The sequence below is a fragment of the Burkholderia sp. L27(2015) genome, assembly GCF_009765705.1.
In the GTDB taxonomy this organism is placed as follows: Bacteria; Pseudomonadota; Gammaproteobacteria; order Burkholderiales; family Burkholderiaceae; genus LMUX01.
The window spans coordinates 168502-226172 of sequence record NZ_LMUX01000004.1 but is presented as its reverse complement, the minus strand read 5'-3'; the positions used below and the strand labels follow the sequence as shown (position 1 = coordinate 226172).

Sequence of the window (57671 nt, the reverse complement as noted above, 5' to 3'; positions counted from 1 at the left end):
GCAACCATATCGGTCTGTTCGAAAATATTCAGGCCGCACTCGACCAAGGCCATCGAAACAATGCTCTGCGTGCCGCACAGGAAACGCCCGACCCCTTGCTCCGGCTGGTACTCCGGATGCATCGCAAACGGTGCGCTATGGCCCCACCAACCCGACAGCGGTTGGGAAAATTCGTTCTGATGCGCGGGCGCAACCCAGAGAAAAGCCGGTGCGCCCGGGCCGCCGTTCAAGTACTTGTAGGTGCAGCCCACCGCGTAGTCCGCTTGTGCGCCATTCAAATCAACCGGCACCGCGCCGGCGGAATGGGCCAGATCCCATATCGCGAGCGCACCTCGCTCGTGGCTGAGCTGAGTCAGTGCCGCCATATCGTGCATATGGCCGGTACGATAGTTCACATGGGTGATCAGCGTCACGGCCGTACGCTCGTCGATCGCCTCGTGCAATTCGTCGGGGCTATCGACCAGGCGCAAGGAATAGCCGCGATCGAGCTGTTCAATCAAACCCTGTGCGATGTAGAGATCGGTCGGGAAGTTCGAGCGCTCGGAGACGATCACCCGCCGCGACGGATCGCGTGCAGCCTGCAGGCGTAGCGCCGCTGAGAGGATCTTGAACAGGTTGATGGAAATGGTGTCGGTGACGACGACTTCGCCATCGCTTGCGCCGATCAGCGGCGCGAGCTGATTGCCCAGGCGTTTGGGCAACGCAAACCAGCCCGCGCTGTTCCAACTGCCGATCAGGTCACGCGCCCATTCGTCGTTGATCACCGCCTGGGCGCGCGCCGCGCACGCACGGGGCGCTGCGCCCAAGGAATTGCCGTCCAGGTAAATCACGCCCGCGGGCAGCGCGAATTGCGTGCGTAGCGGCGCAAGCGCATCGTCGCGGTCGAGAGCGAGGGCTTGTTCACGGGTTTGGATAGTCATGGTCGGTCGGATCTTTCGAGTGAGGAATGTGCGGGGGGAAATATCAAAGCAAGTAGCAACGCGCGGAGTTCAATGTCCGACGATCAAAGCGAACGCAGTATCGCTCGCACCGGGCTCGCATCCAGTGTCGCGAACTTCAGCGGAAGTGCGATCAATTCGTAGTCGCCCACCGGCACGCCGTCGAGCACCAGGCCTTCGAGTATCGCCATACGATGGCGTTCGACGGCATAGTGCGCGTCCATCGTCTTCGATTCTTGCGGATCGATCGAAGGCGTATCGATGCCGATCAGGCGTACGCCACAGCTCGCCAGCAAATCGATCGTGGCAGCCGATATGGCGGCGAAGTCGGGGTCCCAGCGGTCCAGCGGCGCTTGCGCATAAGTGCGCAGCAAAACGCGCGGCGGCACGTTTTCCAGTGCGGCCCGCACATGCTCGGGCTCAACTACGCCACGCACGCCAACGCAATCGATCACGCGCGCGGGCCCAAGGTAGTAGTCGAGCGGCACGGCGCCTATCGCGACACCGTTCTGTGCGTAATGCAGCGGCGCGTCAGCGTGCGCGCCGGTGTGCGGCGACAGCGTAACGCAGCCCACGTTGACCGGGCAGCCCGGACCTATCGTCCACTTGCTGCCCTGCTGAAATGGGGTATCGCCTGGCCAAGTGGGCGTGGCAGGAGAAAGCGGCGCGCTGATATCGAAAAGCAGCCTCATGGCGGTACCGTAAAGGAGAGGGCAAGGAGATGAACAGAACTCCATGTTATCCATTAATCCGTCGAATTTGCTTGCTTAATCGATGCTGTTTCGGCTATTTATGAAATAAAATTCGAATAATCTCATTAATTCTGACGGATTACGCCACATGCAACTCGACAAGACCGATCTGAAGATACTCGCCGAACTCAGCCGCGACGGCCGGATCTCCAATCAGGATTTGGCCGCGCAGGTCGCGCTTTCGCCATCCTCATGCCTGCGCCGGGTCCGGCTGCTCGAAGAGGACGGCATCGTGTCCGGATACCGTTGCGAGATCGATCCGAAGCGCCTGGGGTTGGAAGTGGAAGCGCTGGTGCAGGTTTCGATGCGGCAGGATGTCGACCAGTGGCACGAGCGATTCGTCGAGTCGGTGTTGAGTTGGCCTGAGGTGATCGCCGCGACTATCGTGACGGGGCAGGCCAATTACATCCTGACCGTGCGAGCGCGCGACCTGACGCACTATTCCGAATTTATCGTCAATCGACTCTATAAAACGCCGGGTGTCATGTCGATCAATTCAAATATGGTGCTGGGCACGGTCAAGAGCGGCGGTTCGCTGCTCGGGCTTCTGGAATCACCGAGATAGCCGCTCCTGCACGAAATCGAGGAACACACGCACGCGCGGCGATAGATGTTTTTTGCTCGCAAATACCGCATAAAGCTCGATAGCGTCACAGTGGAATTGCGATAGACACTCCACCAATGAGCCGTCAGCAAGGTCGGACTCGATATCCCAATGGGCTTTCAGTGCGATACCTCGCCCCTGCAGGACCCAATCGTGCACGACCTCGCCGCTGCCGCTGGACAGCGTGCCGCGCACCTGCACTTCCCGCGGCCGGCCGTCCTCGACAAACATCCAGCGATCGAATGTGCGCTGCCCGCGCACCAAACGTATGCAATCGTGCTGCCCGAGCGACTCGGGCGTGTCGGGCAAGCCGTGCCGCGCCAGATAGGCGGGCGCGGCGCACACCACGCGGCGGCTCGCCAGCAACTTCTTTGCGATCACACCGGTGTCCGGCGGCAATCCGATGCGCAACGCCACATCGAGGTTATCGTCAACCACGTCGAGACCGATATCCGACAGCACCAGCCGCACTTCCACATGGGGATAGCGTTCGCTGAATTCGAGCACCAACGGCGCAATGCGCTTGCGCCCAAGTTCCGAGGGCGCTCCCACGCACAGCAAGCCGCGCGGCACGCGTGCGCTTACGCTCACCTCGCGCTCCGCCTCTTCGATGGCGCTCAGAATAGCCTGTACGCGCTCGTGGAACGCCACGCCTTCGACCGTCAGGTCAAAGCGCCGCGACGTGCGAGTGGCCAAGCGCACACCGAGACGGGTCTCCAACGCGCTTAACCTGCGGCTCATTGCCGCCGGCGACGAATCGAGCAAACGCGCCGCCGCCGACAGGCTGCCGGCTTCGACTATGCGTGCGAACAGGCGCAAATCATTGATATCGTCCATCCCGCAATGGTGCCGCATCTTTGCGACCAGTGCAAAGAAGCCATCCTGACCGGACGCTGTTCGAACCGCCCGCCGAGCGCAATAATGCGACTACGCGATCGAGCTACAGCACCTTATTACAGCCTCTTTATTACCGCACTCTCAGCAACGCTTTAAAGGCCAACCCATGAAAACCATCCGTTTCGAACGTCACGGCAAACCCGACGTGCTGCACGTCCAGGAAGTCGCCGACCCCGTCGCCGGCGTGGACACCGCCGTCGTAACCGTACATGCCGCATCGATCAACCCCAGCGACGTGAAAAACGTTGCAGGGCGCATGTCGCAAACCACGCTGCCGCGCACACCCGGGCGCGATTATTCCGGCGTGGTCACACAAGGCCCGGCGCAGTGGCTGGGCACCGAAGTGTGGGGTTCAGGCGGCGACGTCGGCTTCACACGCGAAGGCACCCATGCCGAGCGCATCGTTGTGCCGGTTGCAAGCTTGCGCCGCAAACCGGCCAACCTGAGCCACATCCAGGCTGCCTCGATTGGCGTCAATTTCATCACCGCCTATTGCGGGCTGATTCAGGCGAGCGGCTTTGCGGCGGGCGAAAGCCTGGCGATCATCGGACTGGGCGGCGTCGGCGGCGCAGCGGCGCAAATCGCGCGGCGCGTCGCAAACCAGGCCGGCACGAGCGCGCCCATCATCGGCGTGGCCCGCAATCAGCCGCCGGCCGATGCGCCGGTGCACGGCGCCGTCGACCATATCGTCACGCCCGAGCTCGGCGACAGCGTAGAACAGGTGCGCGCGCTAACCGGCGGTGCGGGCGTTGCGGTCATCTTCGATACGGTCGGTGGCTCGATGTTCGAGACTGCGCTGCAGATGCTGCGCGTGCGAGGCCGCTTGATCGAAATATCGGCCGGCGATCGTGCACAGGTGTCGTTCAACCTCGCGGATTTCTATCACAACGAGAGTCGTCTGTATGGCGTCGATACGCTCAAGGGCGATCTGATTACCTACGCCGACATACTCGAGCAATTGCGGCCGGGCTTCGAAGACGGCAGCTATTTGCCACCGGTGATCGAGCAAACCTTTACGCTCGACCAAGCCGTAAGCGCGTACCAGTTGGTCGATCAAGGCGCGCCGGGCCGAGTCGTGCTGCTGCCGCAACAATAGCCGATATCGACATGATGAAAATCAAACCCGCATCACTTTGGTTTGCGCTGTTTCTCGGCGCACTGGCCGCGTTGCCGCCGATTTCGATTGACCTTGCCCTGCCCGCGCTCGGTGCAATCGGACGCGGGCTCGATTCGTCCGCGAGCACGGCCGGTTTGACCTTGAGCCTGTTCATGGCGGGCTTTGCAGGCGGCCCGATCGTCTACGGACCATTGGCAGATCGCCATGGGCGCAAGCCGGTGCTGTTAACCGGCCTCGTGCTGTTCGCACTCGGTGGGCTAGCGGCCGCCTGTGCGCCTACCATCGCGGTGCTGCTCGGCGCGCGCCTCGTGCAAGGTGCCGGTGCGGGCGCCGGCATGACGCTTGCGTTCGCGATCGTGCGAGATCTGTTTGAAGGTACCGCCATGCAACGGCGGCTCGCCGCAATTACGGTGGTTGCCAATGTGGCGCCGGTGGTCGCGCCGTCGATCGGGGTTGCGTTGCTCGCCGTGCTAGGTTGGCGTGGGATCTACGGCGTGATGGCGCTGTGCGGTGCAGCGGTAGCGCTGGTCACATCGTGGGGGCTGGCGGAAAGCGCACCGGCGCGCAACGCTGGCGAGCCGCGACGCGCACAAAACGCGACGGCCACGCGAGACGAAGTTGGCGGCAATGGCAATGATGGCGGCAGCGTCAATGTCAATGTCAATGTCAATGTCAACGGCGGCGAAGGCAACAGCAACAGCAGCGTCGTCGCAATGCTCGCGGCTCTCGGCCAGAATTACCGGCGTTTGCTCACACACCGCGGCGTGCTCGCCCATATTCTGATCAATGGCTTCGGCTTCGGTTGGATGTTCGCTTATGTCGCGGCTTCGCCGCTGATCCTGCTAGACGTGCTGCACGTGAGCCCAGTGCTTTACAGCGCAATGTTCGCGCTCACGGGCTCGGCGATCGTGGTCGGCGCCACCCTCAATGAACGCCTGGGCGCCCATGGCGTCGATCCCGAACATGTGCTGGCCGCGGCAATCTGCACGGCAGTGGCGGCCACCGCCATGCTGGTCGCGTTGTGCATGCTGCATACGCTCACGCTCGTGCACGCGATGCCGTGCTTCGCCATGGCCACGTTCTGCTTCGGTCTGGCCGCACCGAGCGCGGCGCGCGGCGCACTCAACCCGCTGCCCCAATTTGCGGGTGCGGCCGGCGGTCTGCTGACGTCGTTGCAAATGCTGTGCGGCGCAGCGTCGAGCTCATTGGTGGCGTTCTTGTTTCCCCGCGAGGGCGCGCTCGCGGCCAGTGGCGTCATGCTGGGGTTCGCACTGGCAGCCGCCGCGACCTGGATATGGCTGCGCGCGTCGCCGCGAGTGCACCCGCGGCTGGTCCGCTCAAGCCAATAAGCGACGCGCCAACTGCAACAGCGCGCGGTCGCTGCCGTGCGGGCCGATCAACGAGAAACCGAACGGCGCGCCATCGATCTGCATGAGCGGCAGCGAAATTTGCGGCAAGCCCGACAGACCGGACAGGCACAACATCCGGATCGCCTTGTCGCGATAGCTTTCCAGCGCGTCTTCGCTATCGCTGAGCAAGGGCGCGACATCCGGCATGGTCGGTAGAACCATGACGGACCCGGTGCCCAGCAACTCGTTGAATTCTGTGCGAAACGCGGCGCGTACCGCTTCATGCTCGGCGACCTGTGCCGCAGTAATGGCGCTCGACCAGGCAAACCGTTCCTTGACGCCCGGTCCGAGCTGCAGGCCATATTGCTCGATGATCTCGCCATGATGCTGCCAGGCCTGATAGCCCTGGATATGACGAAAGGCCCAATACAGGGTGTCGAATGAATGCTGCGCGACCTTGACCGGTTCGGCCTTGCCAAGAATCGGTGTCAGCCGCGCAAGGGCCGCTGCGAACGTTTGCTGCACGGCCGGTGCCAGCATCGTCAAAACGTCTGCTGCCACCAGCACCTTCGGCGCATGCGGCAGGCTCACGCTGTCCACACCCAACAGCACGTCGCCAACCCGGGTAAAGGTGTCGATATCGCGCGCAAACCACCCGCAAGTGTCGAAATCGTGCGCGAGATCCATGGTGCCCTTGAGGCTGACACGTCCATGGCTCGGACGCAGGCCGATCAGCCCGCAATGGCTGGAGGGCGCACGCACCGAACCGCCGGTGTCGGTACCGAGTGCGAAATCGCACAAGCCGTTGGACACCGCCGACGCCGACCCCGAACTGGAACCGCCCGGGATGCGCTGCGGCGCGGCGCCGTTACGCGGCGTGCCGTAGTGCGCGTTCTTGCCGTTCATCGAAAAAGCCAATTCGTCGGTGCACACCTTGCCGATGAATTCGGCGCCGGCCGCCAGCAGTTGCGACACCACCTGCGCCGACTCGGTTTTGATGCCGGACAAGGCGAGCCGATGCGGGTTGCCGCAACCGGTCGGATAGCCCTTCACGTCGAAAATATCCTTGACCGCGAAGGTCAAGCCGCGCAGCGGGCCGGTTGCGGCGCTGTCGACCGGTGCCGGTGGGTACGGCATGAAACAATGAGCTTGGGCAGAATCGGAACGCATGTGTTCTCTCTGAAAAATGATTGGAGTTTCAAATTCGGGGGCTGTGTTGTACTGCATCCGGCGGGGTGTTCAGCGCGGTTTCCATCGCGAGTTCCGGCGCAGTTTCCATCGCGGTTTCCATCGCGGTTTCCATATTAATACGCCACAATTCCTGGGTAACGAGCAACTACGCGTGACCAGGATCAGCGCGACCCAAGCTCCCTTGCTCGTTGGGCTCATCCGATGCGAAACAGATATCGAGGAACGCGCGGGCCACACGCGACAACGCCTCTTGGTGCGGCACCAGTATGGTAATGCTGCGGGTCAAGCCGTTCGAATGGTTCGGGTTTGCGTTCGGGTTTGCGTTCAGGCTCGCGTGCGCATTCGGTTGGTTCCGATTTTCAGCCTTGCTCTCAGCCTCGCCAGGCCCCATGAGTATGTGCACGCTCGCAAGCGCGGAATCCTCGTGTCGCATGGCCAACGCCGAAACGAAACCAATGCCCATTCCGGCGCGCACGGCTTCCTTCACGCCTTCCACACCCGTCAACTCCAGACTAACGCGCACAGCCACGTCGGCGCGGATAAAAGCGCGCTCGACAATTTGCCGCACCCCCGACCCCGGCTCGCGCCAGATCATCGGAAAAGCCGCCAACTCAACCAGGGTCGCGCCTGGGCCACCGCGCTGCGCAAGCGGATGCTGACTCGGGACTACGGCCACCACCTCGTCCTGTAGCCAAGGATAAACCCCTACCCCGGCCGCGAGCCCGTCCGGCACCGCGCCTTCGATAAACGCCACGTCCAGGCGGGTCAGCGCCGACATAATTTCGGCGGTATTGCCATCGATGGTCGAGAGCGAAATCTCCGGATAACGCCGATGAAATTCGGCGATCCGATACGGCAACAAATAACTGGCCGGCGTGGTGCTGGCGCCGATACGCAACGCACCGGCTTTGAGCGAGCGCAGCGCATTTTCGAATGCCAGCGCCTGACGGTAATTGTCACGCAAACCTTGCGCATGCAGCGCCAACTGACGGCCGGCCTCGGTCAGCCTGATGCCCCGGCCTTCGCGCTGATAGAGCAATTCGCCTATGCTTTCCTGCAACAAGCGCAACTGCCCCGAAACGGCCGGCTGTGAGAGGCACAAGGCGTTCGCGGCATGACTGACATTGCCGTACTCCGCTACCGCGGCAAAGGTCAGTAGTTGTTCTGGCGTCATGCAGAGGCCTAAATATAAGAAATTCTGATGGTTGACGGCGAAAATGGCGATTTCTACGATGATGCGCGCTATCTTAATATAAGCTTATTACTAAAGCGCATAGTGTCGATTGTCACCAATCGATCATCGGAGACACAAATGGAACACGGACACCGCACGCGTGACGAGAAGCTGGAAGTCAAAACAACGACCTGCTACATGTGCGCTTGCCGCTGCGGGATCCGCGTCCATCTGCGCGACGGCGAAGTGCGTTACATCGACGGCAACCCGGAACACCCGCTGAATCAAGGCGTGATTTGCGCCAAGGGCGCTTCGGGCATCATGAAGCAGTACTCGCCGGCGCGCTTGACGCTGCCGCTGCGACGCGTGCCTGACGCCGAACGCGGCGAAGCCAAGTTCGAGCCGATTTCCTGGGACGACGCCTTCAAGTTGCTGGAAGACCGCTTGGGCCACCTGCGTGCGACGGACCCCAAGAAGTTCGCGCTCTTTACCGGCCGCGATCAGATGCAGGCGCTGACCGGGCTGTTTGCCAAACAGTTCGGCACGCCCAATTACGCCGCGCACGGCGGCTTTTGCTCGTCCAATATGGCCGCCGGCATGATCTATACGGTAGGCGGCTCGTTCTGGGAGTTCGGCGGCCCCGATCTCGACCAGGCACGTCTGTTCGTGATGATAGGCACCGCCGAAGACCACCATTCGAATCCGCTAAAAATCGCGATATCCAAATTCAAACGCGCCGGTGGCCGATTTATATCGATCAACCCGGTACGCACCGGTTATTCCGCGATTGCCGACGAATGGATACCGATACGCCCCGGCACCGACGGCGCGCTGTTCATGGCGATCATCCATGTGCTGATGGCGCAGGGGCTGTACGATCGCTCGTTCATCGCACGCTATTCGAATGCCGGCGAGCTGGTCAATGTCGACCCCGAGAGCGACCGGTTCGGCCTGTTCGTGCACGACGAAAACAGCCCGGTCGTCAATCCGCTGTATCCGCAAAACAAGATGTGGTGGGACCGCCATAGCAACGGCCCCGTCAAGACGCACACGGCCGGCGCCGACCCTATCCTGCGCGGCAGTTATACCTTGCCCGACGGCACCCCGGTGAAGCCGTCGCTGCAATTGCTCGAAGAACAGGTCGAACATTGCACGCCGGAATGGGCGGCCGAAATCACCGGCATCTCGGCCGACACGATACGTCGGCTCGCGATCGAAATGGGCGTGACCGCACGCGACCACAAAATCGAAATGCCGATCCCGTGGACCGACGCATGGGGTGTCGAGCATCAAACCGTGACCGGCAATCCGGTGGCGTTCCATGCGATGCGCGGGCTCGCTGCGCACTCCAACGGCTTCCAGACGATACGCGCACTGGCCATCATGATGTCGCTGCTGGGCACGATAGACCGGCCGGGCGGCTTCCGGCACAAAGCGCCGTTTCCGCGTGCTGTACCCCCTTCCGCCAAACCGCCGAACGGACCGGAAGCGGTACAGCCCAATACGCCGCTGGCAACCGGCCCGCTGGGTTGGCCGGCTGCCCCCGAAGACTTGTTCGTCGGCCACGACGGCGAGCCGTTGCGCATCGACAAGGCGTTTTCGTGGGAGTACCCGCTGGCCGTGCACGGCCTGATGCATAGCGTCATTACGAATGCCTGGCGAGGGGACCCCTATCCGATCGACACGCTGTTGATTTTCATGGCCAACATGGCATGGAATTCGTCGATGAACACGATGGAAGTCCGCAGGATGCTCAACGACCGTCACCCGACGACCGATGGCTCACGCGGCGAGTACAAGATCCCATTCATCGTGGTGTGCGACGCGTTCCAGTCGGAAATGACCGCCTACGCCGACCTGATCCTGCCGGACACCACCTACCTCGAACGCCACGATGCGATGTCGATGCTTGACCGGCCCATTTCCGAATTCGATGGGCCAGTCGACTCGATGCGCATTCCGGTGCTGCCGCCCACAGGTGAGTGCAAGCCGTTCCAGGAGGTGCTGATCGAACTGGCGAGCCGTTTGAAGTTTCCGGCTTTCACCAACGCCGATGGCTCGCGCAAGTTCAAGGGTTACACCGATTTTCTCGTGAACTTCGAGACCACGCCGAACTCGGGCACCGGCTTTCTGATCGGCTGGCGCGGTGAAAACGGCGACCAAGCCGTGAAGGGCGCGCCCAACCCGAAGCAGATCGAGCAGTACCAGAAGAACAACTGCTTCTACCACCACGTGATGCCCGAGAACATGCAGTTCATGCGCAACTGCAACGGACCGTATCTGGACTGGGCAGTGGAAAATGGCCTGCGCAAATTCAAGGAGCCCATCGTCATTCAGTTGTATTCGGATGTGATGCAAAAATTCCGGCTCGCGGCCCAAGGCAAGACCGCAGGACGCCAACCGCCCGATCATCTGCGCGCGCGCATCGAGCGTTATTTCGACCCGCTGCCAGTATGGTATGCGCCGCTCGAGCAAGCCCACACCGACCGCGAAAAGTTTCCGCTGGCGGCTATCACGCAACGACCGATGGCGATGTATCACTCGTGGGATTCGCAAAACAGCTGGCTGCGGCAGATCCACGGCGAGAACTACCTGTTCGTCAATCCGCTCATGGCGAAAGCGCAGGGCATCGCCGACGGAGGATGGATCTATGTCGAATCGCCATGGGGCAAAGTGCGCTGCATGGCGCGCTATAGCGAAGCCGTGGAACCCGGCACGGTGTGGACATGGAACGCCATCGGCAAGGCATCAGGAGCATGGAACCTGAGCCCCGACGCCAACGAATCGCGGCGTGGCTTCCTGCTCAACCATTTAATTACCGATGAGTTGCCCGGCAAGTTGCCCGGCGACTCGGCCAGCGCGTTGCCAGGCGCGTCGCCCAGTGCAGGCGGTCGCACCTCCAACTCGGACCCGATCACCGGACAGGCCGCTTGGTATGACGTGCGGGTGCGCATCTATCCCGCCGAAGCGGATGCGAACACCAGCCTGCCACAGGTCGCAGCCATGCCGTCGCTGCCGGGTTCCATGAACCGGGTCAAGCGCGCCTGGCTGACCTATTTCGCGGGCAGCAGTACCCCCAAGCCACGTAGCACGGAGGAACAGTCATGACCCAACTGGCGCTCGTTATCGACCTGAACGTCTGCGTGGGCTGTCACGCCTGCGTCACCAGTTGCAAGGAATGGAACACCTCGGGCGAAGCCGGTAGTCTTGCCGACAAGAACCCATGCGGCGCCGAACCGTCGGGCACGTTCTTCAATCGCGTGCTGACCTATGAAGCCGGCACCTTCCCCGATACCGATACGATCCATTTACCGAAGTCGTGCCTGCACTGCGAAGATCCGCCGTGCGTGCCGGTCTGTCCGACCGGTGCGAGCTACAAGCGCAAGTCCGATGGGCTCGTGCTGGTCGACTACGATAAATGCATAGGCTGCAATTACTGTTCGTGGGCTTGCCCCTACGGTGCGCGCGAGATCGACGAAAAGCGCAAGGAGATGACCAAGTGCACGCTATGTTCGGACCGCATCGACAACCCCGATCTACCTGAGCGCGATCGCAAGCCGGCATGTGTGCTGGCCTGCCCCACCTCGGCACGCCTGTTCGGCGACATCCATGATCCGCAGTCGGAAGTGTCGCTCGCCATCGCCGAGCGTGGCGGCTATCAACTGATGCCGGAATGGGGCACCAACCCGTCGAACCACTACCTGCCGCGTCGCAAGACCACCATGCAAGTGAGGGACAACGAAGCGACACGCCAGGACAATGCGCGCGGGCTGGACGCCCAGATGGAGCGCGGCGAACTCAATCTCGCTGCAGCGGCGCAGCGCACTCAAAACTAAACCAAGGTCTCCACCATCATGCGTCCCGCTTTCTCGGTAGTATTTTTGACCACCTTGACCGGTGCGTCCCAGGGGCTGTTCCTCGCGCTGCTGCTGGTGCAGTTGCTGGCCGGCTATGGCACGCTGGCGATGCCGGCACCCGCTTTCTTTGCGATCGGTGCAGCGCTTGGCGTCGTGTTCGCAGTGCTCGGCTTGATCGCTTCGTTCTTTCACCTCGGACATCCTGAACGGGCGTGGCGCGCGGTCGCGATGTGGCGTACCTCGTGGCTCTCGCGCGAATGCATCTGTCTGCCGGCATTTACCGCGGCCGTATTCTTCTACGGCGTGGCGCACTGGTTCGGCGCTGCCTCATCTGTCACGCTGGGTATCGGAGCTGTAGGCGTCGTGCTGTGCTTTGCCCTATTCGTGAGCACCGGCATGATCTATACCTGCCTGAAGTTTCTGCAGGAATGGGCTACGCCTTTGACCACCACCAATTTCATCGTGCTGGGCTGCGCCTCGGGCTTTACGTTGGCAACGGCATGTGCCACGTGGGTCGCCCCGGACCTCGTGCAGTTTTTCGCCGTAGCGGCCATCGTGCTGACGGTGCTTGGTTGCTTCACACGCGGCGCCTCGCTGCTGCGCAACGCACGGCTGCAACCGAAGTCGACCCTGCAAAGCGCGACCGGCATCAAAGCGCGCCCGCTCGTGCAGAAGTCGCGCGGGTTCACCTCGGGCTCATTCAATATGCGCGAGTTCTCGCATGGCCAGACCGAAGCGACCATGCAGTCCATCAAGCTGGCCTTTATCGTGCTGGTCTTTCCGATCCCGTTGGCGCTGTTGATCGGTGGCATCGTGCTCGGCGCGTCGGTGCTGTTCGACCTCGCTTTCGTGGTGCAGTACCTGGGCTTGGTCGCCGAACGCTGGTTCTTCTTTGCCCAGGCTAACCATCCGCAGAAGCTTTACATGGGATCGGCTTCCTGACACCCGAACCACCATCGTCGACATCGTGCTGAGCGCGCTGCTACGGCTGAGGGTTTTTCTGGCACGCCGGTTCCGCCTGGCGGAAACCCATCGCATGTTGCTGTGGGCCGTGGTGGTCGGCTTTCTCGGTGCGCTCACCACGATCTCGTTTCGCGAAAGCATACGGGGCCTGCAGTGGACCTTGGTCGGTCACAGCGGTTCGCTGGTCGAGATGGCGCGCGCCTTGCCGTGGCCGGCTCGGTTGGCGCTGCCGGCGGTGGGCGGAATTGCCGCCGGCTTTGTGTTGATGCTGGCCCGGCGCTTGACGGTGGGCGCCTCCTCCGACTACATGGAAGCGATCGCCATCGGCGATGGGCGTATTCCGGTGCGCTTCAATCTGCTGCGCATTTTCTCGTCGCTGCTGACTATCGTCTCGGGTGGCTCGATCGGGCGCGAAGGCTCGATGGTGCAACTGTCTGCCACCTGCGCGTCGGTCGTCGGGCGCCTCACGCATCTCGACCCCACGCGGCTCAGGTTGCTGGTGGCATGCGGTGCGGCGGCAGGGATTACGTCGGCCTACAACGCGCCGATAGCCGGGGCCTTCTTCGTTACCGAGATTGTGCTCGGTTCGTTTGCGATGGAGAATTTCGGTCCGCTGGTGGTGGCCTCGGTGGTGGCCAATATCACCATGCGCGAATTCCCCGGTTATCGCCCCACCTACGAGATGCCGTCGTTTCCGACCATCTTCGGCCCGGAGGTCGCGCTATTCGTCGGCCTGGGCATACTCGCGGGCCTGTGCGCGCCGTATTACCTGCGTCTGCTCGAACAATCCAAGAAACGCTTCCAGGCAACCGGTTGGCCGCTGCCGATACGTCTGGGCGTGGGGGGCGCGATTGTCGGCGTGTGTTCGATTTGGGTGCCCGAGGTGTGGGGGAACGGTTATAGCGTCGTGAATTCGATGTTGCATAACCCGTGGACTTGGTCTGCCGTGTTGGTGGTGCTATTGCTCAAGATCGTCGCGACCGCGGCGACGACCGGCTCCGGCGCGGTGGGGGGTGTATTCACGCCAACGTTGTTCGTCGGTGCCGCACTTGGGACCTTGTTCGGTCAGGGCATGCACGGGTTGTTTCCCGCGAGCACTTCGGCACCGTTCGCCTACAGCATCGTCGGCATGGGTGCCTTCCTGGCCGCTACCACCAGTGCGCCGTTAATGGCGATCCTGATGATCTTCGAAATGACCCTGAGCTACCAGGTGATGTTGCCGCTGATGTTGTCTTGCGTGGTGGCCTACTTTGTCGCGCGTCTCATCGACGAACGCTCGATGTACGAAATTACGGTCAAGCGGCATCGCGATGCGCGTGAGCGGGTGCTGCTGCGCGGCACGCAGATGCGCGCTTTGATCAAGCCCGCGGAAACCGTGCTGCAACTCGATGCGCCGTTTGAAGAGGTGACGCGCATGTTCGTGCGGCATCCGGTCAAATATGTGTATGTGGTGGATCACACTCAGCGTTTTTGCGGCGTGGTGGCGCTACAGGATGTGACTTCGATATTGGTCGATGAGACAGGGCCCCACACGCACACGATTGCCGGATTGCTGCGTGAACGGTTCGACTTTCTGACGGCCGGGATGTCGATGAGCGAGGCCTTGCAACTGTTTCTCGCTCACCAGGGAGAACGCCTGCCTGTGGTGGAAAGCCGGGAGAATCCGGTGCTGTTGGGCGTGGTGTATAAGTCGTTGCTGCTGGAGGCCTATGTCCGGCTCAGTACGCCCGATCTGGTTTAGGTTTGAGTAGCGAAACCCATCAAGACCCCCTCTTAAGCCGCGCATAGAATGGGCGCACACACATAGTGCACCGCACCATGCATGTGCCGCGATTCATATTCATGGTGCCTGGCGCAGCCTTATCGGGCCGGATGAAACAGTCCTGCGACCCTGCATAAAAGATCCCCTGCGCATTGCCTTCGGTTCAGCTCGCGGTTCGCGTTGAACCTTTACCCACTATGGGCTCTGGGCACCCAACCACCGAAAAAAAAGATCCAACCATCGGTGCCGAGCGACCCCGTTCGGCACCGGATGGCATGGCTATTGCTTAGAGTCTAGGCGAGACCAACGGCGGTCTTAATTGAATTTGGTTCGCTCACGATGGGCGGGCTGCTGGGATAAAGGCGTCCCGAAACGTAATTGCTTCGATCGAGTAATCGATTCTGGTGGCTACGCTTCGGGACGCTTTTTTTTTGCGCCGACATTAGGTCGTCAAACAGTAATCGATTTAGCGAGAGCCCCGATGAAGCATCTACTGCATTCCTTGAAAAGCGGCAATTGGCGCGCACTGCTCGCGTGCTTCCTGTACTTCGACACGGGCTTTACCGTATGGGTGATGTTTGGCCCCTTGGCTCCCTTCATCCAAAAAGACATCCCCATGTCGCCGGCTGAACTGGGGTTTCTGGTCGCAGTCCCCGTACTAGGTGCAGCGATCCTGCGAGTCACCCTCGGCAACTTGTATCAGGCCTACGATGGCCGCCGCGTCGCGTTGCTGGGCGTCGCCCTCTCGGCACTCCCCGCAGTCGTTCTACTCCTTCTACCGTCCGCGCCTTCCTACACCTTGCTGCTGGTGCTGGGGGTGTTCCTCGGCGTAGGCGGCGCGAGCTTCGCCGTGGCATTGCCGATGGCGGGAAGCAACTATCCGGCAAAGGTACAAGGGCTCGTTCTCGGCTTGGCTGCCGCCGGCAATATCGGCGCAGTGCTCGATGGCTTCATGTTCCCCGGTCTGGCCGACCACTTCGGCTGGGCGAGAGCCACCGGTGCCGCCCTGCCGCTGCTGGCGCTTGCGGCTGTCGCGATCTTCTTTTGGGCCAAAGACCTTGCTCCCAAGTCGGGCAGCGCACCGCGTGCATTTCTCAGCTTCGCCATCACGCTGGCCGCTTTGGTGGTGTTGGTCGTCGCCGTGCATGCCGGTGTGTTCGGCTCGGGCAGGGCCGGTGTGCTACTGCTGCCGGTGATGGGCGCTTTGGTAGCCATTGCGGTATTGCCCAAGCATTACCGCAGCGTGCTCGTCGAAGGCGATACCTGGGTGGTGATGCTGGTGTACAGCATTACCTTCGGTGGATTCGTCGGCATGTCTTCATACGTAACCACACTGCTCACGAACTTATACCAAATGCCCAAGCTCGAAGCGGGCCTGTTCATGTCCCTGCTGGCGTTTATCGGCGCCATGGTGCGCCCGGTCGGCGGCTTGATCGCGGATCGTATCTCCGGTGTGCGCGCGTTGATCGTGCTACTGGCCGGAATCTCCTTGTGCGATTTCGCGTTTGCTGCATGGATGCCACCGCTTGCGGGCGGGATCACTTTGTTGCTGGTGATGTATGTGTTTTTCGGGCTCGGCAACGGCGCGACATTTCAGCTCGTGCCGAATCGCTGGAAGGGCAAGACGGGGTTGATGTCCGGCATCATCGGCGCGGCCGGCGGCATCGGAGGGTTCTATCTGCCCGTCATCATGGGCATGGCGAAGGAAAGCACCGGCAGCTATCAAATGGGCTTCGCGACATTTGGCGGCATCGCGGCCATCGCTTTCCTGCTGGTTGTGATGCATCGCACGCAGTGGCTTACCTGGGCGATGCCGCAGCAAGAATCGCACGCAGACCCGCACGCGTCACCGGATAGGGTGCAAGGCGCCATCGTGCAAGCCGATAGCGGCGCATAAACTCCATCGAATCAGGAAGTCAATGCTATGAAAGTCATCGTCATCGGGCACGGCATGGTCGGCCACAAACTCGTCGAGTCTCTGGCCGACAGCGGTAGGGATCACCTCGACGTCACGATCTTGTGCGAAGAGCCGCGCCCGGCATACGACCGCGTCCACCTGTCGGAATTCTTCGCGGGTAAATCTGCAGAAGATCTGTCTTTGGTCACGCCGGGCTTTTTCGAGCGCGACAATCTCCTGCTCAAGCTCAATGCCCGCGCCGAGGCCATAGATCGCGTGGCAAAGGTCGTCACCGTTTCCACCGGTGAGACATTGCCCTACGACAAGCTAGTCATCGCCACCGGATCCTACCCGTTCGTGCCCGCGCTACCGGGCAAAGATCGCCGGGACTGCTTTGTCTATCGCACCATCGAAGATCTCGACGCCATGAAGGAATGCGGTGCGCGCTCAAAGACCGGTGTAGTCGTCGGCGGTGGCCTGCTCGGCCTGGAGTGCGCGAAGGCCTTGCGCGACCTGGGATTGCAAACGCATGTAGTCGAGTTCGCGCCGCGCCTGATGACGGTACAAGTCGACGACGGCGGCGGCCGCGTGCTGCGCCACAAGATCGAAGAGCTGGGCGTGGCGGTGCACACCGGTAAAAACACCACTGAAATTGTCGATGGCGAAACGGCCACGCATCGCATGCAGTTCGCCGACGGCAGCCACCTTGACACCGACATGATCGTGTTCTCCGCCGGCATACGCCCCCGCGACGAACTGGCGCGCAGCAGCGGGCTCGAAATCGGCGCACGCGGCGGTATTGTGATCGATGACACTTGCCGCACCGCCGACCCCGACATCTACGCGATCGGCGAATGCGCGGCCTGGAACGGCCAGGTATTCGGGCTGGTCGCGCCGGGCTACGATATGGCCCGGGTCGCCGCGCGCCATATGCTGGGCGAAGACGCCGCGTTCACCGGTGCCGACATGAGCACCAAACTCAAGCTGATGGGCGTGGATGTCGCCAGCATCGGCGACCCGCACGGCAATGCACCGGGCAGCCGTTCCTATCAATTCACCGACGAACGCAAACAGATTTACAAGAAGCTGGTGGTTTCCGAATGCGGCAAGTATCTGCTGGGCGGTGTGATGGTAGGCGACGCCGCCGAGTACGGCACGCTCCTGCAGATGATGCTCAATCGCATCGAATTACCGGACGCGCCGGAATTTTTGATCCTGCCGCAAGCTGACGGCACAGCCAAGCCGGGTCTCGGTGTGGATGCGCTACCCGCGGCAGCGCAGATCTGTTCGTGCAACAACGTCTCCAAAGGCGCGATCTGCGAAGCGGTCGGCGCGGGCGCGACGAACATCGGCGAACTGAAAACCTGCACCAAGGCCGGCACCTCGTGCGGTGGCTGCGTTGCGCTGGTCACGCAGATCATGAAGGCGGAGATGAAAAAGCAGGGGCTCGCCGTCAACAATCATTTGTGCGAGCACTTTCCCTATTCGCGCCAGGAGCTCTATCACTTGGTGCGAGTCGGTGGCATCAAGACGTTCGATGCGCTTCTGGCGGCACATGGCAAAGGCATGGGCTGCGAGATCTGCAAGCCGGCAGCCGCGGGCATATTCGCTTCCTGCTGGAACGAGTTCGTGCTCAAGAAAGAACATGCAGCGCTGCAGGATTCAAACGACTATTTTCTCGGCAACATCCAGAAGGACGGTACCTATTCGGTAGTGCCGCGCATGGCCGGCGGCGAGGTCACACCGGACGGCTTGATTGCGGTCGGGCAAGTCGCCAAAAAATATGGGCTGTATACGAAGATCACCGGCGGACAGCGGGTGGACATGTTCGGTGCACGCGTCGAGCAGTTACCCCTGATCTGGGAGGAACTGATTGCCGCCGGATTCGAATCCGGCCATGCCTACGGCAAATCGCTGCGCACCGTGAAATCCTGTGTCGGCTCGACGTGGTGCCGTTACGGCGTGGACGATTCCCTTGGCCTCGCCATTGAACTCGAGAACCGATACAAAGGTTTGCGCGCACCGCACAAGATAAAATTCGGGGTTTCCGGCTGCACGCGCGAATGCGCCGAGGCACAGGGCAAGGACATCGGCATCATCGCGACCGAGAAGGGCTGGAACCTCTATGTTTGCGGCAACGGCGGGATGAAGCCACGCCATGCCGAGCTGCTCGCGTCCGACCTCGACAAGCCGACGCTACTCAAGTTGATCGACCGCTTCTTGATGTTCTACATCCGTACGGCGGACCGCCTGCAACGTACCAGTGTCTGGCGTGACAATCTCGAAGGCGGACTCGAGTACCTGGTTGACGTCATCGTACGCGACAAGCTCGGTCTTGCCGTCGAACTGGAACGCGAAATGCAGCATGTCGTCGACACCTACGAATGCGAATGGAAGAAGGCCGTCGAGGATCCCGAAACACGCAAGCGCTTTCGCCATTTCGTCAACAGCGAGCAGGCCGACCAGAACGTGATGTTCCTGGAAGAGCGCGGACAAATCCGACCGGCTACACCGCAAGAACGGCAATCGCGGCGCAAGCCGACTCCCATCCCGCTTGCCAGCCCGATTGCCAGCCCGCTTGCGATCTCGATACCCATCGTCAAAGTCGCCTGAGCCTAGGAGCACGTCATGAGCCATATGGAAAACTCGAAGAATTGGATAGCGGTCTGCTCGCTGGACGAGATCGTGCCCAACACGGGCGTCTGCGCATTGATTGAAGGCGAGCAGGTAGCCGTATTCCATGTCAGCCATGGCGATACCCGCGTGTTCGCGATTGGCAACTACGATATCAATGCCGAGGCGGCGGTGCTCGCGCGCGGACTGATCGGCAGCCTGGGCGACCGTATTGTCGTCGCGTCGCCGATTTACAAGCATCACTTCGACCTACGCACCGGCGAATGCATTGAGGTACCGGAACATTCCGTCAGCAGCTTTCCCGCCCGCGTGGAGGGCGGCAAAGTGTGGGTCTCCCTATGAGAACGACAAATCACGAATCTGTACGGGTGCTCATCGGTAACCGTACGAGCGATATGTCCGGTTTGCCGTGCTCGCCAAAACAGGCGACCTTGGGTGTGCGCAACATGATGGCGTTGGACCATCGCCGCACAGTATCGCGATGACGAGCGAAAGCGTAAAAACGGTTTGCCCATACTGCGGGGTAGGCTGCGGCATGATCTTGCACGTGGAAAACGATCAGGTCATCAAGATCTCCGGCGACAAGGAACACCCGGCCAACTTTGGGCGGCTCTGTACGAAGGGCTCGTCGGCCCATGTCGCCCTGCGCAAATCGGGCCGCCTGCAGAGCGCCTTCGTGCGTCACGCACGCAATCAGGATCCCGTCCCCCTGCCCATGGCGCAGGCGATCGCCGATACCGGCCGCCGACTGCGCGGCATCCTCGACACGCATGGGCCGGACGCTCTTTCGTTTTATGTGTCGGGTCAGATGTCGATCGAAGCCCAATACCTGATCAACAAGCTCGCGAAGGGCTTTGTCGGCACCAACAATATCGAATCCAATTCGCGGCTATGCATGGCCAGTGCGGGCAGCGGATACAAACTGTCGCTGGGGGCGGACGGCCCGCCGGGTTCCTATGAAGACATCGACAAGGCCAATCTGTTTTTTGTGATCGGTGCCAACATGGCCGACTGCCATCCGATCCTGTTCCTGCGGATGATGGACCGCGTGAAAGCCGGTGCCAAGCTGATCGTGGTCGATCCAAGACGCAACGCGACGGCCGACAAAGCCAGCCTCTTCATGCAGATCAAACCGGGGAGCGATCTGGCGTTGCTCAACGGCCTGCTGCACCTCATTCACAAGAATGGCGACACGGACGCAGTCTTCATCACCGAATCGACCGAGGGTTGGGAAGCGATGCCCGCCTTTCTCGAGGAATACACACCCGATAAGGTCGCGGAGATCACGGGCATTCCCGAGTCGGATATTCGCACCGCTGCGCAATGGATGGGCGCCGCCCCCGAGTGGATGAGTTGCTGGACCATGGGCCTGAACCAGAGCACGCACGGCACCTGGAATACCAACGCGATCTGCAATCTGCACCTGGCTACCGGCAAGATATGCCGCCCCGGCAGCGGGCCATTTTCGCTAACCGGGCAACCCAATGCCATGGGGGGTCGCGAGATGGGCTATATGGGCCCTGGGCTTCCTGGCCAACGTTCGGTGCTGGTGGAGGAGGACCGCGCTTTTATCGAAGCGCTATGGGGTATTCCCAGTGGCACGCTCAAGACTGAACTGGGGAAGGGTACAAGCGGTACAAAAGGCACAAGCGGTAAAGGTGGCACGGGCGGCACCATCGACATGTTCTCTCGCATGGCTGCCGGGGACATCAAAGCCTGTTGGATTATCTGCACCAATCCGGTGGCAACCGTTGCGCATCGTCAGAGTGTGATCGCCGGGTTGCAGGCCGCCGAGCTGGTCATCACCCAGGATGCGTTTCTCGACACGGAAACCAATCGCTACGCGGACGTGCTTCTGCCAGGCGCCTTGTGGGCCGAGGCTGAAGGCGTGATGATCAATTCCGAGCGCAATATGACGCTGATGCGCAAAGCCGTCGAACCCCCGGGAGCGGCGTTGCCGGACTGGCAGATCATTGCGCGCGTCGCGGGTGAAATGGGTTTTGCCGAGGCCTTCAGTTACGCCAGCGCGGACGAGGTCTTCGAGGAAATCACCCGGATGTCGAATCCGAAGACCGGTTACGACCTGCGCGGGGCGAGCCACGCGCGGTTGCGCGAAGCGCCGTTGCAATGGCCGTGTGCGCCCGGAAGCACCCACGACCGCAATCCGATTCGCTATATCAATGATGGCGTCAGTCAGCCGCTCACGGAACAGTCCGACGGCCGTCGGCCGCGCCTGGTTTTTCCCACTGCACGGGGTAAGGCGATTTTCTTCGCGCGTGCGCACGTCGCTCCCGCCGAAATGCCCGATTCGGATTTTCCTGTCGTACTCAATACGGGGCGTTTGCAACATCAGTGGCACACCATGACCAAAACCGGCAAGGTTGCCATGCTGAACAAGCTGAACCCTGGCCCCTTCGTGGAAATCCATCCGGAGGATGCGGCGGCTCTCGGCATTACGGAAAAAGACACCGTCGAAATTCGGTCTCGCCGAGGTCGTGCTTTGCTGCCTGCGATCGTGACCGATCGGGTTCGTGCCGGTAATTGCTTCGCCCCCATGCATTGGAATGATGTGTTTGGCGAAGATCTTTGTATCAATGCTGTCACCAATGACGCCGTAGACCCGATTTCGCATCAGCCCGAATTCAAGTTTTGCGCCGTCGTGCTCAGTCGCGTAACACCCGCAGCAAGTACGACCACGACGCGCGATATGCATGACGACATCTTCAACTCGCAACGATCTGAGTCATCTGCCTCATCCGTGTTAGCGACCGTCGATCAGGGCGGTTCGCCCCAGGAACTGGATATGCCCAAAATTAATGCCCTCGTAACCCTGCTCGGCATTCCAGAACTGCCAGTACCTCAACTCACCGATACACAGCGCATTTACATATCCGGCTTCCTCAGCGGCATGCGCACGCTCGAGGGTCGGCAAATGGACGGCGTTCCCGCGTTACCGCTGGACGCGCCATTCACCGCCGACACCCGGCTTTGGTTTAACGGCATGCTTGCGGGTGCGTTTAGCCGCTGCGCTCTTGTCGCGCCCGTGCTGGAAACATCCGCGCAAGGGCCGCAGACAACCGAAGAGCCCTCCACTGTCCGGATCGCTCGTACACGGCCCAAGGTTGTGCTGCTATGGGCATCGCAGACGGGGAATATCGAAACGCTGACCGACCTGTATGCCACGCAACTGATGGAGTCCGGCTTCGAAATACGAACCGCCAGCATGGCCGACTATCCGATAAGCGCGCTGGCAAAAGCACAATACGTGCTGCTGATGACCAGCACGTTTGGCGACGGCGATCCACCGGACAACGGACTAAGCTTCTGGGCCGCGATGAAGGCCGAGAATGCTTTGCGCCTTGATGGTCTGCGCTACGCGGTGCTGGCATTCGGCGATCGAAACTATGATCAGTTCTGCGCCCATGGCCGAAATCTGGACGCCCGTCTCTCCGAGCAGGGGGCATTGCGCTTGATGGAGCGCGTTGATTGCGATGCCGAGTATCAACCGGCGGCCGACGCTTGGCTCGAGCGCATCATCGCGCGCATCAAGGAAGAAGACGCGGCGCTACACGCCGTGCCGGCCGAAGGAATGATCCCTGGCGTATTACCGGGCACCCTGCATTCGAAGACCAATCCGGGAGCTGCCCGGCTGGTGAAAAATCTGCGGCTCAATAGACACGGAGCATCAAAAGACACACGTTATTTCTCGCTGGAAACGGGTGAATCCGGCCTCGAATACGAAGTTGGCGATGCGCTCGGCGTGTGGCCCAGCAACTGCCCCGAACTGGTCGACGAGATCATCGGGGTGAGCAAGCTCCATGCAGATACCGCAGTGAACGTGCCGGGTGTAGGGGAGATACAACTTGTCGAGGCGCTCGGTAAGCACTTTGAAATTGCGCGTCCTAGCCCCGAGGCATTGGCCTACATAGCGGCGAGAAGTCAAAATGGCACGCTCAGGGAATTGCTGAGCGAGGATCGCAAAAGCGATTTAAAAAAATGGTTGTGGGGTCAGCAGTTAGTCGACGTGCTGCATGAGTTTCCGATAGAGCTCGGCGCGTCGGACCTGGTCGGCATGCTCAAGCGCCTGCAGCCCAGGCTGTATTCGATTGCTTCGAGCCCCAAGGCACATCCTGGTGAGATACACCTGACCGTAGCGACGGTTCGGTATAACAACGGTCGGCGTCAGCGCAAAGGGGTTTCCTCGACCTTCTTGGCCGATCGAGCCGATGACTTAAGCGTGCCAGTGTTCGTGCAAAAGTCGGCGCATTTTCGCCCCCCTCGCAGTGGCGACACGCCTATCGTGATGGTCGGGCCCGGTACCGGTGTGGCGCCGTTTCGCGGCTTTCTGCACGAACGGCTTGCACGTGGCGATACCGGTCGCAATTGGCTGTTTTTTGGTGAACAGCATGCCGCCACGGATTTCTATTACCGTGACGAACTGGAGCAGATGCGCAAGAGTGGCCTGCTGACCCGGCTCGATCTGGCCTTCTCCCGCGACCAAAACGAAAAGATCTACGTGCAAGATCGTCTACGCGAGCACGGAGCAGAACTGTGGAGCTGGCTGGAGGCCGGAGCTCATTTCTACGTTTGCGGCGATGCCGGTCGCATGGCCAAGGACGTCGACGCGGCACTCAAGGCTGTCGTTGCTCAACACGGTGACATGAGCGACGAAAGAGCCCTGGAATACGTTAGCCGCCTCGCGAAAGACAAGCGCTATGTGCGCGATGTCTATTGACGCCCTCTCCAGCACCGGGTGGTTCGATCGGCGCCGAGTGTATAGCGCCGTTCAGCGTGGCCCAGAGGCAGACTTCAAAATCACGCTTTCATTCCCATAGTGATGTGCCATCCCAGCGCGGGACGGATCGCCCACAGGCTGATCGCCCAGCGTGGGCTCATCCTCAACCTCGTCCTGCGGCACAAACTCGCCCGCAAGAACCGCCCGCGCCCGCACCAAATCTAGCGCCCCCTCCCAGCGCGCCACAACCAGCGTCGCCACCGCATTGCCGATCAGATTAACGATAGCGCGAATCTCATTGAGTATCCGATCGATACCAAGGATCAGCGTGATGCCGGCCACAGGAATGATGTTGTGCGAAGACAGCGTAGCCGTGAGTGCCACGAGCGCGGCACCCGCCACCCCCGCCCCGCCCTTCGACGTCAGCATCAGGATCGCCAGCAAGCCGATCTGCTGCCACAGCGACAAATGCGTATTGGTCGCCTGCGCGATGAACAACGAAGTCATCGTCAAATAGATCGCCGCTCCGTCGAGGTTGAACGAATAACCGGTCGGCAGCACCAGCCCGACGACAGTACGCGAACAGCCCAGCCGCTCAAGCTTGACCATCAAGCGCGGCAGCACTGACTCGGTGGTCGACGTACCCAGCACAATGAAAATTTCTTCGCGCAGATACTTCAGCATCGGCCACAGCCCTACGCCCACGCAACGGCAAATCGTGCCCAGCACCAGCACGATGAATAAAATGCTGGTGATGTAAAAGCACACGATCAGCAAGCCCAACTGCTGCAAGGTACCGATGCCGTAACGCCCGACCGTAAACGCCATGGCGCCGAACGCACCCAATGGCGCCAACTTCATGATCATTTCAACGATGCGCATCAGCACTTCGCCGAATTGCTCGACGGTGGTGGCCAGAAACTGGCTACGCCGGCCCATCATCGACAGCGCGATGCCGAACAGCACCGAGAACATCAGCACCTGCAAAAGATTGCCGCGCGCAAACGCCCCCACCACCGAGTTCGGCACGATTTCTTCGAGGAAACTGGAATTCGCCGCGGTGTGGACCTCCGCCACATATTGACTCAGCGAGTGCGTGTCCAGTGTCTTCGGGTCGATGTTCAGGCCCGCGCCCGGATGCACCAGGTTGGCGACCACCAGCCCTATCACCAGCGCCACAGTCGTCACCGCTTCGAAGTAAAGAATGGTCTTCATGCCGACCCGGCCGACGCTCTTGAGACTTTCCATTTTCGCGATGCCGATCGACACAGTGCAAAAGATCACTAGGGTAATCAGCATCTTGATCAAACGAATAAAAGTGTCGCCTAACGGCTTGACTTCGATCCCGAAGGCCGGCGCGAAATACCCGACCAGAATTCCGGCCACCAAGCCAATCAGGACCTGGACATAAAGATGTTTAAGCAAGCGCAAAATGGTGTCTCCTCCATTTGTGACAGCGCGACCGCCCGATAGCAGCGCGCTGGTGTGTGCCGGTCGTATGCCGGATGTGTCGCGCGAAAGGCCGAATCCGTGGGGTAGACCCGCGTGTATCCCGCGGGTTCTACTTTTGGTTTTACTTTCGGTTCTGCTTTTTATCTAGCCCTGCTTGCGAGCTTGAACTCCCTTCGAATCGATTATGGCAGAGCATCGCAATTCGTTCAACTCATCTGAATCATATAGTTGACTTCGACGATTTGCGCGCCTATGATGATTTACGCTTTAACCATTTAACGCGCTATTCATTACGGAGGAATGTCGCATGATTCACGTTGTGTTGCACGACGCAAAAGACACGGTCGCAGTGGCGGTCGTCGAGGGTATCCAGGCCGGCACCGAGTTGACCGCTTGGATCATGGATGAAGACCGCACCATCTCGGTCAAGGCTGTGCAGGAAATTCCCATCGGGCACAAGGTTGCGCTCAAGAGCATGGCAGTCGGCGACACGGTCTACAAATACGGCGTGGACATCGGCAAAGTGGTCGCGCCTATCAAGGCCGGCGAACACGCGCACGTGCACAACATCAAGACCAAGCGCTGGTAATTCACGCTACGACCTTGCGACGTTCCGCATTCCATTGAGGTAGCGCCGAAATCGGGCTCAGAAGCGCAGCTACGAGCGCAGCTCCCTAGCGCGGCTCAAAAGCGCATGCCCGAATGTGCACCTCATTTGCGCCCTTATTCATCAAGGAATTCTTAAATGCCAGTTATCGACAAGAACACCACCTTCCGCGGTTATCGCCGCGACAACGGCCGCGTCGGCGTGCGCAACCACGTCCTGATCCTGCCGTTGGACGACCTTTCCAACGCCGCCTGCGAAGCCGTGGCCACCGCCATCAAGGGCACCATGGCGATTCCCCACCCGTATGGACGTCTGCAGTTCGGACCCGACCTCGACCTGCACTTTCGCACCCTGATCGGCGCGGGCTCCAACCCGAACGTCGCTGCGGTAGTCGTGATCGGCATCGAAGACGGCTGGACCAAGAAAGTGGTGGACGGCATCGCCAAGACCGGCAAGCCGGTCATCGGCTTCGGCATCGAAGGCCACGGCGACCACGAAACCATCATGCGCGCGTCGCAGGCCGCCAAGAAGTTCGTGCAGTACGCCACGGGATTGCATCGTGTCGAGTGCCCGATCAGCGACTTGTGGGTGTCGACCAAATGCGGCGAATCGGACACCACCTCCGGCTGCGGCGCCAACCCGACCGTGGGCAACGCCTTCGATAAGCTGCACCCGTTGGGCACCACGCTGGTGTTCGGCGAAACCTCGGAAATTACCGGTGGCGAACATATCGTTGCGGCGCGTTGCGCCAACGATAAGGTGCGCGACGATTTCATGTCGATGTTCAACCGCTATCAAGCCATGATCGATCGCTGGAAGACCACCGATCTGTCGGAGTCGCAGCCGACCAAGGGCAATATTGCCGGCGGCCTCACCACTATCGAAGAAAAAGCGCTGGGCAACATCCAGAAGATCGGCAAGAAATGTACGGTCGACGGCGTGATCGACAAAGGCGAAGAGCCGACCCATCCGGGCCTGTGGTTCATGGATTCTTCCTCGGCTGCCGCTGAAATGGTCACGCTGTGCGCGGCTTCGGGCTTCGCCGTGCATTTCTTCCCGACAGGCCAAGGCAACGTGATCGGCAACCCGATCGTGCCGGTCATCAAGCTGTGCGCCAACCCGCGTACCGTCCGCCTGATGGGCGAACACATGGACGTGGACTGTTCCGGCCTGCTGCAGCGCGAATTGACGCTGGACCAAACCGGCGACAAGCTGCTCGAATGCATGATGGCCACCATCAACGGCCAATGGACCGCGGCTGAAGCGTTGGGCCATCGTGAATTTGTGCTCACCCGCATTCACGAAAGCGCATAAAAAATAATCAGAAGGAGCACAATAAGGAAGATGGTGAACATGCCCGGGAACAGTATCGACTAACAGATACTCCCGGGTAAAACAGGGCGTCGCACGCCCTGTTTCCGTTCCCGTCGTCCCGCACGGCCCGTATCACTGCACGTCAATAAGCGAGCACGCAACGAGGAGACAACCGTGAAGCTCACATCAGTCCTGGCCATATCCGTGGCCACCGCATTTATGGCGCTGGCAACGCCGTCGTACGCTGAAGTCAGCGAACTGGAAGTGGCCGAGCAGTACGGCATTAGTTATCTGCCGCTGATGATCATGGACGACCAAAAGCTGGTCGAGAAATACGCGAAGGAAGAAGGCATCCCGGACCTCAAGGTGAATTGGGCCAAATTTGCCGGCGGCAATGTGATGAATGACGCGCTGCTATCGGGCAGCCTGCATTTCGCCTCGGGCGGCGTGGCTCCACTGATCACGCTATGGGCCAAGACGCGCACCAACTACCAGATCAAGGCAGTATCGGGGCTGAACTCGATGCCGCTTTATCTGACGACGAATAATCCCAACGTCAAAACCATCAAGGACTTTACCGACAAGGACAAGATTGCGCTGCCGGCGGTCAAGGTCTCGATCCAGGCCGTCACGTTGCAGATGGCAGCCGAACAGGCGTTCGGGCCCGGCCAACAAAACAAGCTCGACTCCCTCACGGTATCGATGAGCCATCCGGATGGCGAAACCGCACTGCTCTCAGGCAACAGCGAGATCACCGGACACTTCAGTTCCCCGCCATTTCAGTACCAGGAACTCGCGGCGCCGCACATCCACACGGTGCTCGACTCCTATCAGGTGCTGGGCGGCCCAGCCAGCTTCAACCTGATCTGGACCACCACCAAATTCAGGAACGAAAACCCCAAGGTGTACGCGGCGTTCTTCAAGGCGCTCAATGACGCCATCGGCCAGATCAACAAGGACAAGCCCTGGGCTGCCGATGCTTACCTGCGCATCTCCAAGGACAAGGACACCAAGGCTCACATCCTGGGTATGCTGAACGATCCGAATGTGGTCTTTACAACCACGCCGCAGAATGTCCTGAAGTATGTCGACTTCATGAACAAGATCGGATCGATCAAGGCACAGCCCACCTCATGGAAGGACCTTTTCTTTCCCGAAGTTTACGCACTGCCCGGTAGCTGAAGGGCGCAGCGCGCAAACGCATATGGCTAGTAGCTGATGAACACGCGAAGCGGCGCGGCCCACCGCCGCGCCTTTTTCGCTTTTGCTCCCGGAGTGCCTGTATGGATATGAGTGCCAACCCGATTCCCAGCTCCGCACCTCTGCTCGACGTGAGCGGAGTGACCTTGCAGTACAAGACCAAAGAGCATCTGGTCACCGCTACCTATCGCATCGATTTCCAGGTTTTCAAGTCCGACCGCTATGTACTGCTTGGGCCTTCAGGCTGCGGCAAATCGACCTTGCTCAAAGCCGTGGGCGGATATCTCACCCCCACTGAAGGCGAGATTCGCCTCAAAGGGAATGTGATCAAGAAGCCCGGCCCGGACCGCATGATGGTGTTTCAGGAGTTCGACCAGTTGCTGCCGTGGAAGACCGTGAAGGAAAACGTCATGTTTCCACTGCTGGCTTCGCACAAACTGTCGGGCAAGGCCGCCGAAGACAAAGCCATGCAGTACATCGAGAAGGTCAAGCTCGCGAAGTTCTGCAATCACCATCCGCATATGTTGTCAGGCGGCATGAAGCAGCGGGTGGCGATTGCGCGCGGCATGGCGATGGAGCCCGACATACTGCTGATGGACGAGCCGTACGCCGCACTCGATGCGCTTACGCGCCGCAAGATGCAGGATGAGCTACTGCAGCTATGGGACGACACGCATTTCACGGTGCTGTTCGTGACCCATTCGATCCCCGAGGCCATCAAATGCGGCAGCCGCATCCTGTTGCTCTCGCCACATCCGGGCCAAGTCAAGGCCGAGTTGGCCAGCGTGCCGCGCGACCGAATCGATGGTCAAGAGGCCAAGGCGCTGGAAGCGCACATCCACGCCATGCTGTTCTCCGACGAAATCGAAGAGGAAACCCATCATGGATGACAAGGACGCAATGCTGGTCAGCCGGCCCGAAATTCATCGCACGACCATCGCCTCCTCGGCGTTCGGCGTAGTTGAAAAGCCCCTGTCGTCGTTCGAGCGGATCTATAACATCGCCGCGTTGCGCAAGGTTGCGATCCTGATACTGCTCGCAGTGATCTGGGAAATCGGCGCGCGGATGCTCAACAACGAACTGCTGTTCCCAACCTTTATCGCGACCAACGTCGCCTTTATCAAGGGCATTGCCAGCGGCGAATTGCTGATCAAGGTCTGGGCCTCGCTGAAAACGCTGCTGGTGGGTTATTCGATCGGTATTGTGTTGGCGGCGCTGCTCACCGCTCTGGGCATCGCCTCGCGCATCGGCACCGATCTGCTCGAAACGCTGACCTCGATGTTCAATCCACTGCCGGCCATCGCCCTGTTGCCGATCGCGCTGATCTGGTTCGGCTTGGGCAGCGGCAGTTTGATATTCGTGCTGGTGCATTCGGTGCTGTGGTCGGTTGCACTGAATACGCATTCGGGCTTTCTTTCCGTTTCTACCACCATGCGCATGGTGGGCAAGAACTATGGCTTGCGCGGTTTGCCGTATGTCGCGAAAATCCTGATTCCTGCAGCCTTTCCATCCATACTCACCGGCCTGAAGATAGGCTGGGCGTTTGCGTGGCGCACATTGATCGCCTCCGAATTGGTGTTTGGCGTGAGCTCCGGCTCCGGCGGCCTCGGCTGGTACATCTATGAGAACAAGAACGAGCTCGAAATCGCCAATGTGTTTGCCGGCCTGTTCACTGTGATCTTGATCGGACTGGTCGTCGAGAACCTGATTTTCCGGGTGATCGAAAACCGCACCGTGCGCAAATGGGGCATGCAGAACTAAGCGATTCATCACCGACGAGGTCGCGCGGTTCCTGCGGTGCTGCAGTCGTTAGTGCCGCTCGTGCGGCCTTTTTTATTCAATCAAGTTTTTTTAGTCGATGCCCAAACTTTCGATCACTCAATTGCAGGATCTTGCAGCTCAAGCGCTGCGTCATGCCGGTGCCTCCGAACCGATGGCGCAAGCCACCGCGGTCGCCCTGGTCGCAGCGGAAGCGCAAGGGCTGGCCTCGCACGGCCTGTCGCGCGTCACCCAATATGCCGGGCACTTGCGGCATGGCCGAGTCAATGGTCAAGCGCAAGCGCGTGTGGTGACCAACGGCACCCAGAAACGCGGCGCGTGCCTGGTGGATGCCGATGAAGGACTGGCCTTTCCGGCGTGCGCACTGGCCGTGCAGGAAGCGATCGCGCGTGCACGCGAATGCGGCTGCGCGTTTGTCGGGGTTGCTCGCAGCCACCATTTCGGAGCGGCGGCCTACCACCTGGAAGCAGTCGCAGCGGCCGGCATGGTCGGCCTGGCGTTTGGCAATTCGCCGGCTGCGATGCCTGCTTGGGGGGGACGCCGTGCGCTGTTCGGCACCAATCCGATCGCGGCCGTGTTCCCTCGCCAGAATCAGGCGCCGCTGACGATAGACTTGTCGCTTTCGGAAGTGGCACGCGGCAAGTTGATGGTCGCTGCGAAAAAGGGCGAACCGATTCCACTGGGCTGGGCGCTAGACAAAGACGGCCAACCCACCACCGATGCCGCCGCAGGGTTGGCCGGCATGATGCTGCCCGCAGGCGGCCTCAAGGGCGCCATGCTGGCGATGGTTGTCGAGCTTCTGTGTTGCGCGCTCACCGGTGCGGCATTCGGTTTCGAGGCCGACTCGTTCTTCACCGAAGAAGGCAACCGGCCGCGTCTTGGCCAGGCATTCCTGGTGATAGACCCGGCCGCGATGGCCGGCAGCGACGTGTTCCAGGAACGCATCGAAACGCTGATCGCCATGATGCAATTGGACGCTGAAGTGCGCATGCCGGGCGCGCGCCGCCTCATTCTGGCCGAGCGCGCGCAAGCGGACGGCATCGAGATCAGCGACGCAATGCTGGCGCAACTCACCACCGTACCGTAAGCCGATCGCAACGCCATGCTTGCCCTTCAGGCCTGGATGCAACTGCCGCTTACGACGCTGGTTCCAAGTGCGATGATCATCGTGCTGGCCTACATCATTTACGGCCTGACCGGCTTCGGCTCGTCGATCACCGCGATTCCGCTGCTGGCTCAGTTGTTGCCGTTGCGCACCGCGGTACCGTTGATGCTGGTCTTCGATCTGTGCGCCGGCTTGGTGATGGGCATGAAAAATCGCGCATCCATCGACCGGGCCGAACTGCGTCGGCTGATCCCGTTTATGCTGGTGGGCATGGTACTGGGTGTGACACTGCTGGTAAGAGCACCGGAGCGCGCGCTGCTATTGTTGCTCGGGGTATTTGTGCTCGCTTACTCGGCCTGGAGTTTGCTGTGGCGGCCGGTGGTGCGGCCGATTTCCGGCATATGGGCGGTGCCGCTGGGGCTCTCGGGCGGCATCTTCACTGCACTGTTCGGAACCGGCGGTCCGATCTACACCATCTATCTGACACGCCGGCTGCCCGACAAGATAATCATGCGCGCCACCATCAGCGCACTGATTTTTCTCAGCGCAATCGCGCGGCTGGTGCTGTTCGCGGGCGCCGGGCTATACGAACAAGCGCACCTGCCTCAGTTGGCAATACTGTTGCTGCCTTGCGCGATGCTCGGGTTGTTTATCGGCAATCACCTGCACCACCGGCTGCCGCCACATCGCGTGGTGCAAGCCGTGTGGGCAATCCTGATCTTCGGCGGATCTAGCCTCGTATGGCGTAGCCTTGCGGGCTAAAGTATCGTCTCGCCCGGGCGCACCCGCGTGAAATTCACGGGTTCGCGGGTCAGCGTGAAGTCGCTGGATTGCGACTCGCGGCCGTGGTTGTTGCTGTTGCCGACTTCGGCTCCATCTCCGTTGCCAATCTCATTGCCGATCACCTCGCGGATCACATTACCCCCGCGCGCATCGCGTGCGCGCACGACCGTGTAAGTCGAATTGGGCAGATCTCCCGTCTCAGGAAAATCCTCGCGGAAGTGTGCGCCGCGCGAATCCTCACGCGCCAGCGCAGCGGTCGCAATCACACGGCTTATCGTGACGAGGCTGCGTAGATTGAGCCAATCGTGCCAACTCAGATTAAAGGCACGGCCGCCCGGCTGATCGTCCCGCAAACGGATGCGCGACAATTCCGCCTCAAGTTCCTCTAACTTGCCTTGCGCGCGCTGTAGCCCTTGCGCGGTACGCAAGATGCCGACGTCGTCCCACATGCAGTCGAACAACGCTTCACGAATCGACTCGAGATCGCCGCTGCTGTGTTGTTGCGTGTTTGTTTGCGTATTTAATTCTGCATTCGCTTGCATGCTCGTCGACAGTGGCTGCGCTTGCTCCGCGGCAGCCGCCACAAACGGCGCCTCGTGCATCGCGATGCTCTCGCGAATCGCAGCCTCGTCGGGCCCACGCCAGTCCCCATGCTCCTGCAACCAGTGCACCATGCTCTCGCCGGCGATACCGCCGAACACGGTGGAGTTCGCCACGCCGTTCCCGCCCAGGCGGTTCGCGCCGTGCACGCCGCCGGTGTCCTCGCCCGCCGCGAACAAGCCTTCCAAAACGGTGCGGCAATCGGGCTCGAATACCACGCCGCCCATCATGTAATGCGCGGTCGGTACCACCTCGACCAGACCGCCGGCCAGATCGAAGCCGCAGTCCGCGCAACGCTCGACCATGCCCTTGAATTGCTTGCGCACTTTCTCGGGGCCGAGATGGTGCATCTGGATATAGACTCCGCCGTTGGGCGAAGTGCGGCCCGCACGCATTTCCGAATAAATGGCACGCGAGACGATATCGCGCGTAGCGCGTTCCTGACGTGCATCGTAATGCTGCATGAAGCGTTCGCCGGGCTCGTCGCTACCGTCGTTGCGGCCATTGAGCAAATAGCCGCCGGCGCCGCGCAAACCTTCCTCGATCACGGTGCCGGTCATGCGCGTGCCGGTGCCGGCGAGCAGACCGGTCGGATGGAATTGCACCATCTCCATGTCGCGCAACGGCAAGCCCGCGCGCAACGCCATCGCGAGGCCATCGCAACTCTTGTCACCGGAAGGCGTATGGTATTTGTACATGGTGGGGCCGCCGCCGGTCGCCAGCAGCACCGCACGTGCCTGGACGAATACGAATTCGCCGCTGCGCATATCGATCATCAACACGCCCGCGATCGCACGCCCATCCGCGGTTCGAATCAACTCGATGGCGCGATGCTCCTCGAGGCGATCGATGCCGCGCGCCCAAACCTGCTCGGCCAGCCGATTGATGATCTCAATGCCGGTCAAATCGCCCTTGTGCACGGTGCGGTCGAAGGTCTGCCCCGCGAACGCCTTCTGATGCACCGTTCCGTCGGGGTTGCGATCGAAGAAGCAGCCCAGCTCGTTTTCCAGCTCATGGATGCGCTCGACCGCGCCCGTTACCAGGGTCCAGGCGAGGTCCTGATTAGCTAACCACTTGCTGCCCTCTATCGTGTCCATGAAGTGCCGCTCGATCGAATCGCCTTCGGCCAGCGCCACGTTGTAGCCGCCTTGCACCATGCGCGTACAACCGCACTTTCCGAGCAAACCCTTCACGGCAACCGTGATCGAAAGCGAAGGATCGGTTTGATGCGCATGAAGCGCCGCAAAGAGCCCCGCGCCGCCGGACCCCAGGATCAGGATGTCCGTCTGCAGCCGCTTGAGCGTCATGCCTTTTTCTCCGCGTTCGCGTTGGTATTCGCGCCCGTATTCGCGCTGGCATGGGTAATTGCAGCCGCGCCTGCACTCGCCCCAACGCCGAGGCTGGCCAATGCCAGCGCACGTCTGGCCTGTGCATCCTCGCGCACTGTCTCGTAGAGACTGCCGCCGTAGCTGTCCATCGCCACGCGCAGCGGCCCGAAATCGCGAATGCGAAACTTCCACAGCGACTCAGGGTTGAGATCGTCGAGATCGACGTCCTCGATTTGCTCGACCCAGGTAGATTCGAGGGCCGCCGTCCCGCCGATGATGGCGAGATACACACCGCCGAGCTCACCGAATGCCGCAAGCGAATCCTCGCGCAGACCACCCTTGCCGATGATGATGCGCACACCAAGTTGAGTCATGAGCGGTCGAGTGAAGCGCTCCATGCGATCCGAGGTGGTGGTGCCGACGCAGATCGACTCATAGCCGGCGGGGAAATCCGCGCTCGGCTCGACTTTTCTCACGTTCGGCGCGGTGTGGATCACCGCATGGCCGCTCAGGTCAAAGCGCGTGGTGCGGCCGCGATCGAACAGGTGGATTTGCGTCGCGTCGCGAATGCCGTAGAGCGTGCCTTGCAGCGTGACCGTATCGTCGATCCGGAGTTGCCGCATCTGCGCTTCGGTGACCGGTGTGGTCAATTCATGATGTGCCATGATGAGGGTCCTTGTTCAGAAGCCGTAAGCCACACCCGACGGCGAAAACCGGGCGCGCGCGCGTCGTGCCGAATGGCATTGCATGTTGACCGCGACCGGGTTCATCGTGATGTGCGTGGCAGCCAGTTCGATATGCACGGCGAATGCGGTTGAGTCGCCGCCCAACCCCTGCGGACCCACACCCAGCAGATTGACCGCCTTCAATAATTGCGTCTCGAGCTTTGCCCCCTCGGGGTCGCTGCACACGCTGCCGAGTGGCCGCGTGGCCGCGCGCTTGGCCAGCGCCACGCATAGATCGGACGTGCCGCCCACGCCAACGCCGATGATGGTCGGCGGACACGTCTTGCCGCCCGCGGCCAGCACACAGTCGATCACGAAGGTCTTGATGGCATCGACGCCCTCGGCCGGTATCGCCATCTTCAGGAACGAGTTGTTTTCGGAGCCGCTGCCCTTGGGAATCATTTCGATATCGAACAGCTCGTCGGTGTCGCTGAAGTCGATGTGGATCACCGGCACGCCAGCGCCGCACGAGGAGTGCTCATTCTTGCGCGTGATCGGATGCACGACCGACGAGCGCAGCGGGTGCTCGTGCGTCGCACGTTCGCAGCCGCGCCGGATGGCTTGCATGAGCGCGTGTCCGTCGACGCTGACATTGCGCCCTATGGTCACGTTGTAGATCGGCAGACCGGTGTCCTGGCACAACATGTTCTCGGTATCTTCGGCAACCTGGATATTGGTCACCATGATCGCCAGCACGCTTTGCGCGGTCGGTGCGGTCTCGCTTTCGGTCAGCTTCGTAAAACCAGCCTTGATATCGGGCGGCAGGATCTTCAGCGCGCGAATGTAGAGTTCCTTCGCCGCTTCTTCGACGGCAGGCAAATCGATCTTCATGATGCCCTCTCAATGTAAATGGACGCACGATTGCGCAATGGCATTTCGTGTGTGTCGTGCATCTCGTATGTGTCGTACGCTTTTTGCCGGTAACCTTAGCTAACCCATCAGCGCCAACGCGTAAGCCAACCCTGCCAGCAAGCCAAAGCCGCAAGCGGCCGCGATCCAGTTCTTGCGCAACCCGGACCAGTCGCCAAACTCGATCAGCAGCAAGCGCACACCGCCCATCATGTGCAGCGCCAGCAGTACGACCAGGCCCCACTCGGCGAACTGGAACAGCGGTTGATCGACGAAGCGCAGGAAGCTGTCCAGCCCCGCTACGCCCTGCATGGCCCGCCCCAGTGCCCAAAAATGCAAAGGCAAGAACAAGCCCAACGCAAGACCCGAACACCGATGGACCAGGAATGCCCAATAAGCGGGATGTTGACGGGCGCGGTAGTCGTTGCGACGTTTCATGGTTTTATGGAAGTCGACGCGCAGCGCGCCGACGTAGGCTGATCGACGTCGGGTTTATCGGCGCAAGGTTTATCGACGCCGCGTTTATTGACGTCGTGTTTGTTGACGCCGCATTTATTGATGTTGGGCCTATCGACGTGATCGTATCGTGCACCCGCGCTCATGCCAGGACCACGCCATACACGGCACGCAGGCCCATGAACAAGATAAGCAAGCCGAACAGCCGCGCGCCGATTTGCGCGGCACGCGTCGAACAACCGAGCCATTCCTCCGCGATGCGGCCCAGGCCGATCGGCACGTGCACCGCACAGGCGAGGACAAAAATCACATAGAACCCGCCGAACAGCAAGCTGCCGTGCGTGCGCCCAAGTATCGCGGCGGCGCTCAGGCCACTGCGCACCGCGTAGATGATCACGCCCAAATGCAGCAGCACGCACAGGGCGAGCACCATTGCGCTGATGCGTTGCCAATACCAGTGCTTGGCCTGCGTCGCCGCGAGGGAGGGGGAACTCGTCATAGCCATCGGCGCTCTATCCTCGACGAAGCATGCGCGCGACTCATAGCCTCATTCATCGTCCGACTCATAGCCCGACTCATAGCGCAGCTTATAGTGCGCCTCACAGCGTACCCCGCACCGCCGCCTTGGCAACCATGCGCTTGAGCCCGGCAATGCCGGCCGTCGGCGCAATCTGCTTGGGGCAGCGCTCGCTGCAAGAACCCTGCGTATGACAAGAATGACAGCCGGCGTCGCCAGCCACGGCGCGCAACCGCTCGGCGCCCGCCACATCGCGCTCGTCGTTGACGAGAGTCCAGGCCCGATTGAGCGCTGCCGGGCCCAGGAATTCAGGGCGCCACGCAACGACGTCGCAGGAGGCGTAACACACGCCACAGCCAATGCATTCGATGCCGGCACTGGCCGCGACACGCGCCTTCGAGGCCGGCTCGACTTGCGCGAATTCGTCGTGTCGGGTCAGCTTGCCTTTGAACTGTCCTTGCGCACGCGCCCATTTATCGAAGAATTCGCTCATGTCGGTGGCAAGGTCCTTGATCACCGGCAAGTTGGACAACGGGGCAATTTCGAGGGCGTCGCCCTTGGCGACTTTCGCCACATGCGTGCGACAGGTCCAGCGTGCAATCCCATTCACGGTCATCGCGCAGGAGCCGCACATACCGACGCGGCAAGCGAAGCGATAACTCAGCGAGGGGTCCAGCACGCGTTGGATGTAGGTCACCACATCGAGTACCGTCTGACTCGCCTGCCGCGGCACACGATAGGTGCTAAAGCTGCCCTCCACCGTACCGCGCCACACCTTGACATCCAGCACATCACTCATAGTCCGACCCGCCCTTCGCTACCGGCCCGACCTTATACACAATGCGCACGATGCGCACCGCCTGCCGGGGGATGAAGAATGCCTAATTGTCGGAGACCTCAAGCACAAATAAAAGCGAATATTTTTTCTGTTGAGATAAAGTTTATATTTATAATGGATTCATACCGTTTTACAAGTGATTCATGCCCTCAATCCGTACGTTCAAGACTTTTCTGACTGTGGCCAAGCACGGCAGCTTTGCCGCTGCAGCCGCGGAAATCGGGCTGACCGCCGCAGCGGTCGGTCTGCAAATCCGCGCGCTGGAAGAGTCGCTCAACCAGGTGCTGTTCGATCGCAGCGCGCGCGCCGTCGTGCTGAACCCGGCGGGCCGGCAAGCGGTGCCCGCCATCGAAGAATTGGTGCTGCGCTATGAGGCGCTCGCGCTCACCGGGGAAGTGGACGCGCTGGCGGGCACGGTGGTCATGGGCGCGCTGGTGTCGGCCTTGATGGGGGCATTTGCCGATGCGCTGTGGGCACTCAAGCAAGCGCATCCCCGCCTCGACGTCAAATTATTCGCCGGCATGTCCAGCGATTTCGCACAGCGGGTGGAGGCTGGGGAGTTGGACGCTGCGGTGGTCACACAGTCGCCTAACACTTTGCCGGCCAACTTGTTGTGGACACCGCTGTATGACGAACCGATGGTGCTGATCGTGCCGCGTCGCCCGCATTTTGTTTTGCCCAATGATCCGATCGAGGCGCTGCGGTGCTCACCGTTTATTCGCTTTGACCGGCAGACCTGGACCGGTCATCTGGTCCTGGATGTGCTGTATCGCGCCGATGTCACGGTTCAGGAGGGCATGGAGTTGAATTCGGTGGAGGCCATTGTGGCGCTGGTGCGACAAGGTTTCGGTATATCGATCGTGCCGCAGTTGGCCAACGTGCAGTGGGCGCGGGATCGCGCATTGCAGGTGATAGCATTGCCGGGCATCGATGTGCAGCGCCGGGTCGGGCTGCTTGAACGCAGCCGTCACTCGCGCATGCGCTTTACCGAAGAGATCAAACAGTATTTCCACGGCCGCATGCCCGCGCGCACGACGGTATAATCAACCATCTCATATAAATCATATAGTTGAATTTGATCTGTATGTATAATTGAGCTTACTAGAAAGTAAACTCGAGTAAGCGCAAGTAAGCCCCACAAGTGGAAAAACTCATGACGGAAACCGCGGCTTTGAGAAATACGGCGACAGCCGGCGGTGCCCCAATGATAGGTGGCACGCGTTACAAGGAAGTAAAACACAGCATGCTGGCAGCGCTGGCAGCCGGAGAATGGCGCGCGGGCGAAGCGATCCCGGCGGAGAAGCGTCTGGGCGAGCGTTTCGGCGTTTCGATCGGCACCCTGCGCAAGGCGATCGACGAACTGGTGGCGGAAAACATCCTGATCCGGCATCAAGGTCTGGGCACGTTTGTGTCCGTGCACAGACGCGACGACCATTTCTTCCGTTTTTTCCGGCTGGTGCGCAAGGACGGCGTCAAAGCGTATCCCAGCGTCTCGCTGGTCAGCTTTCGCAAGGGCAAGGCGTCCCGTGCCGAGAGCGAAAAGCTCGCGCTCGAGACGGGCGCACGGGTATTTCACTTCACCAACCAGTTGGCGCTGCACGGCGACGTGATGTTGATCGACAATATCACGCTACCCGAAAGTCTCTTCCCGGGTTTGACCGAAGCCGCATTGCGCGAGCGACCGAGCACACTCTACAGCTTCTATCAGGCAGCCTTCGGCATCAACGTGATCGACACCAGCGAACGACTGCATGTGACGGTTGCCGACGAAAGGGAAAGCCAGTTGTTGCAAATCGAGCTCGGCACACCGCTACTCGAAATCGCACGAGTTGCCTATTCCTTTCACGGCCAACCGGTCGAGCTGCGGATCTCGCATGTCAATACCGCGGACTATGAGTACATCGGTTCAGAGGCCAGCGCGAAAGTCACGCCTTGAGCCCGGCCGCGTCACGCCTCGCCCGGATGCTTCCTCACGGGATTCCAGCCTAGCGCGTTGTACACATAGTAACGGGCGATGCCGGCATATTCATGCATCGCGAAATCAGCGATTGCGAAGTTGTACGACAGTGGCACCGCAGAGAACACCGCGCCCAGATAGTCCGCACGCACCGGCGTTGCCGCGACACCGAAATGCGTGAAGTACAGCACACTACGTCGCAGATGGATGCCTGAGGTCACCAGCACCACGCGCTCGGCATCGTATCGCCGCAGCGCGGCGCTCGTGAATTGCGCGTTCTGCCAGGTGTTCATGCTGTCGGGTTCGAGAAGTACGTCGGCCGCAGCTATCCCTAGTCCTATCAGCACGCCCCGATAGACCACCGCTTCCGGCGAGCCGACGTGTCGCGCATCGCCGCCGCTCACGACAATCTTGCAATCCGCTTTCGTCTTTCGACAGTCGTTGTACAGCTCTGCTGTTTCGACGATGCGTGGGTATGCGAACGTTTCCGGTTCGACCAAACCGGTACGCGCGACTTTTTCGGCGCCAGCGCCCAGCAGAACAATCGCGTTGCGCTTGCCCCACTCAATAGTCGGTTTCACTGCATAGGGCGATTGCAGGTCGCCAAGCAGCCACGCCGGAACGGGACCACAGCCGACTGCCAGAAACAGGATGACCGATACGATGTAAAGCGTTCTGCTCGTGCGACGCCATTTAAGCACTGCGCAACCGATGGCGAGCACTATCACTACAACAAACACCCCGAACGTCATCCGAACCGCCTCCGATTGAAAGTGATGACAGAGCTATCAGCCTCGCAGCGGTTTCCGAAGCTGCGCGGCCATAAAAATGCCCCCTGAGATGCACCCCCGGGATGCACCCCGGGATGCACTCAAAGATAAACTCAGCGGGTCTTTCCCAGCAGCGCCAGCACATCTTCTGTGCTTCCCGATTCTCCCAGCCGCGGGAAGATCCGTTCGAGACTGTTGCGATGGGCATCGGCGTTCAGGTCGGTCATCGCGTCGATTGCGAGCGTCACGTTATAACCGAGCTCGTGCGCTGCCCGCGCTGTGGACTCCACCCCAATGCTGGTCGAAATGCCGGCAAGCACGATCTGCGTAACACCACGGCGGCGCAGATGCAAGTCGAGCGCGGTTCCATAAAAAGCGCCCCACTGATATTTAGTGACGGTGTAATCTTCCGGCGCTCGCTCCAATTCCGGGACCAGTTCTGCCCAGTCCGCCGCACGCGTACCGCCGGGGGCTGCCGCGTCGGCGCGTCCGGGTGCGCCTCCGGCCACGTTGACCAGCACCACCGGCAAGCCTTTGCTGCGAAACGCCCGCGCCAGCTTGGCGCTGCGCTCGATCACGTTGGCGGCCGGATGCACGGTGGGCAATGCAACGATACCTTTTTGCAAATCGATCAGAACGAGCGCAGTACCGGAGTCAAGTTGGGTAATAGGCATGGAAGCACTTCCTAAAACGGTTCGGGAATATAGGAGTTTGCCTCAGTTCGCGGTATATACCAATCTCGCGCGCATTACGAAACAAGCAATGCATGGTGAGGGGCTTCGATAGCGGGCCGGCTCATTTGCTACTCATTTGCTACTCATTTGCTACTTACTTACGACTTACTTGCTACTTATTTACGAAGCATCGATGTGGAGAATTTTCACCGTGGCCAATAGACGCTGGGTTGCAGTCGTCAGTCTTTTCCTCGCCTGTTCAATGCCGTCGCTCGGCGTAGCCGCCAGCTTTGACTGCGGCAACGCCAAGACCCGTTTCGAACGCACAGTCTGCGCGGATCCCGAGATCTCGGCACAGGACACCGCAATGGGCAAGCGTTACGATGACGCCCTACCCTTACTGTCCGCCCCGGGAAAAACCATATTGCGCACAGGACAGGAGCAGTGGCTCAAAGTGGTCAATGTGCTATGCGTGATCAACAAGCGAGATGAAAGCCCCAGCGCCTGTCTACAACGGCAATACGCCGACCGGCTTGGCAACTTGCGTAGCGCCGCAGTTTCGATGGGCCCGTTCGTGTTGAGCCGCAGCGACACATATGGGTCCGCTGGAAAAGAAACCGGCACGGGTCGGCCTTTCGAGCAACATACCAGCGTGCCGAGAATCGACCAGCCGCTTTCCCCCTTGGCCGAACAATGGAACGCAGCGATGGTGCGATGGGCGGCAGCGCAACGGGCCAAGCAGTGCTTCGGCGATCCGCAGATACCTGGCGACCAGTTTTTGGACTTCAAGGTCCAAGCGGCGATGCCCGGTTTCATCAACGTTGAAATGACACGCGTCGAGGAATGTGACGGGCAAGCCGCCGCCGAGGAGTTGACCAACGTGACCTACTTGCTACAACCGACCTTGCATCCGCTCGCCGCGGCAGACGTGTTCAAGCCGGGTAGCGGATGGGAAACCTTCCTGGACCGTCGCGCCTCGAAAACGCTGGGTGCCGATGATGAGATATTATTTGCCGACGGGATCAACAGGCGCGTACGCGATCCGCAGGCGTGGTCGTTCACCCCGCAGGGTCTGCTTATTTCGTTCAACCCTGGCGATGCCACGGCCATCGCGACCGGCGTCGTACATGTAACCGTACCTTGGACCGATTTGACGCATTTCCTTGCAACAAACGCGCCGATACCGCATTAATACGCAATCGCTAGCATGCCTGAGGAGGCAATATGTTTGATCTTTCGACGTTGGGCACCTTCGTCGCGGTGGTACTCGGTCTGTTTCTGATCCCTGGCCCTGCGGTACTTCTCGTTTTGACCCGCACCGTGCAAGGTGGTCGAAAGGTGGGGATCGTCACGGGTCTAGGCATTGCGACGGGCGATTTCTTCCATACGCTTTGCGCGTCGATTGGCCTGTCGGCGCTGCTGATGACATCCGCGCTCGCGTTCGACGCGGTGAAATTCGTCGGTGCCGCTTATCTCGTGTACCTGGGCATACGCGCACTGAGAGCCAAGCAATCCAGCGCGCACTCGTCAGCGGCGGCCCCGGCAACCGCGACCCTCACGGCGACCCAGGCATTTTTCCAAGCGATTCCAACCGAAGTGCTGAACCCGAAGACAGCGCTCTTTTTCTTGGCATTCTTGCCGCAGTTCGTGCGCCCTGGACACGGCTCAACGTTCATACAGTTCGCCGTACTCGGATTGATCTTCGTCACGCTGAGCGTGCTATATACAACGCTGATCGTGCTGACGATCCGCCCACTGGGGCGACTCGTCAAGCGTATGACCTGGCTGAGCCGCTGGCAAAACAAGATCACCGGCGTTTTGTTTATTTCGCTCGGCCTTAAAGTGGCGGCGCAGTCGAGATAGCCAGCAAGTCGGCGGCCGCTTCCTCGAGTATCCAGTTCCGGAACACCTGCATGGCCGGCGACATGTGCCGCGACTTCAACCACGTAAGCCAGTAGCTGCCCGTTTCCACTTCCGTATCGAATGGGCGAATCAGCCGACCAGTCTGCAGCTCGCGAACGAACATCCGAGGCGGCGCCAAAGCGATCCCGGCGCCTTGTATCGCGGCCTCCACCATCAGGCGCGACGAGTCGAAGATCGGACCGTTTGCCGCCCACGGCTCCAACCCGGCGGCCGCAAACCAGTTGATCCATTCGTCGGTGCGATACGAACGTAGCAACGTCTCTTTCGCCAAGTCGCACGGCTCGTCAAGCCGATTCGCGATTTCGGGCGCGCATAACACGGCAAACGGGGCGTCGAGCAACAATACGTTGTGTGTCGCAGGCCAGACCCCCTCGCCGAAGCGAATCGCGAAATCGAGCCCCTCGCCGGCCAGATCGACCAGGTTGTTATGCGTAAGCAGCCTCAGCTCCACGAACGGGTGCGTCTGCCGAAATAGTTTGAGCCGTGGCATCAGCCAGCCTACGGCGAATGTTCCGACCACGCCGACCGTGAGTACTTCGTGAAAATGGCCGCCCTCAAATTGCTTGAGCACGGCCTCGATGCGGCCGAACGTGTCGGTCAACACAGGCAGAAGTGCACGGCCTTCGTCCGTCATGCCCAGTCCACGCGGCAATCGTTTGAACAGTGCGCTGCCCAGCCGGTCCTCGAGCATCCGCACCTGCTGGCTCACGGCCGCCTGCGTCACGTTCAGCTCGAGCGCCGCGCGCGTGAAACTCAGATGTCGCGCTGACGCCTCGAAAGCTCGCAGCGCATTAAGGGGCAAGTAAGGTCGCATTGAAGTTGAGCCATAAGATTTTCTTTACCCTAGACGAAATTATCCTCGCTTGTCAACGGCTCGCAATGGCTCGATATTTTGGTCTGCGCAGGACGCTACCCACCCTTAGTTTGTATAAGCGAGACAACCCTCTATGACTCACTCTCCGAATCGGCGTGCATTGTTGTTGGCGGCCGCGGTGCTTCCTTTCACGACGGTTACCACCGCATGGGCAACCGAAGCATCGAACACAGCCCAGCTCGCGACACTCGAAAAAAATTCGGGCGGCCGCCTCGGCGTGACAGCACTGGACACAGCCAACGGCATGCTGATTCGATATCGCGCAGACGAGCGTTTTCCGTTCTGCAGTACATCCAAGGTGATGGTGGCGGCCGCCATCCTGGAACGCAGCACGCGACAGACGGGGCTGATGCACAAGCGCATTCATTATGCAAAGAGCGATCTCGTCCATTACTCCCCGATTAGCGAGAAACATGTCGCCGACGGCATGACTGTCGCTGAACTGTGCGCCGCCGCGATCCAGTACAGCGACAATTCGTCTGCCAACCTGTTGATGAAGATCCTCGGTGGGCCGCCTGCGGTCACGGCTTTTGCACGATCGATAGGCGACAAGGAATTCCGCCTCGACCGCTGGGAAACCGAATTGAACTCGGCCATCCCTGGCGATCGTCGCGACACGACGACACCGGCCGCAATGGCGATCAGCCTGCGCTCATTGATGCTGGGCGATATCTTGCCGGCCGCCCAGCGCCAGCAGTTGCAGGACTGGCTACGTGGAAACACGACCGGCGCAAACCGCATTCGGGCTGGCGTTCCTGCTGACTGGCGGGTCGGCGACAAGACGGGCACCGGCGACTATGGAACCGCGAACGATATCGCCGTGCTCTGGCCGCCGGCGCGCAAGCCTATCGTCCTCACGATTTATCACACGCAACTGCAAACGGATGCCAAGCCGCGCGACGACGTTATCGCAGCGGCAACGCGTATCGTCGTGGCGGCGTTATCTGCATGACTGCATGCCGTCGATGACGAGTCTTTCAAATCGACGGTCGTTGATTCTAATAAGAGGAAGGATCGATGTATTTACGACGCATTGCTTACCCCTTTTTCGCGTTGGGGCTAGTCGCTTCGGCAGCCCAGGCCGCGACGATTTGCACAGTGGTTGCCGATGCCGCATCTCACAAAATCTTGATGCAGAAAGGCGATTGCAACCAGCGCGTGACCTCCGCATCAACATTTAAAATCGCCATCAGTTTGATGGGCTACGATTCCGGCTTTCTGAAAGACGCACATATTCCCGCGCTGCCGTTTCGCGAGGGTTACGTCGATTGGGGCGGTGACGCGTGGCGTCAGACCACAGACCCGAGTCGATGGATTCAATATTCGGTGGTTTGGTATTCGCAGCAAGTGACACAGTCGCTCGGAGAAGCACGCTTTCAGAAATACGTCGACGAATTCCAGTTTGGTAACAAGGATGTGACGGGAGACCCGGGAAAACATAACGGGTTGACTCACGCCTGGATCGATTCTTCGCTACAGATTTCGCCGTTGGAGCAGGTGTCGTTTTTAGAAAGGGTAGTCAATCGACAGCTTCCGGTTACTGCTCATGCCTACGACATGACCAGCCAGATTACACAGCTTGGTCAGCTTCCCAACGGCTGGGACATCCACGGCAAAACGGGTGCCGGTTTCCCGCGCGCGGCGGACGGCACGGACGATACCGCTCATGGCTACGGCTGGTTCGTCGGATGGGCGACAAAGGGGCCTCGGACCATCGTTTTCGCACGCCTCATTCAGGACGAGAAGCAAGAAGCGACTGCAGCCGGCTTGCGAACCCGCGCTACACTCTTGCATGAGCTGCCTGCACTGCTGGATACGCTAGCGGGCTGAAGCGTCATCAAAAACCGGAGTCTGAAATGCCTTCCCTCACAACCCCATTTCGTCAGTTGCATAACAATGCCCAACCGCTTCTTCTTCCCAACGCCTGGGATGCCGGCAGCGCTCGACTCTTCGAGAGCGTCGGCGCGTCGGCAATTGCTACGTCCAGCGCGGGTGTTACCTGGGCGTTGGGCTATCCCGACGGTTGGCAGCTCCCCGTGGATGAGGCGATCGGCATCGCCGCTAAGATCGTTCGAGTGCTTAAGGTGCCGCTGTCGGTTGACTTCGAAAATGGCTACTCGGATAGCGCTTTGGCAGTCGCCGAGAATGTAAAACAATTGATCGACCTGGGCGTCGCGGGCATCAACCTCGAAGATGGTCGCGATGCGCCGAGTCAGCTCGCGGCCAAGATCGAGGCGATCAAGAATGCTACCGCTAAGATGGGGGGCGACATTTTTGTGAACGCGCGGTGCGACGTGTTCCTCGCGAACCTCGTCGACAAATCTAAGCTGCTGGAAGAAACCCTCTCGCGTGGCACGCTCTACAGTCAGGCAGGGGCAGACGGATTCTTCGTTCCCGGTATCAATAGACCGGACGACATCAAGGCGATCGTTAGCGGCGTTCCATTGCCGCTCAACGCGATGGCATGGCCCGGTCTAGCGCCCGCGGCAGACCTGGGCGCGTTGGGTGTGCGGCGCCTGAGCGCAGGCTCGGGCATTCCGCAAGTGCTTTGGGGGCAAGCCGAGAAGCTTGCTCGCGCGTTCCTGGAGACAGGCCGTTCGGAGCCGATGTCTGAGGGCGCTATGTCGTACGCTCAGTTGCAGGGCTTGTTCGCTGGTCGTTAATTTAGGTTTTTCGCCATGATCGACTGCGAACGGAACGCAATGAACACCCCACTGTGCGCCACGATTGAACTGCCCTTCAAGCCGCCGTTGGACTGGGCACGCATGCTGCGTTTTTTCGGTGGGCGGTCCACAGCAGGTGTTGAGGCAGTCGAAGATGGGGCGTACCTGCGTGCAATCGAATGGGCCAGCGACGACGGTACCATCGCTGTCCGAAAACACCCGCGCAAGCATAGTCTGGTCGCTACGATCGAAGGCAAGGTCAGTCGTCATGCAGAGGCACTAGCCGCGCCGCTCTCGCGAATGTTCGACCTGCAGACCGATCCGAAGAAAATTGGCAGTTGTCTCACTACGGATCCATGGCTGGCGCCGCTCATAGGCGCAGCACCCGGCTTGCGCGTACCTGGTTCGTGGTCAGGCTACGAACTGGTGGTGCGCACGATAGTCGGCCAGCAAGTCAGCGTGAAGGCGGCGACGACGATCGTCGGCCGCGTGGTCCAGCGCGCCGGTGAGCGCATCGAAGGCCACCCTCACGAAGCGACGGCGTGGCGGTTTCCGACGCCGCAGGCGCTAGCGTCAGCAAACCTTGTGCAGATCGGCATGCCGGGAAAACGTATTGCCGCGCTGCAAGGATTTGCGCAAGCCGTAGCGTCCGGCGACGTTCCGATTGACGGTCCGGACCCCGATGTCCCTGCTCTGCGCAAAGCGCTTCTGGCTTTGCCTGGGATCGGACCGTGGACCGTAGAGTATGTGGCGATGCGCGCATGGCGCGACCCCGACGCGTGGCCGGAAACGGACCTCGTGCTGATGCAAGCAATTGCTGACCGAGATCCGTCCATGGTGCGGGCAGCGCATCAGCGAGCAAGGACGGAGGCTTGGCGTCCTTGGCGTTCATACGCAGCCATGCACCTATGGAATGAATTTGCCGATCGGCTGGGTGTCGCGCGCGGCGGCTGAAAACATGACTGCCTGCGGTGAGGTCACGCCGTCGTGCTCGTCCAAACACCCGAACTGCCACGGCGGTGACTGCCGAGCAGATGCGTGTCAACGATACCTATCGCCTCCATCAACGCGTACATGTTGGTTGGCCCGACAAATTTGAATCCTTGCGCCCGCAGCGCATTACTCAATGCGATCGAATCCTCCGAGGAAGTCGGAATATCGCTGAACACCTTGGGTTCGGGTGTTGTTGCAGGCTTGAACGACCATACAAAATCGACTAGCCCCCCCTCTTCCCGTAAGCGAATAACGCTCAAGGCATTGTTGATCGTCGCCTTGATCTTCGCGACATTGCGGATGATGCCGCTGTCGGACAGCAAGCGTTGGACATCTTCTTCGCTGTATGCCGCGACCGCGTCGGGATCGAAATCATGGAAAGCGGCGCGAAATGCCGGACGTTTTCTAAGGATGGTGGTCCAGGAGAGCCCCCCTTGAAACGCCTCCAAAGAAATCCGTTCGAATATGCCCCGCTCATCGCGTACAGGCATGCCCCATTCGGAATCGTAATAGGCTTTCAGCAGCACATCCTCTGACGCCCATGCCGGTCGTGCCAATCCGTCATCTCCGGCAACGAGGTCCAGAAATTTTGGTGCTGCAACTGCTTTAGCCATCGTTTTCCTTCATAACGTCGCAACCGGTACGATCTGGTTAGCGTTTGGCGAAACTCAGCAAATAATCGCGGTCTTCCTCGCTAAGCGATTGGAGCCACGAATCTTCTTCGCCCGGCTCAGGGAGCACTTGACCATACTCGACCATTTGCGACGGCGGCAATTCCGCGAGATACGCCCAAAGGTAGCGCTTCTCCATCTTGGTGGCCACTGCAATCGAGTTCACTATGTCGTCGAGCAATGCTCGCTTCTGCTCTTTCGTGCGCCCTGCACGGATTTGTCCATGAACGAAAATCTGATCGGTTTCGATGCGCTTGCCGCCCATGAAATGGCATCCCGCCGAAATCTCATTGAAGATAACCTGAGCGAAGAACCCTTGTGCACCGGTCGCTTTGCTATGCGCTCTCGTGATTTCGCTGGCGATGGCTTCCTTGTGCTGCGCGGTCAACCGTCCATGGGTTGCATGTACGACGTAGGTCGGCATGTTGTCTCTCCAAAGGTAAGGATCGTTGTAGACAAATAGAGTTGTACGATCATCTTAGAACAGCGATCGCGAATGACAATCGCTTTTTCGCTGCTGAGTGCCTTCTCATTTTCGCCTCATTTTCTTTTGTCACACTGTACTTAATCCGCGAGCAACGGCGTTCTCCCGCGAAGTCAGTAGCGTTTGGAACTCACGTGAGCCACGGGTTGAAAAGGTAAATTTTCGACGAAAAATTCAATTATTGGAGGGCACCATGATCGCTATTCTTTTCACTACGCTTAGCAACTGGCTCGAACAATCGGAACGCCGCAGGATCGGCCTTTATCTCGGTTCGGCAACCAACCACGCGGAACTCGAGCGTCGCATTCGATCGCTGGACAAGAGCCCGCTTTAAGCCGCCCGGCGACGCCGTCCAAGCGAAACAAGCGCCTCACTGTCGTGCGGAATGAGCTCGTTGCTCAAGCCCCCCCTCGGCGAAGATCAACTTCACTACCGACTTGTAAGATTCGCCGGTGGGGCCGCGCAACGAGCGCAACGGATACCGCTACAAGAGGCTGCTAGCCCTAAGCGACCACCTTGTCCTGCGTCTTGGTTTCGAAATCGGCGGCGTCATGGCGCTCATGCAGTTGACTTGAAGGTTCGCCAAAAACACGATTGACCATCCGCCCGCGGATCGCAGCCGGGCGTTTGCCGATCGCATCGGCCCAGCGCTGCAAGTGCTTATAGTCCTGCACCGCCAGGAACTCGGCCGCCTCGTAAAGCCAGCCCTTGGCCAAGCCACCATACCAAGGCCAGATCGCGATATCGGCGATCGTGTACGCGTCGCCCGCCACGTATTCATTGCGCTCGAGCTGCTTGTCGAGCACATCGAGCTGGCGCTTCGTTTCCATCGCGAACCGGTCGATCGCATATTCGATCTTCGTCGGCGCATACGCGTAGAAATGGCCGAAGCCTCCGCCGAGATAGGGTGCGCTTCCCATTTGCCAGAACAGCCACGACAGGCACTCAGCGCGCGCCTTGGCTTCGGTCGGCAGAAAGGCGCCGAACTTCTCGGCGAGATACAGCAGAATCGAGCCGGACTCGAAGACCCGAATCGGCTCCGGCCCGCTGCGATCCATCAGCGCAGGGATCTTGGAGTTCGGATTCGCCGCCACGAAGCCGCTACCGAACTGGTCGCCATCACCGATCTTGATCAACCAGGCGTCGTACTCCGCACCGTGGTGGCCGAGCGCCAGCAGTTCCTCGAGCATCACCGTGACCTTGACACCGTTGGGCGTTGCCAGCGAATACAGTTGCAGAGGATGGCGGCCGACCGGCAAGTCCTGGTCATGCGTCGAGCCCGAAATCGGGCGATTGATATTCGCGAAGCGACCACCGCTCGCCTTGTTCCAGGTCCAAACGTTCGGCGGTACGTAGTCGGACGAATCGCTCATGTTTAACGCTCCTTGAGTTACGGAATATGTGATTGATGCGAGATTGACAAGTGAGATTAACAAATTAGCGGGGAGGATGCGGTCATAGGGCTGCCGCGGGGGTCTTGGGGGAAGCGCCGTCGCGAGTTCGGCGTAAGACCGGGCTCGATATGACGTGTTACTGCGGGTCGTCGCCGGCCACGGGTCCGGCTGTAGTCCTTCGCCTTCGACAAGCGCGAGCAGGCCACGAACGAACGCATCTACTCGGGACTCTATGTCCTCAGTGCGATAGAGGAGTTTTGCGCGCGCGAGGAAAAATCAAGCGCCTGGTTGATCACCGCCAGCCTATGATGGCTCCCTCGCGCACATGCCGCTGCACAACCACTTCTATGGCTGATACGGCACAAGCTGTCCTTGTTTGAACGTGTGCAGGCTGACGGAAGGCGACTTCAGGTCTCCATTGCTGTCGTATTCATAAACGCCGGCAATGCCGTCGTAGTGGCCACTCGCGATTTGAGGAATGACCTTGGACGGATCCGTCGAGTCAGCCTTTTGCATCGCGTCCGCCAGCATCATCATGCCGTCGTAATATCTGACGGCATCGACGAGCGCATCCGTTTTGTAAGTGGATTTGTATCGGGCGAGAAATGCGCGCCCGGCTTCCGAAGCCGCGAGCGGAGCGTTGCCCTTCGCGCAATAAACGTGGGTTGCCGCGGCCCCGGCCAGTTTCGCCATGTACATCGTGCAGGCCGCGTCGTCCAGGAGCAGGTTGGTCTCTATACCGCGCGAGCGCAGCGCCTTCGCCAGCAGTGCGCCTTGCTGTGCATAACCGCCCAGAAACACCACGTCCGGATTCTTGTCCTTGATGGTATCGATCAGCGGCTTGTAGTTGATCTCGTTTGCGCCAACGTGCAGACGCGCATCGATCTGGATTCCGTCCGCGCCGGCCTCCTTGGCGAACAGATCGGCGATGGGGCCGCCGTATGCGGTGCGATCATCGATCACCACTGCGCTTTTTGCCTGAAGCGTCTGCTTGGCAAAATTACTCAGCGCGCCAATCAACTGATTGGAATTGGTATCGATGCGAAAGATATTATGAAACCCCTGTTGCGTCAGTGACGGGTTGCCGGCTGCCGTCAGCATCGGTATGTTGGCCTTGCTATACACCCTGGAAGCGGGAATGGCGATGCTCGAATTGAATGGTCCGAACACCGCGACCACCTTCGAATCCGCGAATTGCTGCGCCACGCGCATACCAGCCTCGGCCGAAGATTTGTCGTCTTGCGAATCGAGTACGAACTTCAGCCGCTGGTTGTTGATCACCAGCCCTTTCGCATTCAAGTCGGATATTGCCAGGCGCAGGCCATTGTCATTGTCTCTTCCGTCCATCATCTGCGGCCCGCTCAGCGGAGCCGAATGCCCTATCCTGACGATTTTCTGGTCCTGGGCTGTGGCGATGGAGCAGAAAATCAGTAGAAGTCCTGCAAGTACAACGGACGTCGTTTTCATTCCATTCTCTCCTAGCGCAAAGGGCGTTCGAATCGCCCGTTCGATGGTAGCTTCCCGAGCGCGTGTACGTGCCGTGACAACGATTCAGGACGCTGTTCGAGAATTAGGTGATGGAAGTTCCTGGCTCTCCGTGAGGCATGCGAAACAATGCCGAGCGAAGATTCTCTGTCTGCCTGAATTTGAGACGATCAAAGTGTGCCATGCGAGCACACAGAACTCCAGGTTTTTGATGGCTGTCGAGATAGGGGAAACACTGAGGAGCATTTCATGCACTGCGGTCGTCGCTGGTCACGCACAACCCATGGGGTCGCGGAAATTTCTTCATCAGCGATCCGCGGGCATCACTTGCAATAGCGGTTCGGGCGTCACGGCGATGACGCCTGAGAAGGGTCGATCATGCGAAAGGATCAACAACATGGTCGTTGCGAGCCCCGCGGAAAAAATCCCGATTGCCACGGCAGAGGACAATCGGTTCCCACAATGAACGAGCGCGATTGCGAACAGCAGGCAGACGGCCAGAGAGATCAGACATGCCCACTTGAGACCGCTAACTTCGGAGCGACTAACCAGGATACGTTCGCGACGCGCCTCCAGTGCCTTCTCCAGGGACGTCGCCACCTGGCGCTGCGCAATCTGCTGTCCGGGCGTATTTGCCGCCAGGGAAAGCGTGACCTGAAGCGCCTTGTTCAACGAAGGAGGACTGAGTTTCAGTGTCGCCGCTCCTTGCGCCATCATTGGCCATTCGGTATTTATGGCGTACTCGATGTAATCCCGAACCAGCGTTCGCAGCTGGATCTGTGCATCTTCCGGCAAAACGGCAGACAGGATAACGACAGATTTTAGCGCACCGGCTTCCGTGGCGACCGCAACATTGGCGCGCTCCGTATCGTTCCAGACCTGCGTGGCAGTAAACGCGATGAGCAAGCCGAAGATAATACCGATTGGAGACAGCAAACCGGGCGAAACTGCCATCAATGACAGCCTATGCGGACCCGCAGCAAGCCGGTCGGTGACGACGTGAACCGCCGTTGCCGCCAGATATGTCGCACCAAAGGTAACGAGGGCCATTTGCCATAACGGCAGGTTATGCAGCCAGGTACTGGTCATTGGCGCGCCCTCCATGTGCAGAGTCTCGAAAGATTACCACACGACCGAATGACCGAGGCCACCCGTGCGCGCTCCGACATATGTCTGTGCACAGACCTCGCGGAGTCTGCTCAAACACGCCAGTGCATGCGACATACTTTATTGTCGCCCGACAGACTTTAATTGTTCACTTCCAGCCGTGAGCTACCAGGTCGTCTCGCGTTCGGCCGTCGACGAAATGCGATGAAGCGTCAGGTCGGCGCCATTGAACTCGTCTTCCTGATCGAGTCGCAGCCCGACCGTCACCTTGATCAGACCGTACACGCAGGTGCCACCCACTACGGCGACGGCGATCGAGCCCACCGTACCGATCAACTGGGCGACAAACGAAACGCCGCCTATCCCGCCCAGCGCCCGCTGCCCGAAGATGCCGGCCGCGATGCCGCCCCACGCGCCGCATAGTCCATGCAGCGGCCATACACCGAGCACGTCATCGATATGCCATTTGTTTTGGACGAGCGTGAACATGCGAACGAAGAGCACACCGGCAACGCCGCCGACAACCAGTGCGCCGAGCGGATGCATGACATCGGAGCCTGCACACACGGCCACCAGCCCCGCAAGCGGACCGTTGTAGGTGAAGCCAGGATCATTGCGGCCAGCCAGCCATGCGGCCAATGTGCCACCTGCCATTGCCATGAGCGAGTTGACCGCAACCAGTCCGCTGATCTTGTCGATTGTTTGCGCGCTCATCACGTTGAAGCCGAACCAGCCCACGGTAAGCACCCATGCACCCAGCGCGAGGAATGGAATGTTCGACGGCGGATGCGCGGCGACACGCCCGTTTTGATAGCGGCCATGGCGCGCACCCAATAGCAATACAGCCGGCAACGCAACCCAGCCCCCGAACGCGTGCACCACGACGGACCCGGCGAAATCATGAAATGGCGCACCGAACACTTGCGCGATTTCGGCCTGGATGCCAAACCGGCCGTTCCATACGATGCCTTCCAGGAACGGGTAGATGAAACCGACGAGCACAAACGTCGCGAACAATTGCGGATTGAACTTCGCGCGCTCGGCAATACCGCCGGACACGATAGCCGGAACGGCCGCCGCGAACGTCATCAGAAAGAAAAAGCGCACGAGCTGATAACCGTTGTGCTCGGCGATCACATCGGCGCCCTGAAAGAATTGCACGCCGTAGGCAATCGTATAGCCGATGAAAAAGTAAGCGATGGTCGACACGGAAAAGTCGACGAGGATTTTAACTAACGCGTTGACTTGATTCTTGTGACGAACGGTACCGAGCTCCAGAAAAGCGAAACCCACGTGCATCGCAAACACCATCACTGCGCCCAGCAAGAGAAACAACGTATCGGAACCGGATTGCAGAGTTTGCATGATCGAAAATAGGGCAAAAGGCCCATCCGAATGCAAGAATCGGGCCAAAGCGGCGCATTTTATGGATATTACGGTGCATTCGGCGCTTGTATTGCCTTCTTCAGGTGCAGAACCGGGAGACCGAGAAACACCAAAGCCTCATTTAGGTGCTTACTCGCTCGCCGCATGCACAGAAATGAAAATATATGTTCTTTTGTGGTGCACACGGCATCTCTGGGCAAGTGCGCTCGCTATCGCGGAGGAAAGCGGCCGACCAGCATGGCGCGTTTCCAGCCAAAGCCGGCCACTTTGCGATATTCAAAGCCAGCCTCGAGCAGCGCACGTTTCACATCGCCGGCACTAGTGTAGGTCGAGAACGTGGCGCCTTCGCCAGCCAAACCCGCTAGCGATTTGAAGATGGCAGGTGTCCACAGCTCGGGATTTTTTGCCGGCGCGAAGCCGTCGAGATAGAACGCGTCGGCATGCAGCTGGAGTGCGGGCAGCCTATCCGCCGCGTCGCCAAATACCAGCGTCAAGGTGACATTGCCGCCTTCGAATTCGAGACTATGCACGCCAGGTGACAGCGTCGGCCACGCAGTCAGGAGCCGCTCAGCCAGTGTGGCGACTGTGTCGTCATCGACGGTCGTCGCGTACGCGCGACGCAGATCGTCCGCGGAAAACGGATGCTTCTCGATCGACACGAAGTGCAGGTGTTCACAATGCGCACTGTCGCCTCGCCACGCGGCCCATGTCGTCAGGAAGTTGATGCCGATGCCGAAACCGGTTTCCAGAACAGTGAACGCGCGCCGCCCCTGCCATCGTTCGGGCAAACCGTTGCCTTGTAAAAACACGTATCTCGCCTGAGCGAGGGCGCCTACGGCGCTGTGATAAATGTCACCGTAGAGGGGCGAATAGGGTGTGCCGTCGGCGCGGAATGCGACCGTTGCGGGGACGAGCGGATCGGCCATGCCCAACTCCCCCTCGCCCCCGCATCACTCTGCCGGCTCATTGGGCATGCTTATTCTCGGTGTGCTCATCCAGCTCGCTCATTGCCGCTCATTGCCGCTCATTCGGCGTGCTCCCCCAGCGCAATGTCGACCATCATGCTCGCGGCGAGCGACTCAAGCAATGTGCGCAAGCTGTCGATCGAAAGCGCCTCCGGCACCGCGAGAATGGCTTTGACGTTGAACTGATGGCTCGCTGCCGCTGCGCCCACGCGAGCGACGTCGGTAATCAACTCCTCGATGCTGATACCGCGTGCCGACAGATCGGCCGACAAATCCTGCACGATGCCCGGACGATCAGGCCCGCTCAATTCGAGCGTGACGCGGCGCTGGCCCGGTGCCACAGGCGCCGCATCGCTGCGCGCGATCACCACACGCAACCCCGACGCTTCAAGACCGCGCAACGCAGTCGTGAGCGCGTCCGCGTTGCGCTGAGCGACATCGAAATGCACCATGCCGGCGAACTGGCTGCCCAGGCTCGCCATGCGGCTACCGGCCCAGTTGGCGCCGAAACCGCGTGCCCGTTCCGAAAGCATGTTGACGATGCCGGGCCGGTCGGCACCGATGGCCGTCACGACGAGTGACGTGAATGGCCCATTGGACTCCTCGGTCAGTTCGATACTGCGGCGAATAATCGGCGCCCGGGTCGCATAGCGTTCGTCCTGGGCGCTAGCCGGTAATGAGCCATGCTCGCGCGCGTGATGCACGGTGCCGATCAGCAGCGCCAGTCCCATCGGTGCCAGTGCCCGTTCCCACAGCTCACGCGCCGTTTCGCCCTTGCCGACAAAGCACCAGTCCTGAGCGGCAATTGCACCGGCGTCCCAGCCTTGCGCCAAGTGATAGACCGAACCGCCGGCAACGGCATCGCCCTCCAGGATGGTCCACTCGACGGCTGCGATGCCGCGATGACGCGGCAATAGCGAAGGGTGGTACCCCACCCCACCCAGGCGCGAACGCGCCAGCGCCTCATCGCTTACACGCGCATGCGTATGCGCGGCCACGATCAGATCAGTGCCAACGGGGATGGCACTGCCGCTCACGAACTTGGGATTCTCATGGATTACCGTAGGCAACCCTGCCGCACGGCCGGCAAGCGCCAGCCTATCGTCTTCGGCCGGGGCCACCACCCCCGCAATCTCTATGCCGTCCGCCAGGAACGCCTGCAATACCGATGCGCCGAAGTACCGTGATCCTACGATCGTGCATTTCATTCATACGCTCCATGTGCTTGGGGCTGGGTTCGTCTTGATCAGGCGTCGACATCGCCAACATCGTCGACAAAGACGCCATTCTAGCTTCGACCAAGGCGCAATGGCGACGCCATCGGTCGTGGCGGTATCAGTGAGTGCAATCGGTGAACACATCGCCAACCTTGTTAGCACCGCCTCATTTCACTAAACTGGCGGATCGACGCACTATGCAGCGCCACCTTCCCAGTCGTGATGACCAGCCAAACTGACACTCCCGCAACACCCACCACACCCGCTGCTGCGCCCGCGCCCGACTCCACGTACTGGTTGCGTAATGTGTATGTATGCTTGTTCGGTTCGTTCACCACGATAGTCGGCATGACCGTATTGCTGCCGATTCTGCCGCTCTATATCGCCCATCTGGGAGTCAGCTCGCAGGCCGCCATCGTGCAATGGTCGGGGGTGGCGTTCGGCATTACCTTCCTCGCGGCCGCCACCGTGTCGCCGATGTGGGGCACGCTGGCCGATCGCTACGGCCGTAAGCTGATGCTGATACGCGCCAGCCTGGGCATGGCGATCATGATATCGATGATGGGGCTGGCCCAGAACGTGTATCAGTTGGTGTTCTTGCGCTTGCTGGTGGGACTGGCTGGCGGCTATGCCTCGGGCGCGATCATTTTGGTTGCCACGCAAACGCCCAAGGCGCGAGCAGCCTGGGCGCTCGGCACGCTGTCGATCGGCGTGATGGCGGGGAACCTGGTCGGGCCACTGATCGGCGGCGTCCTGCCCGCGCTGATCGGCTTGCGCATGACATTCGTCATGTCGGGCGCGATGATTTTCGTGGCGTTCATCTGCACCACCACGTTGATACGCGAAAGCCAGCCCGTACGCAAAACAGTGCCGGCCTCCGGCGCTACAAAGCGCGCAAGCAGTTGGTCGCAGATTCCCGACCGGCGCCCTGTGTTCGCGATGCTGATGACGGCGCTGCTGTTGATGCTGGCGAATATGTCGATCGAGCCCATCATCACTGTCTATGTGCAGCAACTGAAACTATCGGGGTTCAGCGTGGCGGCGATGGCTGGGCTGGTGATGTCGGCGGCCGCGCTGGGCAGTATTCTTGCCGCGCCGCGCATGGGTAAATTAGCCGATCGCGTCGGACCGTTGAAGGTCGTGATCGTATGCCTTGCGTTGGGCGGCCTGTTGCTGCTGCCGCAGGCTTTCGTCACTACCGGCTGGCAACTCGTGGTGCTGCGCTTCTTGATGGGGCTTGCGTTGGCTGGCCTGTTGCCGTGTATCACCACGCTGATCCGGCATAGCGTGCCGGACACGATCGCGGGCGGCATTCTCGGCTATTCGCAATCCGCGCAATACGCGGGTCAGGTGGTGGGGCCACTCATGGGTGGCTTCATCGGCGCGCACGTGGGCATGCGCGCGGTGTTCTTTATGACCAGTGCGTTGATGTTCGCAGGCGCGTTTTATAGCTATCGCGCAGGCCCGCGGCGTTAGGCTCACTTACATCGCGTTGTGCAGACGCGCGGCCCTTTTGATCGCTTGCGGCGGCTGACCGAAAGTACGGATAAAAGCACGCCGCATACGCTCGGTATCGGCGAAGCCGGTTTGCGTCGCCACCAGCTCCATCGAGTGACGTCCCGCTTCGATCATCGAGCGCGCCGCCTCGACCCGCAGCGTTTCGACCGCTTTGGCCGGCGATTGCC

Annotated in this window: 51 protein-coding genes and 1 pseudogene (2 of these 52 only partly in view); 28 read left to right on the top strand and 24 right to left on the bottom strand. The window is 60.2% G+C overall.

The window, feature by feature from the left end; translation table 11 throughout:
• Positions 1-914 carry the 5' portion of a kynureninase gene (kynU, locus tag GSQ77_RS01480; RefSeq protein WP_158898406.1) on the bottom strand. It extends 337 nt beyond the left edge of the window, so only the first 914 of its 1251 coding nucleotides appear in the window; its start codon is at positions 912-914; the stop codon falls past the left edge of the window.
• Between the two features lie 89 nt (positions 915-1003).
• On the bottom strand, positions 1004-1630 hold the full coding sequence (gene kynB, locus GSQ77_RS01475) for an arylformamidase (protein ID WP_158898298.1): 627 nt from the start codon (positions 1628-1630) through the stop codon (positions 1004-1006).
• A gap of 148 nt (positions 1631-1778) precedes the next feature.
• Here kynB and GSQ77_RS01470 point away from each other — a divergent pair, with 148 nt between their 5' ends.
• Positions 1779-2255 carry an Lrp/AsnC family transcriptional regulator gene (locus tag GSQ77_RS01470; protein ID WP_158898296.1) on the top strand — a complete coding sequence of 159 codons (477 nt, stop codon included), beginning with the start codon at positions 1779-1781 and terminating at the stop codon, positions 2253-2255.
• Here GSQ77_RS01470 and GSQ77_RS01465 read toward each other — a convergent pair.
• Positions 2244-3131 carry a LysR family transcriptional regulator gene (locus GSQ77_RS01465; RefSeq protein ID WP_158898294.1) on the bottom strand — a complete coding sequence of 296 codons (888 nt, stop codon included), beginning with the start codon at positions 3129-3131 and terminating at the stop codon, positions 2244-2246. The two genes, GSQ77_RS01470 and GSQ77_RS01465, sit on opposite strands and share 12 nt — an antisense overlap.
• Positions 3132-3297: 166 nt before the next feature.
• Between GSQ77_RS01465 and GSQ77_RS01460 the strand changes: the two genes are divergently transcribed.
• Together GSQ77_RS01460 and GSQ77_RS01455 are read left to right on the top strand one after the other, a co-directional pair.
• Entirely contained in the window at positions 3298-4287 is a 990-nt protein-coding gene (locus GSQ77_RS01460) for a zinc-binding alcohol dehydrogenase family protein (RefSeq protein ID WP_158898292.1), read from the top strand.
• A gap of 11 nt (positions 4288-4298) precedes the next feature.
• Complete coding sequence (locus tag GSQ77_RS01455; RefSeq protein WP_158898290.1) at positions 4299-5657, top strand: MFS transporter; 1359 nt, start codon at positions 4299-4301, stop codon at positions 5655-5657.
• On the opposite strand, the gene GSQ77_RS01450 is transcribed toward GSQ77_RS01455, so the two are convergent.
• A complete protein-coding gene (locus GSQ77_RS01450) occupies positions 5646-6827 on the bottom strand; it encodes an amidase (RefSeq protein ID WP_158898288.1) in 1182 nt (393 codons plus the stop codon). The genes GSQ77_RS01455 and GSQ77_RS01450 overlap by 12 nt on opposite strands.
• 166 nt (positions 6828-6993) lie before the next feature.
• The gene (locus GSQ77_RS01445) at positions 6994-8022 is read right to left on the bottom strand and encodes a LysR family transcriptional regulator (RefSeq protein ID WP_158898286.1); all 1029 of its coding nucleotides are present in this window, start codon (positions 8020-8022) and stop codon (positions 6994-6996) included.
• Between the two features lie 138 nt (positions 8023-8160).
• Here GSQ77_RS01445 and GSQ77_RS01440 point away from each other — a divergent pair, with 138 nt between their 5' ends.
• The 8 genes from GSQ77_RS01440 to GSQ77_RS01405 all read left to right on the top strand — a co-directional run bounded on the left by GSQ77_RS01440 (position 8161) and on the right by GSQ77_RS01405 (position 23870).
• Positions 8161-11130 carry a molybdopterin oxidoreductase family protein gene (locus GSQ77_RS01440; RefSeq protein ID WP_158898284.1) on the top strand — a complete coding sequence of 990 codons (2970 nt, stop codon included), beginning with the start codon at positions 8161-8163 and terminating at the stop codon, positions 11128-11130.
• Positions 11127-11858, top strand: a complete 732-nt coding sequence (locus GSQ77_RS01435; RefSeq protein WP_158898282.1) for a 4Fe-4S dicluster domain-containing protein — start codon at positions 11127-11129, stop codon at positions 11856-11858. Before GSQ77_RS01440 ends, GSQ77_RS01435 begins: the two co-directional genes overlap by 4 nt.
• Positions 11859-11876: 18 nt before the next feature.
• The gene (locus GSQ77_RS01430) at positions 11877-12821 is read left to right on the top strand and encodes a DmsC/YnfH family molybdoenzyme membrane anchor subunit (RefSeq protein ID WP_158898280.1); all 945 of its coding nucleotides are present in this window, start codon (positions 11877-11879) and stop codon (positions 12819-12821) included.
• A gap of 25 nt (positions 12822-12846) precedes the next feature.
• The gene (locus tag GSQ77_RS01425; protein WP_158898278.1) at positions 12847-14583 is read left to right on the top strand and encodes a ClcB-like voltage-gated chloride channel protein; all 1737 of its coding nucleotides are present in this window, start codon (positions 12847-12849) and stop codon (positions 14581-14583) included.
• A gap of 502 nt (positions 14584-15085) precedes the next feature.
• Positions 15086-16501 (top strand): MFS transporter, encoded by a 1416-nt coding sequence (locus GSQ77_RS01420; RefSeq protein WP_158898276.1) that lies wholly within the window; start codon positions 15086-15088, stop codon positions 16499-16501.
• A gap of 27 nt (positions 16502-16528) precedes the next feature.
• The gene (gene nirB / locus GSQ77_RS01415; protein WP_158898274.1) at positions 16529-19114 is read left to right on the top strand and encodes a nitrite reductase large subunit NirB; all 2586 of its coding nucleotides are present in this window, start codon (positions 16529-16531) and stop codon (positions 19112-19114) included.
• Between the two features lie 15 nt (positions 19115-19129).
• Positions 19130-19477, top strand: a complete 348-nt coding sequence (gene nirD, locus GSQ77_RS01410; RefSeq protein WP_158898272.1) for a nitrite reductase small subunit NirD — start codon at positions 19130-19132, stop codon at positions 19475-19477.
• 139 nt (positions 19478-19616) lie between these two features.
• Positions 19617-23870: a sulfite reductase subunit alpha gene (locus GSQ77_RS01405; RefSeq protein ID WP_158898270.1), complete on the top strand. Its 4254-nt coding sequence runs from the start codon at positions 19617-19619 to the stop codon at positions 23868-23870.
• 51 nt (positions 23871-23921) lie between these two features.
• Here GSQ77_RS01405 and dctA read toward each other — a convergent pair whose 3' ends face one another.
• Complete coding sequence (gene dctA / locus GSQ77_RS01400) at positions 23922-25295, bottom strand: C4-dicarboxylate transporter DctA (protein ID WP_254067401.1); 1374 nt, start codon at positions 25293-25295, stop codon at positions 23922-23924.
• Between the two features lie 334 nt (positions 25296-25629).
• Between dctA and GSQ77_RS01395 the strand changes: the two genes are divergently transcribed.
• The 7 genes from GSQ77_RS01395 to GSQ77_RS01365 all read left to right on the top strand — a co-directional run bounded on the left by GSQ77_RS01395 (position 25630) and on the right by GSQ77_RS01365 (position 32089).
• Positions 25630-25911: a UxaA family hydrolase gene (locus GSQ77_RS01395; protein WP_158898267.1), complete on the top strand. Its 282-nt coding sequence runs from the start codon at positions 25630-25632 to the stop codon at positions 25909-25911.
• Between the two features lie 156 nt (positions 25912-26067).
• A complete protein-coding gene (locus GSQ77_RS01390) occupies positions 26068-27243 on the top strand; it encodes a UxaA family hydrolase (RefSeq protein WP_158898265.1) in 1176 nt (391 codons plus the stop codon).
• A 174-nt stretch (positions 27244-27417) separates the two neighbouring features.
• Complete coding sequence (locus tag GSQ77_RS01385) at positions 27418-28425, top strand: ABC transporter substrate-binding protein (protein ID WP_367889643.1); 1008 nt, start codon at positions 27418-27420, stop codon at positions 28423-28425.
• A 107-nt stretch (positions 28426-28532) separates the two neighbouring features.
• A complete protein-coding gene (locus GSQ77_RS01380; RefSeq protein WP_158898402.1) occupies positions 28533-29333 on the top strand; it encodes an ABC transporter ATP-binding protein in 801 nt (266 codons plus the stop codon).
• A gap of 10 nt (positions 29334-29343) precedes the next feature.
• Positions 29344-30204 carry an ABC transporter permease gene (locus GSQ77_RS01375; protein WP_158898400.1) on the top strand — a complete coding sequence of 287 codons (861 nt, stop codon included), beginning with the start codon at positions 29344-29346 and terminating at the stop codon, positions 30202-30204.
• A 97-nt stretch (positions 30205-30301) separates the two neighbouring features.
• A complete protein-coding gene (locus GSQ77_RS01370) occupies positions 30302-31309 on the top strand; it encodes an Ldh family oxidoreductase (RefSeq protein ID WP_158898263.1) in 1008 nt (335 codons plus the stop codon).
• Positions 31310-31324: 15 nt separating this feature from the next.
• Positions 31325-32089 (top strand): sulfite exporter TauE/SafE family protein, encoded by a 765-nt coding sequence (locus tag GSQ77_RS01365; RefSeq protein ID WP_254067400.1) that lies wholly within the window; start codon positions 31325-31327, stop codon positions 32087-32089.
• Here the strand turns inward: GSQ77_RS01365 and GSQ77_RS01360 are convergent.
• The 6 genes from GSQ77_RS01360 to GSQ77_RS01335 form a co-directional block, all read right to left on the bottom strand.
• Entirely contained in the window at positions 32086-34017 is a 1932-nt protein-coding gene (locus GSQ77_RS01360; protein ID WP_158898261.1) for an L-aspartate oxidase, read from the bottom strand. The genes GSQ77_RS01365 and GSQ77_RS01360 overlap by 4 nt on opposite strands.
• On the bottom strand, positions 34014-34703 hold the full coding sequence (locus tag GSQ77_RS01355) for a fumarate hydratase C-terminal domain-containing protein (protein WP_158898259.1): 690 nt from the start codon (positions 34701-34703) through the stop codon (positions 34014-34016). The genes GSQ77_RS01360 and GSQ77_RS01355 overlap by 4 nt, the downstream gene beginning before the upstream one ends.
• A gap of 15 nt (positions 34704-34718) precedes the next feature.
• On the bottom strand, positions 34719-35594 hold the full coding sequence (locus tag GSQ77_RS01350; protein WP_158898257.1) for a fumarate hydratase: 876 nt from the start codon (positions 35592-35594) through the stop codon (positions 34719-34721).
• Between the two features lie 99 nt (positions 35595-35693).
• Positions 35694-36050, bottom strand: a complete 357-nt coding sequence (gene sdhC / locus GSQ77_RS01345; protein ID WP_158898255.1) for a succinate dehydrogenase, cytochrome b556 subunit — start codon at positions 36048-36050, stop codon at positions 35694-35696.
• Positions 36051-36210: 160 nt separating this feature from the next.
• Complete coding sequence (locus GSQ77_RS01340) at positions 36211-36567, bottom strand: succinate dehydrogenase (protein WP_158898396.1); 357 nt, start codon at positions 36565-36567, stop codon at positions 36211-36213.
• A gap of 100 nt (positions 36568-36667) precedes the next feature.
• Positions 36668-37384 (bottom strand): succinate dehydrogenase/fumarate reductase iron-sulfur subunit, encoded by a 717-nt coding sequence (locus GSQ77_RS01335; RefSeq protein WP_158898253.1) that lies wholly within the window; start codon positions 37382-37384, stop codon positions 36668-36670.
• Between the two features lie 182 nt (positions 37385-37566).
• Here GSQ77_RS01335 and GSQ77_RS01330 point away from each other — a divergent pair, with 182 nt between their 5' ends.
• Both GSQ77_RS01330 and GSQ77_RS01325 read left to right on the top strand, forming a co-directional pair.
• Positions 37567-38466 carry a LysR family transcriptional regulator gene (locus GSQ77_RS01330; RefSeq protein WP_158898251.1) on the top strand — a complete coding sequence of 300 codons (900 nt, stop codon included), beginning with the start codon at positions 37567-37569 and terminating at the stop codon, positions 38464-38466.
• A gap of 110 nt (positions 38467-38576) precedes the next feature.
• Positions 38577-39359 (top strand): GntR family transcriptional regulator, encoded by a 783-nt coding sequence (locus tag GSQ77_RS01325; protein ID WP_158898249.1) that lies wholly within the window; start codon positions 38577-38579, stop codon positions 39357-39359.
• An 11-nt stretch (positions 39360-39370) separates the two neighbouring features.
• Here the strand turns inward: GSQ77_RS01325 and GSQ77_RS01320 are convergent, their stop codons facing one another.
• Together GSQ77_RS01320 and GSQ77_RS01315 are read right to left on the bottom strand one after the other, a co-directional pair.
• Positions 39371-40132: a YdcF family protein gene (locus GSQ77_RS01320; RefSeq protein WP_158898247.1), complete on the bottom strand. Its 762-nt coding sequence runs from the start codon at positions 40130-40132 to the stop codon at positions 39371-39373.
• A 131-nt stretch (positions 40133-40263) separates the two neighbouring features.
• Positions 40264-40824, bottom strand: a complete 561-nt coding sequence (locus GSQ77_RS01315) for an isochorismatase family protein (protein WP_158898245.1) — start codon at positions 40822-40824, stop codon at positions 40264-40266.
• A 193-nt stretch (positions 40825-41017) separates the two neighbouring features.
• Between GSQ77_RS01315 and GSQ77_RS01310 the strand changes: the two genes are divergently transcribed.
• Positions 41018-42016 (top strand): DUF3298 domain-containing protein, encoded by a 999-nt coding sequence (locus GSQ77_RS01310; protein ID WP_158898243.1) that lies wholly within the window; start codon positions 41018-41020, stop codon positions 42014-42016.
• A gap of 32 nt (positions 42017-42048) precedes the next feature.
• Positions 42049-42687, top strand: a complete 639-nt coding sequence (locus tag GSQ77_RS01305; RefSeq protein ID WP_158898241.1) for a LysE family translocator — start codon at positions 42049-42051, stop codon at positions 42685-42687.
• On the opposite strand, the gene GSQ77_RS01300 is transcribed toward GSQ77_RS01305, so the two are convergent.
• The gene (locus tag GSQ77_RS01300; protein ID WP_158898238.1) at positions 42662-43561 is read right to left on the bottom strand and encodes a LysR family transcriptional regulator; all 900 of its coding nucleotides are present in this window, start codon (positions 43559-43561) and stop codon (positions 42662-42664) included. The genes GSQ77_RS01305 and GSQ77_RS01300 overlap by 26 nt on opposite strands.
• 133 nt (positions 43562-43694) lie before the next feature.
• On the opposite strand from GSQ77_RS01300, the gene bla reads away from it, so the two are divergent.
• The 4 genes from bla (at position 43695) to GSQ77_RS01280 (ending at position 47238) form a co-directional block, all read left to right on the top strand.
• Entirely contained in the window at positions 43695-44573 is an 879-nt protein-coding gene (gene bla, locus GSQ77_RS01295) for a class A beta-lactamase (RefSeq protein WP_158898236.1), read from the top strand.
• 65 nt (positions 44574-44638) lie between these two features.
• Positions 44639-45451 carry a class D beta-lactamase gene (gene blaOXA / locus GSQ77_RS01290; protein ID WP_158898234.1) on the top strand — a complete coding sequence of 271 codons (813 nt, stop codon included), beginning with the start codon at positions 44639-44641 and terminating at the stop codon, positions 45449-45451.
• Positions 45452-45477: 26 nt separating this feature from the next.
• Positions 45478-46284, top strand: coding sequence for an isocitrate lyase/phosphoenolpyruvate mutase family protein (locus tag GSQ77_RS01285; RefSeq protein ID WP_158898232.1), 807 nt, complete (start codon positions 45478-45480; stop codon positions 46282-46284).
• Between the two features lie 39 nt (positions 46285-46323).
• Positions 46324-47238 carry a DNA-3-methyladenine glycosylase gene (locus GSQ77_RS01280; protein WP_158898230.1) on the top strand — a complete coding sequence of 305 codons (915 nt, stop codon included), beginning with the start codon at positions 46324-46326 and terminating at the stop codon, positions 47236-47238.
• A 23-nt stretch (positions 47239-47261) separates the two neighbouring features.
• Here GSQ77_RS01280 and GSQ77_RS01275 read toward each other — a convergent pair whose 3' ends face one another.
• Positions 47262-47891: a DNA-3-methyladenine glycosylase I gene (locus GSQ77_RS01275; RefSeq protein WP_158898228.1), complete on the bottom strand. Its 630-nt coding sequence runs from the start codon at positions 47889-47891 to the stop codon at positions 47262-47264.
• A 37-nt stretch (positions 47892-47928) separates the two neighbouring features.
• A complete protein-coding gene (locus GSQ77_RS01270) occupies positions 47929-48372 on the bottom strand; it encodes a tautomerase family protein (RefSeq protein ID WP_158898226.1) in 444 nt (147 codons plus the stop codon).
• A gap of 253 nt (positions 48373-48625) precedes the next feature.
• Between GSQ77_RS01270 and GSQ77_RS01265 the strand changes: the two genes are divergently transcribed.
• The gene (locus GSQ77_RS01265; protein ID WP_158898224.1) at positions 48626-48766 is read left to right on the top strand and encodes a DUF3563 family protein; all 141 of its coding nucleotides are present in this window, start codon (positions 48626-48628) and stop codon (positions 48764-48766) included.
• A gap of 169 nt (positions 48767-48935) precedes the next feature.
• Here GSQ77_RS01265 and yghU read toward each other — a convergent pair whose 3' ends face one another.
• The 6 genes and pseudogenes from yghU to GSQ77_RS01235 all read right to left on the bottom strand — a co-directional run bounded on the left by yghU (position 48936) and on the right by GSQ77_RS01235 (position 55977).
• On the bottom strand, positions 48936-49805 hold the full coding sequence (gene yghU / locus GSQ77_RS01260) for a glutathione-dependent disulfide-bond oxidoreductase (RefSeq protein WP_158898222.1): 870 nt from the start codon (positions 49803-49805) through the stop codon (positions 48936-48938).
• Between the two features lie 366 nt (positions 49806-50171).
• Positions 50172-51293, bottom strand: a complete 1122-nt coding sequence (locus GSQ77_RS01255) for a branched-chain amino acid ABC transporter substrate-binding protein (RefSeq protein ID WP_158898220.1) — start codon at positions 51291-51293, stop codon at positions 50172-50174.
• Between the two features lie 324 nt (positions 51294-51617).
• Complete coding sequence (locus GSQ77_RS01250) at positions 51618-52400, bottom strand: DUF4239 domain-containing protein (RefSeq protein WP_158898218.1); 783 nt, start codon at positions 52398-52400, stop codon at positions 51618-51620.
• 183 nt (positions 52401-52583) lie between these two features.
• Positions 52584-53783 carry an ammonium transporter gene (locus GSQ77_RS01245; RefSeq protein WP_158898216.1) on the bottom strand — a complete coding sequence of 400 codons (1200 nt, stop codon included), beginning with the start codon at positions 53781-53783 and terminating at the stop codon, positions 52584-52586.
• A 233-nt stretch (positions 53784-54016) separates the two neighbouring features.
• A pseudogene (gene mnmD, locus GSQ77_RS01240) lies at positions 54017-54730 on the bottom strand (tRNA (5-methylaminomethyl-2-thiouridine)(34)-methyltransferase MnmD); the annotation flags it as partial.
• A gap of 98 nt (positions 54731-54828) precedes the next feature.
• Positions 54829-55977 (bottom strand): formyltransferase family protein, encoded by a 1149-nt coding sequence (locus GSQ77_RS01235; RefSeq protein ID WP_158898212.1) that lies wholly within the window; start codon positions 55975-55977, stop codon positions 54829-54831.
• 231 nt (positions 55978-56208) lie between these two features.
• Between GSQ77_RS01235 and GSQ77_RS01230 the strand changes: the two genes are divergently transcribed.
• The gene (locus GSQ77_RS01230) at positions 56209-57462 is read left to right on the top strand and encodes an MFS transporter (RefSeq protein WP_158898210.1); all 1254 of its coding nucleotides are present in this window, start codon (positions 56209-56211) and stop codon (positions 57460-57462) included.
• A 6-nt stretch (positions 57463-57468) separates the two neighbouring features.
• On the opposite strand, the gene GSQ77_RS01225 is transcribed toward GSQ77_RS01230, so the two are convergent.
• Positions 57469-57671 carry the 3' portion of a GlxA family transcriptional regulator gene (locus GSQ77_RS01225; RefSeq protein ID WP_158898208.1) on the bottom strand. The gene runs 742 nt beyond the window's last position, so 203 of the gene's 945 nt are visible here — the last part of the coding sequence; its start codon lies beyond the right edge, outside the window — the gene reads right to left on this strand; its stop codon occupies positions 57469-57471.

Bases quoted from the DNA above. Each gene is read 5' to 3' on its own strand.
- GSQ77_RS01285 (WP_158898232.1), top strand. From the start codon at position 45,478: ATGCCTTCCCTCACAACCCCATTTCGTCAGTTGCATAACAATGCCCAA.
- GSQ77_RS01390 (WP_158898265.1), top strand. From the start codon at position 26,068: ATGCCAGTTATCGACAAGAACACCACCTTCCGCGGTTATCGCCGCGAC.
- GSQ77_RS01255 (WP_158898220.1), bottom strand. From the start codon at position 51,293: ATGAAAACGACGTCCGTTGTACTTGCAGGACTTCTACTGATTTTCTGC.
- nirB (WP_158898274.1), top strand. From the start codon at position 16,529: ATGAAAGTCATCGTCATCGGGCACGGCATGGTCGGCCACAAACTCGTC.
- bla (WP_158898236.1), top strand. From the start codon at position 43,695: ATGACTCACTCTCCGAATCGGCGTGCATTGTTGTTGGCGGCCGCGGTG.
- GSQ77_RS01315 (WP_158898245.1), bottom strand. From the start codon at position 40,824: ATGCCTATTACCCAACTTGACTCCGGTACTGCGCTCGTTCTGATCGAT.
- GSQ77_RS01340 (WP_158898396.1), bottom strand. From the start codon at position 36,567: ATGACGAGTTCCCCCTCCCTCGCGGCGACGCAGGCCAAGCACTGGTAT.
- GSQ77_RS01375 (WP_158898400.1), top strand. From the start codon at position 29,344: ATGCTGGTCAGCCGGCCCGAAATTCATCGCACGACCATCGCCTCCTCG.
- GSQ77_RS01380 (WP_158898402.1), top strand. From the start codon at position 28,533: ATGAGTGCCAACCCGATTCCCAGCTCCGCACCTCTGCTCGACGTGAGC.
- GSQ77_RS01420 (WP_158898276.1), top strand. From the start codon at position 15,086: ATGAAGCATCTACTGCATTCCTTGAAAAGCGGCAATTGGCGCGCACTG.
- GSQ77_RS01360 (WP_158898261.1), bottom strand. From the start codon at position 34,017: ATGACGCTCAAGCGGCTGCAGACGGACATCCTGATCCTGGGGTCCGGC.
- GSQ77_RS01445 (WP_158898286.1), bottom strand. From the start codon at position 8,022: ATGACGCCAGAACAACTACTGACCTTTGCCGCGGTAGCGGAGTACGGC.
- GSQ77_RS01235 (WP_158898212.1), bottom strand. From the start codon at position 55,977: ATGAAATGCACGATCGTAGGATCACGGTACTTCGGCGCATCGGTATTG.
- sdhC (WP_158898255.1), bottom strand. From the start codon at position 36,050: ATGAAACGTCGCAACGACTACCGCGCCCGTCAACATCCCGCTTATTGG.
- GSQ77_RS01305 (WP_158898241.1), top strand. From the start codon at position 42,049: ATGTTTGATCTTTCGACGTTGGGCACCTTCGTCGCGGTGGTACTCGGT.
- GSQ77_RS01355 (WP_158898259.1), bottom strand. From the start codon at position 34,703: ATGGCACATCATGAATTGACCACACCGGTCACCGAAGCGCAGATGCGG.
- GSQ77_RS01440 (WP_158898284.1), top strand. From the start codon at position 8,161: ATGGAACACGGACACCGCACGCGTGACGAGAAGCTGGAAGTCAAAACA.
- GSQ77_RS01370 (WP_158898263.1), top strand. From the start codon at position 30,302: ATGCCCAAACTTTCGATCACTCAATTGCAGGATCTTGCAGCTCAAGCG.
- GSQ77_RS01395 (WP_158898267.1), top strand. From the start codon at position 25,630: ATGATTCACGTTGTGTTGCACGACGCAAAAGACACGGTCGCAGTGGCG.
- GSQ77_RS01405 (WP_158898270.1), top strand. From the start codon at position 19,617: ATGACGAGCGAAAGCGTAAAAACGGTTTGCCCATACTGCGGGGTAGGC.
- GSQ77_RS01430 (WP_158898280.1), top strand. From the start codon at position 11,877: ATGCGTCCCGCTTTCTCGGTAGTATTTTTGACCACCTTGACCGGTGCG.
- nirD (WP_158898272.1), top strand. From the start codon at position 19,130: ATGAGCCATATGGAAAACTCGAAGAATTGGATAGCGGTCTGCTCGCTG.
- GSQ77_RS01365 (WP_254067400.1), top strand. From the start codon at position 31,325: ATGCTTGCCCTTCAGGCCTGGATGCAACTGCCGCTTACGACGCTGGTT.
- GSQ77_RS01470 (WP_158898296.1), top strand. From the start codon at position 1,779: ATGCAACTCGACAAGACCGATCTGAAGATACTCGCCGAACTCAGCCGC.
- GSQ77_RS01350 (WP_158898257.1), bottom strand. From the start codon at position 35,594: ATGAAGATCGATTTGCCTGCCGTCGAAGAAGCGGCGAAGGAACTCTAC.
- GSQ77_RS01250 (WP_158898218.1), bottom strand. From the start codon at position 52,400: ATGACCAGTACCTGGCTGCATAACCTGCCGTTATGGCAAATGGCCCTC.
- GSQ77_RS01465 (WP_158898294.1), bottom strand. From the start codon at position 3,131: ATGGACGATATCAATGATTTGCGCCTGTTCGCACGCATAGTCGAAGCC.
- GSQ77_RS01230 (WP_158898210.1), top strand. From the start codon at position 56,209: ATGACCAGCCAAACTGACACTCCCGCAACACCCACCACACCCGCTGCT.
- GSQ77_RS01245 (WP_158898216.1), bottom strand. From the start codon at position 53,783: ATGCAAACTCTGCAATCCGGTTCCGATACGTTGTTTCTCTTGCTGGGC.
- yghU (WP_158898222.1), bottom strand. From the start codon at position 49,805: ATGAGCGATTCGTCCGACTACGTACCGCCGAACGTTTGGACCTGGAAC.
- GSQ77_RS01310 (WP_158898243.1), top strand. From the start codon at position 41,018: ATGTGGAGAATTTTCACCGTGGCCAATAGACGCTGGGTTGCAGTCGTC.
- GSQ77_RS01460 (WP_158898292.1), top strand. From the start codon at position 3,298: ATGAAAACCATCCGTTTCGAACGTCACGGCAAACCCGACGTGCTGCAC.
- kynB (WP_158898298.1), bottom strand. From the start codon at position 1,630: ATGAGGCTGCTTTTCGATATCAGCGCGCCGCTTTCTCCTGCCACGCCC.
- GSQ77_RS01320 (WP_158898247.1), bottom strand. From the start codon at position 40,132: ATGACGTTCGGGGTGTTTGTTGTAGTGATAGTGCTCGCCATCGGTTGC.
- GSQ77_RS01335 (WP_158898253.1), bottom strand. From the start codon at position 37,384: ATGAGTGATGTGCTGGATGTCAAGGTGTGGCGCGGTACGGTGGAGGGC.
- GSQ77_RS01300 (WP_158898238.1), bottom strand. From the start codon at position 43,561: ATGCGACCTTACTTGCCCCTTAATGCGCTGCGAGCTTTCGAGGCGTCA.
- GSQ77_RS01450 (WP_158898288.1), bottom strand. From the start codon at position 6,827: ATGCGTTCCGATTCTGCCCAAGCTCATTGTTTCATGCCGTACCCACCG.
- GSQ77_RS01280 (WP_158898230.1), top strand. From the start codon at position 46,324: ATGAACACCCCACTGTGCGCCACGATTGAACTGCCCTTCAAGCCGCCG.
- GSQ77_RS01325 (WP_158898249.1), top strand. From the start codon at position 38,577: ATGACGGAAACCGCGGCTTTGAGAAATACGGCGACAGCCGGCGGTGCC.
- GSQ77_RS01455 (WP_158898290.1), top strand. From the start codon at position 4,299: ATGATGAAAATCAAACCCGCATCACTTTGGTTTGCGCTGTTTCTCGGC.
- blaOXA (WP_158898234.1), top strand. From the start codon at position 44,639: ATGTATTTACGACGCATTGCTTACCCCTTTTTCGCGTTGGGGCTAGTC.
- GSQ77_RS01270 (WP_158898226.1), bottom strand. From the start codon at position 48,372: ATGCCGACCTACGTCGTACATGCAACCCATGGACGGTTGACCGCGCAG.
- GSQ77_RS01435 (WP_158898282.1), top strand. From the start codon at position 11,127: ATGACCCAACTGGCGCTCGTTATCGACCTGAACGTCTGCGTGGGCTGT.
- GSQ77_RS01265 (WP_158898224.1), top strand. From the start codon at position 48,626: ATGATCGCTATTCTTTTCACTACGCTTAGCAACTGGCTCGAACAATCG.
- GSQ77_RS01330 (WP_158898251.1), top strand. From the start codon at position 37,567: ATGCCCTCAATCCGTACGTTCAAGACTTTTCTGACTGTGGCCAAGCAC.
- GSQ77_RS01275 (WP_158898228.1), bottom strand. From the start codon at position 47,891: ATGGCTAAAGCAGTTGCAGCACCAAAATTTCTGGACCTCGTTGCCGGA.